Origin of the sequence: Nocardiopsis sp. L17-MgMaSL7 (genome assembly GCF_003182025.1) — a bacterium.
GTDB classification, from domain to species: domain Bacteria; phylum Actinomycetota; class Actinomycetes; order Streptosporangiales; family Streptosporangiaceae; genus Nocardiopsis; species Nocardiopsis prasina.
In genome coordinates, this window is sequence record NZ_QGTF01000011.1 from 146,080 (window position 1) to 203,750 (window position 57,671).

Below are 57,671 nucleotides of genomic sequence, written 5' to 3' on the forward strand. Positions count from 1 at the left end.
CAGAAGGTTGGGGGTTCGAGTCCTCCCGAGTGCACCACCTTGAGACAGTGGAGAAGCCGCCCGAACTGCGCAAGCAGCTCGGGCGGCTTCTTTTGGGCATCGCCAGGAGATCCGGCGGCCCTGGCGTTCGGCCAGGGGCGCCGGTGTGAGTCCGGGGCGAGGCCGACCACCTCTTGGGGTGATCCCTGCGCCGTGTCCGGCGCTCAGTCAGTGACGCTGCTCCGGGACTGGTAGAGCAGGTCCTGGTACTCGGGGTGACGGGCGATCCAGCCCGCGAAGAAGGGGCAGGTCGCCAGCACCCGTAGGCGTGCGGACCGTGCCTCGTCGAGGGCCGTGCGGACCAGCGCGGACCCGACCCCGCGCCCCTCGTACTCCGGAGCGACCTCGGTGTGCACGAACGCGACGAGCTCCTTCGTGCGGATGTACCCCGCGATGCCCGCGACCCCGGACTCTCCGTCGACGCGGGCCTCGTAGCGCTTGGCCTCGGGCACGTCGTTCACCTTGACCGCCATGGGTCCTCCTCCTTGATGGATCGGCCGGGCGGTTGACCACCCGATCGGCTTGGTGCTCGAACTCGTTCACGCGCGGGATCCGAGGTGGGACGGGTCGTCGGCAGGAGGCGACCCGTCCCGATCGGCGCAGTTGGTGGGAGTGTCAGGCGTCGGCGCGGGAGGCCAGCAGCTGGGTCTCCCAGGCGAAGGCGACGCCGGTGGCGCCACCGTGCTGCTCCAGGACTCCGGTCATGGCCGACACGGTCTCCTCGCGGGCCCAGTCGCGCTGCCACTCGCCCGCCACGGCCAGCCAGGTGATCGGCACCACGCCGGCCTGGACCATGCGCCGGACGGCCATGTCGTGGGACTCCACCGAGGCGCCGCCCGACGCGTCGGTGACGGCGAAGACCTCGTAGCCCTCGCCCGCCGCCTGGATCGCGGGCATGGCCAGGCAGATCTCGGTCCAGAGACCGGCGATGACCAGCTTCTTCCTGCCGGTCGCCCGGACGGCGTCGACGACGCGCTCGTCCTGCCAGGTGTTGATGAACGTCCGGTCGATCGGCTTCTGCTCCGGGAACACGTCCTGAAGCCCCTTGATGAGGTAGCCGCCGCGCTCCTCCAGCACGGTCGTCAGGACGGTCGGAACGTCGAACGCCCTGGCGGCCTTGGCCAGGGCGACGGCGTTGTTGACGACCATCGACGGCTCGTGGCTGTTCAGGTTGGCGAACTGGAACGGCTGGTGGTCGATCAGGACGAGAACGCTCTCCTCCGGGGTCAGCAGTGCCTGTAGTCCGTTCTTGGCCTTGGTGCTCACAGGGGGTCCCTTCCAGGGGGTGATCCGGGGCTCGGTCGGGGCACCGTCCATCTCCGCGCAGGCGCCAGGGATGCACGCGAGAGTGACGACACATCCCCACCGATTTGGGTGATGCGTCATCCAAATTAGCATCATTGGATGATGCGTCAACCTTTTGGTTTCCGAGGTGCGACCTCTGTCCCATAGGTTGATGCATCATCTACTATGCGGATGATGTGTCAACCACTCCTCCGGGTGGCGCAGCGACGGAAGCGAGAAACGATGACCCTCACATCAGAGACGAACTGGCCCGGCCTGCGGGTCTCGGACTGGACCCCCACCCGGGACACCCTGCACATGTGGACCCAGATCGTGGGCAAGATCCGCATGGCCCACGCACCGCTGGTCAACCACTGGTGGCAGGTGACCCTCTACGTCAGTCCGCGCGGGTTGACGACGTCGGCCATCCCGTACCGCAGCGGGGCCTTTGAGATCGAGTTCGACTTCGTCGGCCACCAGCTTGAGGTCCGCAGCAGCGACGGCGGTACGCGGAGCTTCCCGCTGCGGCCGATGCCGGTCGCCGAGTTCTACTCCCGGATCCTGGACGCGCTCGGACGACTCGGGATCGAGGCACCGATCCGCCCCCATCCCAACGAGGTCGACCCGGCGATCCCCTTCGCCGAGGACCACGAGCACGCCTCCTACGACGCCGAGGCGGCCACCCTCTTCTGGCGCCAGCTGTTGCAGGCGAACCGGGTGATCGGCGAGTTCCGGTCGCACTTCGTCGGCAAGGTCAGCCCGGTGCACTTCTTCTGGGGAGGGATGGACCTCGCCTGCACCCGATTCTCCGGACGGTCGGCTCCTCCGCATCCGGGCGGAGCGCCCAACTGCGGGGACTGGGTCATGGTCGAGGGCTACTCCCGGGAACTGTCCAGCTGCGGGTTCTGGCCCGGTGGTGGCGAGGAGGGCGCCTTCTACTCCTACGCCTACCCGGCCCCCGACGGGTTCGCCGACCAGCCGGTCGGCCCCGAAGGCGCGTACTACAGCACCGAGTTCCAGCAGTTCCTGCTGCCCTACGAGGTGGCCCGCGCCGCACCCGACCCCGACCGCGCGGTCGCCGAGTTCCTCCGCACCACCTACGAGGCCGCCGCGGATCGCGGGCACTGGGACCGCCCCGCACTGGAGGACGACCCCCTCCGGTGGGACGGGGCCTGAACCGGCAGGTCACGGCGGTCGTCGACGCGCGGAGGGGTCTCCCCTCCGCCGTCCTCGGGTGGATGAGGTGTCAACTTCTTCGTTAAACTGCGCGCATGAACGAGACGCCACACTGGCTGGATGCGGACGAGAAGGCCGCGTGGGACGGCTTCATCCACATGCAGGAGACGCTCATCGGGCGGCTCTCCCGTCTCCTTCAGGCCGATTCCGGAATGTCCGCCTCCGACTTCATCGTGCTCGTCAACCTCACTGGGACCAGCGACGGGAAGATGCGCATCCTGGAACTGGCCAAGCTCGTGAACTGGGAGAAGAGCCGCATGTCCCACCAGGTCAGGCGGATGACGAAGCGCGGTCTCGTGGCCAGGGAAGAGTGCCCCGACGACGCTCGCGGAGCGTTCATCGTCGCCACCCCGGCGGGCTACGAGGCGATCGAGGAGGCCGCTCCCCTCCACGTCGAGCACGTGCGCCGACTGTTCATCGAGGCCCTCACCCCGAACCAGCTCAGCACGTTCGCCCGGCTCTCCCGGCGCGTCTCGGACCACATGGAGAAGCAGCCCGACTGAGCGGACGTCGTCCCTCATTGTCGACCCGCCCGTCTTTGACCGGCGGCGGGTGAGACGCCCCCACGCCGTCCCGCGTGACCTGCGAGGACCGTCTCGGCCGGGTGTCGGCGAGGCCGAAGCCCGGTGCCGTCCGCGCAGTGCCTGGAGAATGGCGCCGGACCATCCCCTTCAGCCGGGCTGGTTCCCCCTCCCTCGGCGCTGACGGCCCGGGAGCCGACCGTGCCACGGGTCCGGTCCAGCAGGGCGCTTGACCCGCGACTTCCTCTGCCTCTCTCTGACACCTGAGCCCGACCTCCCGACGCCGGTCCGGAAGCGGAGGGAGGAGATTCGCATACCCGGGCAGGGTTCGCGCGGAGGTGACAACCACCTCACCTCGGACCAGGTTTCGAGCCGGTTCGGTGCGGGTGTCCCAGGGGTTTCCCGGGAAGGTGGCTCCGCTGCGGACATGCGTTTTGACCTGCGCAGATGCTGTCGCTCTGCGTGTCGTGGGACTGCCCCTGGGTGAGGCGGCGGATGAGGTGCGGACTGCGCTCGTGTGATCCAGGTCTCCCTGGGGTTCTGGTTGACATCCCACCATGGCTCGCCGGAGACTTGCCGCGGACTTATTAGGTAAGCATTACCTAATTAAGGCGAGGTTTACCTTATTCGGCGCAGGTCAGCAGGGCTGGGGGCGACAGATGGACGGGATCGACGGAGCCGTCGCCGTGGTCACCGGAGCCGCGAGTGGGGTGGGGCGGGCGGTGGCCCTCGACCTCGCCCGGCACGGGGCCCGGATCGCGGCCGTGGACATCGACCCCGAGGGGCTCGCCCAGACCGTGCGCTCTCTGGAGGGCGGCGGGCTCGCCCTGGCGGGGGACGTCACCGACACCGGCGGGGTCGAGGCCCTGTTCGACCAGGTCGAAGCCGAACTCGGACCCGTCGCCCTGGTCGTCAACGCCGCCGGAACCCTCGCCACGGGCCCCCTGGCCGAGTGCTCCGACCAGGACTGGCACCGCATGCTCGCGGTCAACGCCACCGGGGTCCTCGTCATCGGCCGTGAGGTCGCACGGCGCATGGGCCCCCGAGGCCGCGGATCCCTGATCACCGTGGCCTCCAACGCCGCCGGCGTCCCCCGAGCCAACATGGCCGCCTACGCCGCCACCAAGGCCGCCGCCGTCGCCCTCACCAAATCCCTGGGCCTGGAACTGGCTCCCTTGGGCGTGCGCTGCAACGTGGTCTCACCCGGCTCCACCGACACCCCCATGCTCCGCGCCATGACCCCCGACCCCCAGGCCCTCGTCACCGGCGACCCCGCCCACTTCAAGGTCGGCATCCCCCTGGGCCGACTCGGGCAACCCGAGGACGTCGCCGCAGCCGTGCGCTTCCTGGCCTCCGACGCGGCCCGTCACATCACCATGCACGAGCTCTACGTCGACGGCGGCGCCACGCTCCGCTGACCCCCCGCCAGGCGGCCTCACCCCGGCCGCCCTCCCACGTGCCTGAACACAGAAAGGCCACACCCATGCCCGAACAGTGCACCGCCGCCCCCGCGGCCACGGCGGGGGAACTCCTGGCGGAGTACCGACCAGGCGACTCGTTCTTCTCCTCCGCCTCGCGGGCCCTCCACGGGACGGGGGCGCTGGCCACCCTGGACCGGCTCGACGCCATTCCCGACGCACTGGCCCACGCGGGCAGTGGCGCGGTCGCCATGGGCGCGATCCCCTTCGACACCGCGGGCCCCGCCCACCTGGTCGTTCCCGAGACCGTGCGCTGGTCACCCTCCCCCGCACGGGCCGCCAGGAGCGAACACCGGTGGAGCCCGCTCGGCGGACCCTGGACGGTCACCCCCGTGCCCGCGCCCGAGGCGCACGTCGCCGCGGTGGAGCGCGCCGTCAAGCTCATGGCCGAGGACGAGGAGCTGCGCAAGGTCGTCCTCGCCCGCTGCCTCAAGGTGGAGAGCGGCGAGGACGTGGACGTCCCCACGGTCCTGGCCAACCTGGTCTGGCGCGACCCCACCGCCTTCGTCTTCGCCACGGACCTTCCCGAGCGGGGCTCCGGCACCCGCTCCCTGATCGGCGCCAGCCCCGAACTCCTGGTCGCCAAGCGCGGCCGCCACGTGCTCTCCAACCCCCTGGCCGGATCCGCGCCGCGCAGCGCCGACCCCACGAAGGACCAGCGGCGCGCCGTCGCCCTGCTCACCTCCGCCAAGGACCGCCACGAACACGCCGTGGTGGTGGAGGCCGTCGCCGACGCGCTGCGCCCCCACTGCCGCGACCTCACGGTTCCCTCGGAGCCGGAGCTGATCAGGACCGCCACCATGTGGCACCTGTCCACCCGGGTGACGGGCGAACTCACCGACCCCGACGTGCCCGCCCACCGGCTCGCCGCGGACCTGCACCCCACCCCGGCGGTGTGCGGCACCCCCACCGGTCGCGCCTTCGACACCATCGGCGGCCTCGAACCCTTCGACCGGGGCTTCTACACCGGGGCGGTCGGCCACACCGACGCGGCGGGCGACGGCGAGTGGGTGGTCACCATCCGCTGCGCCGACGTGGCCGGACGCACCCTGGAGCTGTACGCGGGCGGCGGGATCATGCCCGAGTCCGACCCCGACGCCGAGCTGGCCGAGACCTCCGCCAAGCTGCGCACCCTCCTGCTCGCCCTCGGTGTGGACGGAGCCGCATGACCACGCACCCCCGAAACCACGGCGTCTCCGAGCACGACTGGACCCCCTGGCCCAAGGACCTCGCCGACACCTATCGCGAGGCCGGTTACTGGACCGGCGAGACCTTCCCCGCCTTCCTGCGCGAGCGCGCCGCGCGCTTCGCGGACAACACCGCCGTCGTGGACGGCGCCGTCCGCTGGACCTACGCCGAACTGGACCGGCGCGCCGACTCCCTGGCCACCGGTCTGTCCCGCCTGGGCGTGGCCGAGGGCGACCGGGTCGTGGTGCACCTGCCCAACACCGCGCCGCTGTTCGAAGTGGTCTTCGCGCTGTTCCGGCTGGGCGCTCTGCCGGTCTACTCGCTGCCCGCCCACCGCCGCAGCGAACTCCTGCACCTGGCCTCCACCGCCGGGGCCGTCGCCCTGGTCACCTCCGACGTCCACGCCGGATTCGACTGCCGTCCCATGGCCGCCGAGGTGCGTGCCCAGGTGCCCGGTCTGGAGCACGTGGTCGTGGCGGGAGACCCCGGAGAACCGTCGGAGGGCCTGACCGGCCTGGCCGACCTGCGCGCCGAGCCGGACCCGTCGGTCCCGGCCACACCCGACCCCGGCGCCGTGGCCTTCTTCCAGCTGTCCGGCGGCACCACCGGCCTGCCCAAACTCATCCCCCGGACCCACGACGACTACCTGTACTCGGTGCGGGCCAGCGCGGACATCTGCGGTCTGGACGCCGACACCGTCTACCTGGGCGTCCTGCCAGTCACCCACAACTTCCCGATGAGCTCGCCCGGGTTCCTCGGTGTGTTGCACGCGGGCGGGTCCGTGGTGCTGGCGCCCGACCCCAGCCCGGCCACGGCCCTGCCGCTGGTGGAGCGCGAACGCGTCACCCTCACCTCGGTGGTCCCTCCGGTGGCCATGCTCTGGCTGGACGCCGTCGAACACGGCTCCCAGTCCGGCCGCGACCTGTCGTCGCTGCGCATGCTCCAGGTCGGCGGCGCCACCTTCCCCGAGCAGGCGGCCCGCCGCGTCACCCCGGTCCTGGGCTGCGCCCTCCAGCAGGTCTTCGGCATGGCCGAGGGGCTGGTCAACTACACCCGGGACGGCGACCCCGACGAGGTGGTCACCGCCACCCAGGGCCGCCCGATCAGCGCCCACGACGAGATCCTCATCGTCGACGACCACGACCGCCCGGTCCCCGAAGGCGACCCCGGCCACCTGCTGACCCGGGGCCCCTACACGATCCGCGGCTACTACAGGGCGCCCGAGCACAACGCCACCGCCTTCACCCCGGACGGCTTCTACCGGACCGGAGACATCGTCCGCCGCCACCCCTCCGGCAACCTCGTCGTCTCGGGCCGGGCCAAGGACCAGATCAACCGGGGCGGGGAGAAGATCGGCGCCGAGGAAGTGGAGAACCACATCCTGGCCCACCCGGCCGTGCACGACGCCTCCGTGGTCGCCGTCCCCGATCCCTACCTGGGCGAACGCACCTGCGCCTACGTCATCACCCGAGGCCAGGCGCCCACCCGCGGCGAACTCCTCGCGTTCCTGCGCGAGCGCGGGCTCGCCGCCTACAAGATCCCCGACCGTGTCAGCTTCGTGGACTCCTTCCCGGCCACCGCCGTCGGCAAGACCTCCAAGCGCGACCTGCGCGGCGCCACCGACCCATTCGGAGACCAGTGATGGCACTGCCGACCATCGACCCCTACCCGCTGCCCACCGCCGAGGACCTGCCCGAGAACCGGGCGCCCTGGACCGTGGACGCCAGCCGGGCCGTGCTGCTCGTCCACGACATGCAGCGCTACTTCCTGCGCCCCTACACCGAGGGCACCGAGCCGGTGACCGGTGCGACCGCCAACATCGCCGCCCTGCGCGCGGCCTGCCACGCCGCCGGTGTCCCGGTCGTGTACACCGCCAAGCCCGGCGACATGACCCCCGAACAGCGCGGACTGGAACGCGACTTCTGGGGCGGCGGCATGAAGTCGGTCGCCGAGCACACCGAGATCACCGCCGAACTCGCCCCCGAGGGCGAGGACGTCCTGCTCACCAAGTGGCGCTACAGCGCCTTCGCCCAGACCGACCTGGCCGAGCGCATGGCCGCCGGGGGCCGCGACCAGATCATCGTCACCGGCGTGTACGCGCACATCGGATGCCAGCTCACCGCAGCCGACGCCTTCATGCGCGACATCCAGCCGTTCCTGGTCGCCGACGCCGTCGCCGACTTCAGCGCCGAGCACCACCGCTCCGCTCTGGTCTACGCGGCGGGGCGCTGCGCCGCCGTCATCACGGCCGACCGGGCCCTGACCGCCCTGCGCGAGGTCCCGGCCCGCACCGGGGTCTGACATGACCGACCACGACCGAGAAGGAATCACCGTGGCCTCCAACGACCACCCGCCCGCCGTCCACGACCTGGTCGGGGTGGGTTTCGGACCCTCCAACCTCGGCCTGGCCATCGCCCTGGCCGAACGCCTCGAACAGGGCCAGGAGCCGCCGCTGTCCGCCGTCTTCCTGGAGCGCCAGGAGACCTTCGGCTGGCACCGGGGGATGCTCATCGACGACGCCACCATGCAGGTCTCCTTCCTCAAGGACCTGGTCACGACGCGCAACCCGGCCAGTGACTTCAGCTTCCTGTCGTTCCTGCACCACGTGGGGCGGCTGCACGACTTCATCAACCACAAGACGCTGTTCCCGCTGCGCCAGGAGTTCCACGACTACCTGTCCTGGTGCGCGGGCCGGGTCGCCGACCAGGTCCGCTACGGGCACGAGGTCGTCGAGGTCCGTCCCGTGTACTCGGGGGAGCGCGTCACCCACCTGGACGTGGTCTCCGAGGACGCGGCGGGTGAGCGGCTCGTGCATCGCGCCCGCAACGTCGTCTTCGGCCCCGGTCTGCGCCCCCGCATGCCCGAGGGCGTGGAGCAGTCCGCCCGCGTGTGGCACAACGAGTACCTGCTCACCCGCCTGGCCGAACTCCCGCCCAAGGCCGACCCCCGCTCCTTCGTGGTCGTCGGGGCAGGGCAGAGCGCCGCCGAGGTCGCCGACCACCTCCACCAGCGGTTCCCCCGCGCGCAGGTCCACGCGGTCCTGTCCCGGTACGGCTACAGCCCCTCCGACGACAGCCCCTTCGCCAACCGCATCTTCGACCCCGAGGCCGTGGACGCCTTCCACGCGGCCCCGCAGGAGGTCAAGGACCAGCTCACCGGCTACCACCGCAACACGAACTACTCGGTGGTCGACCCGGACCTGATCGGTGAGCTGTACCGGCGCCACTACGCGGAGAAGGTCCACGGGAACCAGCGCCTGCACCTGCACAACACGTCACGGGTGGCCGGGCTCAGCGAGAGCGCCGAGGGCGTCGCGGTGGTCGTGGAGGACCTGGTCACGGGGAAGCAGACTCCGCTCCCGGCCCACCACGTGGTGTTCGCGACCGGCTACCACCCCGCCGACGCCCGTCCCCTGCTGGGCGACCTCGCCGACCAGGTCGTCACCAGCCCCGAGGGCCGCCCCGCCGTGGAACGCGACTACCGGGTCGTCACCCACGACACCCTCACGTGCGGCCTGTACCTCCAGGGCGGGACCGAGCACACCCACGGGGTGTCGGCCTCCCTGCTGTCCAACATCGCGACCCGCGTCGCCGAGATCATCGACTCCGTCGCCGCCCGCGCCGGAGCCCCCGCCGAAGAGAGGGCCTGACCCGTGTCCCAGGAGACCGAAGACACCGCAGCCACCGCGTTCACGGTCGAGCGCGTGCGGGCCGACGCCGCGCACATCCTCGCCGAGCCGGCCGAGGACATCGACCCCGCCGAGGACCTCTTCGACCGGGGGATGGACTCGGTTCGCATGATGAGCCTCATGGAGCAGTGGCGTTCCGCCGGGGTCGAGGTCGACTTCGCCGACCTCGCCGAGCGGCCCACGATCGACGCCTGGGTCGCCCTCCTCAACGGCTGACCCGCCGAGCCCCCTCGCCCCGCCCCCCGACCCCGATCCGACCCGAGCACCCTCCCGAGGAGCCCGATCCCATGGCTGACACCCACGACACCCGTTTGGGCCTGACCGGCGCCCAGGCAGGCGTCTGGTACGCGCAACAGGCGGCGCCGGACAGCCCGGTGTTCAACGTCGGCCAGTACACCGACATCCCCGCCGACCTCGACACCGCCCGGTTCGCGGCGGCCGTGCGCACGGTGGTCGCCGAGAGCGACGCCCTGCGCGCCCGCGTGGTGGTGGACGGGGACCGGATCGGGCAGGTCGTCGGGCGCGGGGTCCCGAGGGAGCTGGAGGTCGTCGACCTCACCCGTGACGGGGACGCGGGTGAGGACGGCGAGGACAACGCGGTCGGCCGGGCCCTGGACTGGATGCGCGCCGACCGCGAACGCCCGGTCGACCCCACCAGTGAGCCCCTGTACCGCTTCGCGCTGCTGCGGGTGGGGCCCCGGCGGTGGTTCTGGTTCCAGCGCTTCCACCACATCGCGGTGGACGCCTACGCCATCACGATGATGGCGCGCCGCGTCGCCGACGTGTACACCCGCCTGGGCCGCGACGAGGAGGTGCCCGCCACCAGGTTCGGTGCCCTCGCCGACCTCGTCGCCGACCAGGCGGACTACGCGGACTCACCCCGGTTCGCCGAGGACCGCGCGTACTGGACGGACCTGCTCGCCGACCGCCCCGAACCCGCCCTGCTGTCTTCGGCGCTGCCCGCGCCGCACGCCTCCTTCCTGCGCTCGCGCACGACTGTGGGGCCGGAGGTGGCCGAGGGCCTCGACACCCTGGCCAAGGCCTCCGGCGCGACCTGGGCCGACGCCCTGGTGGGTGCCTTCGCCGCCTACACCCACCGCCTCACCGGCGCGGACGACGTCCTCCTGGGCTCGCCGTCGATGGGCCGGGTCGGCTCCGTCGGCCTGCGCACCCCCGCCATGGTCGTCAACGTGCTGCCGCTGCGCCTGCGCACCTCCTCGGCCCACACGGTGGCCGAGGTGATCGACCACACCGCCGCCGCCCAGCGCGACCTGCGCGTCCACCAGCGCTACCGCTCCGAGCAGCTGCGCCGCGACCTCTCCGCGGTCGGGGACCGGTTCGGGCTGTACGGGCCCGAGATCAACGTGAAGCTGTTCGACTACACGTTCACCTTTGACGGCGTCGCCTCCTCCACCACCAACCTGTCCGAGGGCCCCGTCGACGACATCGCCGTGTCCGTCTACCGCCCGGCGACCGGCGGCCTGGTCCTGGAGGCCAACGCCAACGACGCCCGTTACGACCGCCAGGGGGCCCGGGCCCGACTCGACGGGTTCGCCCACTTCCTCGGCGGGTTCGCCCGCGCCACCGGGACGACCCGGGTGGCCGACCTGGACACCACCGACCCCGCCGACGCGCCGCTGGTCACCCCCGCCGCGGCCCAGGACCCGCCCACGGTCACCGAACTCCTCAGCCGGGCAGCGGCCGCCGACCCCCACGCCACCGCCCTGGTGCACGGCGACACCCGCCTGACCCGGGCCGAGCTCACCGACCGGGTCGACCGCCTCGCCCGTCTGCTGCGCGACGCCACCGTGGGCCCGGGCGACGTGGTCGCCCTCGCCCTGCCCCGCTCCGTGGACCTGGTCGTCGCCCTCCTCGCGGTCCTGCGCGCGGGCGCCGCCTACGTCCCCCTGGACCCCGGGCACCCCGCCGACCGGATCGCGCACGTTCTCGCCGACGCCCGCCCCAGCCTGGTGCTGGCCGACTCCACCACCTCCCACCGCCTCCCCGAGGAGGCCGAGGCGCGCCTGCTCGAACTCGACGCCGACGAGGTCCGCTCCGCCCTCGACGAACAGCTCGGCGGGGCGCTCCCCGACCCCGACCCGAGGTCGGCCGCCTACCTCATCTACACGTCCGGGTCCACCGGCAGGCCCAAGGGCGTGGTGGTCGAACACCGCTCCCTGGCAGCCCTGGCCGCCACCCAGCGCGACCACCTGGGCCGGTACCTGCCCGGGCGCGCGAGGATCGGCCACGCCGGGTCCTTCACCTTCGACGCCTCCTGGGACACCCTGCTGGGCCTGGTCCACGGCCACGAACTCCACCTGCTCGACTCCGACCTGCTCTTCGACCACGCCCGCCTGGGCGCGCACGTCGCCGAGCAACGCCTCGACCACCTGGACTTCACGCCCACCTACCTCCAGGGCCTGCTCGACTCCGGTGAACTCCGTCAGCCGCCCGCGCTGATCACCTTCGGCGGCGAGGCCTGCCCGCAGGACCTGTGGGACCGGCTGCGCGCCCTGCCCGGAACCCGGGCCCTCAACTTCTACGGACCCACCGAGAACACCGTGGACGCCCTGGTCTGCGACGTCCGCGACAGCGCCGCCGCCGTCATCGGCCGCCCGGTCGCGGGTGTGCGGGCCCACGTGCTGGACGCCGCCCTGCGCCCCGTCCCGCACGGTGTCCCCGGCGACCTGTACCTGGCCGGGGACCAGCTCGCCCGCGGCTACGCGGGACGCCCCGACCTCACCGCGGAACGCTTCGTGGCCGACCCCTACGGCCCGCCCGGCACCCGCATGTACCGCACCGGCGACCGCGCCCTGGTCCGCGAGGACGGCAACGTCGCCTACCTGGGCCGCGCGGACGGCCAGGTGCAGGTGCGCGGCTACCGGGTGGAGCCCGGCGAGGTCGACGCCGCCGCCCGCACCCACCCGCGGGTCGCGCAGTGCGCCACCGTGGTGCGCCGGACCCCCGCGGGCGCCGCCCAGCTCGTCGCCTACGTGGTGGCCGACACCGGCACCGCCCAGGGGACGCGGCCCGGTGCGGAACCGGCAGCCCCCGCAGAGAACGAGGTCCGTGAGCACCTCGCCGCCCGACTGCCCGACTACATGGTCCCCGCCCGCGTCGTGACCCTGGAGCGGCTGCCGCTCAACTCCAGCGGCAAGGTCGACACCTCGGCGCTGCCCGAACCCGTCGCCGCCCCCACCGGCACCGGCGCGGACGAGCCCGCAAGCCCGGCCGAACGGGCCCTCCTCGGCATCCTGCGCGATGTCCTCGGCACCGAAATCGGCCTCCACGACGACTTCTTCCGGTGGGGCGGCGACAGCATCCTCGCCATCCAGGCGGTCAACCGCGCCCGCTCCGCCGGGCTGGCCCTGGCCGTGCGCGACGTGTTCGAGGCACCCACCGTCGCCGGGCTGGCGGCTCGCGCGGGCACCGCCACCGACGCCCCGCGCGTGCCCGACAACCCCGTCGGGCCGGTCGAACCGACCGCCGTCACCGCCGAACTCCTCGCCGAGGGCGAGCCGCGTCCCCGCTTCACCCAGTCCCAGGTGCTGTGGACCCCGGCCGGGATCACCGAGGAGACGCTCTCCGGCGCCCTGCGCGCCGTCGTCGCCCACCACGGGGCCCTGCGCCTGCGCGTACGCGACGGCCGGATGGATGTCCTGCCCTCGAAGGAGGTCCGGGGTCCGGCCCCCCTGACCCGGGTCGACGCCAGGGAACTGTCCGAGGACTCCCTCACGGAGAGGGTCGAGCGGGAGGCGGCCGACGCGCACACCAGGATCGACCTCACCGAGGGGCGCCCGCTCACCGCCGTGTGGTTCGACGCCGGGCCCGACCGCATGGGACAGCTCCTGGTCCAGGTGCACCACCTCGCCGTGGACGGCGTGTCCTGGCGGGTCATCGGCCCCGACCTCGCCGACGCCGTCGCCGCCCTCAGCTCGGGCCGCGCGGTGGAGCTCCCCGGCGCGGGCACCTCCCTGCGCCGCTGGACCCGCCTGCTCCAGGAGGAGGCCCGCCACCCCGGACGCCTCGCCGAACTCGACCACTGGACCGAGCAGACCGACCCCGCCCTCCACCGCCGTCTGGGCGCCCGCGACCTCGACCCCGAGACCGACGTGGTCGCCACGCGCCACAGCCTCGAACTCGAACTGGACCCCGGCCTCACACACCAGGTCCTGACCGGGATCGGTGCCACCTACCGGGTGGGCGCCGAGGAGGTCCTGCTCACCGCCCTCACCCTCGCGGCGGACCAGCGCCTCCTGGTGGAGCTGGAGGGCCACGGCCGCCGCGAACTGCTCACCGCCCCCGCGGACCTCGCCCGCACCGTCGGCTGGCTCACCACCTCCCACCCGGTCGCCCTGACCCCGGGCACCGACCCCGCTCACACCCTGAAGCTGGTCAAGGAGACCCTGCGCGCCACCCCCGGTCACGGCCTCGGCTACGGCCTCCTGCGCCACCTCAACCCTGGGACCGCGCCCCGCCTCACCGGCCGCGCCCGCCCCGACGTCCTCTTCAACTACCTCGGCCGCTTCGGCGCCCCCGCCGCGCAGCCCTGGGAGTCGGCGCCCGCCTCCACCCGGATCATGCTCGGCGAGGACCCCGACCAGCCCCTCACCCACGGGCTGGAGATCGGCGCCATCGCCCACGAGGGCCCCGGCGGCCCCCGCCTGCACCTGACCCTGCGCTGGGCGCCGGGTGTCCACGACCACCACGGCGTCCGCGCCCTGGCCGACGACCTCACCGCCGCCCTGCGCGCCCTGGCCGAGGCCGCCGCCGACCCCGGACCGCACACCCTCACCCCCTCCGACCTGCCCCTCCTCGACCTCGAACCCTCCCGGATCGAGCAGGTCGAGCGGGCCTGGGCGCAGACCTCGGGCGACCCCGCGGCCCGTCTCGCCGAGCTCTGGCCCGCCACGCCGCTCCAGTCGGGACTGGTCTTCCACAGCCTCTACGGCTCCGGCCACGACGCCTACACCGCCCAGTCGGCCGTGCGGATCGACGGTGACCTGGACCCGGAGGGCCTCCACCGGGCCGCCGCCCTGCTCCTGGACCACCACCCCAGCCTTCGGGCGGGCTTCCACGCCGAGGGCGAGGACCTCGTCCAGTTCGTCCCCGCCGAACTCCGGCCCCGCTGGCGCAGCGTCGACCTGTCCGCCGACCCGGACCCCGACGCGGCCCTCGAACGGCTGAGCGCCGAGGAACTGGCCACCCCCTTCGACCTCGCCCACCCGCCGCTGCTGCGTTTCACCCTGGTGCGCCTGAACCCCACCCGGCACGTGCTGGTCACCACCGACCACCACACACTCCTGGACGGCTGGTCCACTCCGCTGTTCCTGCGGGCCCTGTTCTCCCGCTACGCCGAGCCGGACACCCCGGCGCCCGGCACGCACTTCCGCGACCACCTCGCCTGGCTGGCGGCCCGCGACGACGCCGCCGCCGACCACGCCTGGTCCACCGAGCTCGCCGACCTCGGCGGGCCCACACTGCTCGCCCCGGAGGCGCCCACCCACGGCGGCCGGGAGCAGCGGGTCCTCAACGCCGCCCTCACCCAGCGGGAGACCGAGCGGGCCGCCGCCACCGCCCGCGATCTCGGCGTCACCACCAACACCCTGGTCCAGGCCGCCTGGGCCCTGGTCCTGGGGGCGGCCACCGGACGCACCGACGTCGTCTTCGGCGCCACCGTCTCCGGGCGCCCCGCCGACCTGCCGGGCGTGGAGTCCACCCTCGGACTGTTCATCAACACCGTCCCCGTCCGCGTGCGCACGGAACCCGTCACCCCGGTGGCGGAACTGCTCACCGACCTCCAGCGCCGCCAGGCCGCGCTGTCCGAACACCACCACACCGGGCTGACCCGCACCCAGGAACTGTCGGGGTACGCGCCGCTCTTCGACACGCTCCTGGTGTTCGAGAACTTCCCCGCGCGCGACGCCCTCGCGGACCAGGACCACGGCGGGGTGCGCCTCACCGACGTCCGGATCGAGGACGCCACCCACTACCCGGTCTCCCTCAACGTCTTCCCGGGCCGGGCCCTGACCCTGCGCCTGTGCCACCGCCCCGACGCGGTCGGAGCCGACGAGGCGGGGGCGCTCCTGGACCGCCTGCGCGCGGTCATCAACCGGATCGCGGCCCGCCCCGAACAGTCGGTCGCCGAGGTCCCCGCCACCACGCGGACCGAACGCGACCAGCTGCTGGAGGGCTTCAACCACACAGGAACCGCCGTCACCGCCGCCCGTCCCTGTGACGCCCTCGCCGACTGGGCCGCCTGGGCGCCCGACACCACGGCCGTGGTCGACGCCGAGGGTGAGCACAGCTACGCCGATCTCGACGCCTGGGTGGAGGAGATCGCCGCCCTGCTGCGCTCGAACGGGGTGCGTCCCGGCCGGGTCGTGGGCGTGGCCGTGCCGCGTTCGGTGGACATGCTGGCGTCGTTGCTCGCCGTGCAGCGGGTGGGCGCTGTGTACCTGCCGCTGGACCCGGAGTTCCCGGCCGACCGGCTCGCGTACATGCTCTCCGACTCCGGTGCGGTCCTCGTTCTCACCGGCGGGGGAGTGGAGGTCCCCGCCGGTGTCACCACCCCGGTGCTCGACCTCTCCGTCGCCGGTGACCGGGTCGGCGGAGGCGGTGGTGCACCGTGCCCTGCGAACCCGGCTTCCCCGGACGCGGACTCGGTGGCGTACGTGCTGTACACGTCGGGTTCGACGGGTCGTCCCAAGGGTGTGGTGATCAGCCACCGCAACCTGGCCAACTTCCTCACTGACATGGGCCAGCGCTTTCCGTTGGAGCAGGGGGAGCGCTGGCTGGCGGTGACCACGGTGAGCTTCGACATCTCCGCCCTGGAGCTGTACCTGCCGCTGCTCTTCGGGGCCACGGTGGTCCTCGCGGACAAGGACACCGTCCGCGACCCCCGCCTGCTCGGCGAACTGGCCGCGTCCTCCGGGGCGACGATCATGCAGGCCACCCCGTCCCTGTGGCGCTCACTCACCGAGCACGACCCGGCGGTGCTGGCCCCGCTTCGCGTGCTGGTGGGCGGCGAGGCAGTGCAGGCGCCGCTGGCGGCTCTGCTCGCCGAGAACTCCCGGGGCGCCCACAACGTGTACGGGCCCACCGAGACCACCATCTGGTCCACCACCACACCCCTGGACACCAGTGGCCCCGTCTCCATCGGCCGTCCCATGGCCAACACCCGCGTGTACGTGCTCGACGCCGCCCTGCGACCGGTTCCCACAGGTGTGACCGGGGACCTGTACATCGCGGGTGAGGGGGTCGGGCTCGGTTACCACCAGCGGTTCGACCTCACGGCCGAGCGCTTCGTGGCCGACCCCCACGCAGGTCCGGACCGGCCCGGGTCCCGGATGTACCGGACCGGCGACCTGGCCCGATGGAGGGACGACGGCACCCTGGACTTCCTGGGCCGGGCCGACTTCCAGGTGAAGGTACGCGGATTCCGCATCGAGCTGGGTGAGATCGAGACCGCCCTGCTGTCCGCGCCCGGTGTCGCGGAGGCCGTGGTCACCGCACGCGAGGACGAGACCGGCAACGCCTGGCTCGCCGCCCACGTCGTCCCCGCCACCGGGGTTGTCCACAGCCCGGACGCCCCCGCCTTGCCCGAGCCCGCCCCACCGGGGGACCCTCGAACTGGGGGATCCTCCGGCCCCGCCGACACCGCCATGCCCCCAAACGCACCAGGCGTCACCTCGGCACCGCACGGAGCACCCTCCCCGGCGGGCACTCTGGCACCGGAGGGCGCACCAGCTCCCCGGAACACCTCCGTCCCCCCGATCGCCCCGGCCCCTACAGGAGCGTCCGCCGCTCCAGGCGGAGCTTCCACTTCGGCGAGCACCCCGGAAGAGGGGGGTACGCCCGCCCCAGACGGAGCTTCCGCCCCGGCCGCTGCCGTTGCGGCGCCCCTCTCCGTGGCCGGACTGCGTGAGCACGTCGCGGCCCTGCTGCCCGACTACATGGTGCCGAGCGCCGTCGTCCTCATGGACGCCCTGCCGCTCACCGCCAACGGCAAGGTCGACCGCAAGGCACTTCCCGACCCCGGCGCCCCGGTCCGGAACGGACGCGCCCCCGCCACCGCCCGCGAGGAGATCCTGTGCGGAATCCTCGCCGACGTGCTCGGCCGGGACACGGTCGGCCCCGACGAGGACTTCTTCACCCTCGGCGGGCACTCGCTGCTGGCCACCCGCGCGGTCTCCCGGATCAGGTCCCTGCTCGGCACGGACGTCGGTGTGCGCGACCTGTTCGAGGCGCCCACCGCGGCCGCCCTCGCCCGTCGCACCGAACACTCCACGGAGACCAGGCCGGGCGTCACCCCGCGTTCCACCAACCGGCCGCGCCGACTCTCCCACTCCCAGCACCGGCTCTGGCTGGTCGACCGCCTCCATGAGTCCGGCGGCGCCTACAACGTGCCCCTCGCGGTGCGCGTCGCCGACCCCCTGGACACCGACACCCTGCATGCCGCCGTCACCGACCTGGTCGGGAGGCACGAGGTCCTGCGGACCGTCATCCGGACCGACCCGGACCAGCCGGGCACCCCGGTTCCGCACCTTCTGGACGCCGACGCCCCCGGCCTGGTCGACGTGGCGGCCGAGCACCTCGGCGAACCACTGGACACCGCGCTGGCCCGGGTCACCGCCCAGCCCTTCGACCTCGCCGAACGGCCGCCCCTGCGGGTCCGCCTGTTCACCGGTCCCGGGACCGCTCCTGGCTGTGTCCTCCTCGTGGTCCTGCACCACATCGTCGCCGACGAGTGGTCCTTCGGGCCGCTCCTGGACGACCTGGACACCGCCTACCGCGCCCGTGCCGATGGCCGGACCCCCGACTGGTCGCCCCAGCCGCTCCAGTACGCGGACTACGCCGACTCCCGAACCGACTGGCTCGGCACGGCCGACGACCCCGAGAGCCCGCTCAGCCAGCGGCTCGACCACTGGCGCCGCAGCCTGGCGGGACTCCCCGACGAACTCGCCCTGCCCACCGACAGGCCTCGGCCCGTCACTCCCTCACACACCGGCGGCCTCGCCCAGGCCCCCGTCGACCCGGAACTCCACGCCGCTCTGCGCGACCTCGCGGCGGCCCACGGCGTCACCGTGTTCATGGTGGTCCAGGCGGCCGTCGCCACCCTCCTGCACCGCCTCGGCGCGGGCGAGGACATCCCCCTCGGCAGCCCGGTCGCGGACCGCGCGGACGAGGGACTCCAGAACGCGATCGGTTTCTTCCTCAACACCCTGGTCCTGCGCCTGGACCTGTCCGGACGGCCGACCTTCGCCGAACTCCTCGCCCGGGTCCGCGAGGTCGATCTGGCGGGCTTCGCCAACGCCGACGCCCCCTTCGACACCGTGGTGGAGGCGCTGAGGCCGGAGCGCTCGGTCAGCCGCCACCCGCTGTTCCAGACGATGGTGTCCTACCAACGCAGGCCCGAGGGCGCCGACAGGCTCTTCGGTTCGGTCACCCACCTGGTCGAGACCCCCCTGGACACCGCCAAGTTCGACCTCGAGTTCGCCTACGTGGAGGACCCGCTCCAGGGGGCCCGGCTGGCGCTCAACCACTCCGCGGACCTGTTCGACCCCCCGACCGCGCAGCGGATCGCCGACCGCCTCGTCCACCTGTTGGGCCAGGTCGCGGCCGCCCCGGAACGGAACATCGGCGCCTTCGACGTGCTCGGGAACGCCGAACGCGACCAGCTGCTGGAGGGATTCAACCGCACCCGGACCGTCGTCACCGCCGCCCGTCCCTGTGACGCCCTCGCCGACTGGGCGGGGCGCATCCCCGACGCGGTCGCCGTCGAGGACTCCGGGGGCACCCACACCTACGCTTCGGTCCACGAACGAGTGGAGGAGATCGCCGCCCTGCTGCGCGGTCGGGGTGTCGGGGCCGGGCGGACGGTCGCCGTGGCGATGCCGCGTTCGGTGGACATGCTGGCGTCGTTGCTGGCCGTGCAGCGGGTGGGTGGTGTCTATCTGCCGCTGGACCCGGAGTTCCCGGCCGACCGGCTGGCCTACATGGTGGCCGATTCCGCAGCCGTCCTCGTTCTCACCGGCGGGGGAGTGGAGGCCCCCGCCGGTGGCACCGCACCCGTCCTGGACCTGGGGAACGCGTCCGCCGAACCGCCCGCTCCCGTGGGGACGGTTACCGGTCCGGTGGACGCGGACTCGGTGGCGTACGTGCTGTACACGTCGGGTTCGACGGGTCGTCCGAAGGGTGTGGTGATCAGCCACCGCAACCTGGCCAACTTCCTCACTGACATGGGTCGGCGCTTCCCGTTGGAGCAGGGTGAGCGCTGGCTGGCGGTGACCACGGTGAGCTTCGACATCTCGGCCCTGGAGCTGTACCTGCCGCTGCTCTTCGGGGCCACGGTCGTCCTCGCGGACAAGGACACCGTCCGCGACGGGGTGGCCCTCGCCGACCTGTTGGAGGGTGGCGGGATCGGGATCATGCAGGCCACGCCCACCCTGTGGCGGATGCTCCTGGAGACCAAGCCGGACGTCCTGCGCGAGCTGCGCGTGCTGGTCGGCGGAGAGGCCCTGCCCCAGGCGCTGGCCGACGAACTCGCCGCCCACGCCCCGAGCGTCACCAACGTGTACGGGCCCACCGAGACCACCATCTGGTCCACCACGTCGCCCGTACGCACCGGCGCACCCGTCTCCATCGGCGGCCCCATGGCCAACACCCGGGTGTACGTGCTCGACGCTGACCTCCAACCGGTCCCGGCCGGGGTCGCCGGTGACCTGTACATCGCGGGCGAGGGGGTCGGGCTCGGTTACCACCAGCGGTTCGACCTCACGGCCGAGCGCTTCGTGGCCGACCCCCATGCCAGCCCGGACCGGCCCGGGTCCCGTATGTACCGGACCGGTGACCTGGCCCGGTGGCGCTCGGACGGCACCCTGGACTTCCTGGGCCGGGCCGACTTCCAGGTGAAGGTGCGCGGGTTCCGGATCGAGCCGGGTGAGATCGAGACTGCGATCGCCCGCGTCGACGGTGTCGCCCAGGCCGTGGTCACCGCCCAGGAGGGGGCGGACGGCCACCACCGGTTGGTCGCCTACCTCACCGGGACCGGGGCCGTTCCGACCCCGGACGCCCTGCGCGCCGCGCTCTCCGCGCGGCTGCCCGCCTACATGGTGCCCTCCGCGTTCGTCCACCTGGACTCCTGGCCGCTCACGGCGAACGGCAAGGTCGACCGCGGCGCCCTGCCCGACCCGGCGTCCACCGCCAGCGAGCGGCCCGCCGGGCGCGCGCCCGCCACTGACGCCGAGCGCGCCCTGTGCGCGGTCTACGCGGACATCCTCGGCCTGGACGGGGTCGGCGCGGACGAGGACTTCTTCGCCCTGGGCGGCGACAGCGTCCTCACCCTGCGCCTGGTCGGCGGCGCCCGTCGGGCCGGGTGGACCGTCACCGGTCGCCAGGTCTTTCGTCACCCCGTGGTGGCCGACCTCGCCGCGGTCGCCGAACCCGCGACCCCACCTGACCCCGAACCCGCTGCCGCCGCCCCGGAGGAACCCCTGATCTCCCTGGCCCCCGGACAGCTCGACCAGCTCGAATCGATGTGGAGGAAGCGGCGATGACCCAGCCCACCAGCCCCGCCCCCGGAACGCCCGCCGCACCCGGGGCGATCGCCGACGTCCTGCCGCTCAGCCCCCTCCAGGAGGGTTTGCTGTTCCACCACGCCCTCGACGGGGGCGAGACCGACGTGTACGGCATCCAGTTGCGCGTGGAACTCCTCGGCCGGATCGATACGGAACGCCTGCGCCGGGCCGCGTCCGCTCTGCTCGACCGCCACCCGAACCTGCGCGCGGGCTTCCTCCACGAGGAGCTCGACCAGCCGGTCCAGTTCGTGCCCGCCGAGACCGACCTCGACTGGACCCACACCGACCTCACGAAGCCGGTGGCGGGCGCCGGGACCGGTTCTCCGAACGCAGGATTCGTGCCGGACACGGACTCCGGTTCCCCCAGCGCGGAGACCGTACTCCCGAACGCGGAGCCCGTGGCGGGCGCCGGGACCGTACCCCTGACGCGGGAGTCCGTGATGGACGGCGGGATCGGTTCCCCGAACGCAGAGCCTGTGTCGGACGCCGGGACCGGTTCTCCGAACGCGGGGTTCGTGCCGGACACGGACTCCGTACCCCTGGACGCCGAGGACCGTGTGGCGGAGCGCGAGTTCGCCAGGGGCTTCGACCTCTCGGCGCCGCCGCTCATCCGCTTCCACGCCCTGACCACCGGGCCCGACCGCACCGTCCTCGTGATTACCGCTCACCACGTGCTGCTCGACGGCTGGTCGCTGCCGATCCTCGCCCGCGACCTCCTGCGCCTGTACGAGGCGGACGGTGACGGCGGTGCCCTGCCCGCGGCTCCCCGCTACCGGAACCACCTGGCCTGGCTCAACGGCCGCGACCACGACTCCGCACGCAAGGCATGGGCCGCCGCCCTGGAGGGGCTCCCGGGACCCACCCTGCTCGCGCCCGGTCGGATGCTCGGCGCGGAGGAGCCCGGGACCGGGAACGACCCCTCCGCGCGCACCGGCTCGCCAGAGTCCGCGGCGGCCAGCGTCGAGTCCCGACTCGGGACCACCGCCAGCCAGCGGCTTCGCGCCCTCGCCGCCGACACCGGAGTCACCGTCAACACCGTCCTCCAGGTCACGTGGGCGCTGACCCTCGCCGTGCACACCGGTCGCGAGGACGTCGTCTTCGGCCAACCCGTGTCCGGGCGCACGCCCGAACTCCCCGGCGCCCACGAGACCGTCGGCCTGTTCACCAACACGCTTCCGGTCCGGGTCCGCCTCGACCCCGCCGAACCCCTCGCCGACCTGCTCACTCGGACCCGGGTGGACCAGGCCGACCTGCTCGACCACCAGTGGACCGGGCTGGCCGAGGTCCAGCGCGCCGCCGGACACGGCACCCTCTTCGACACGCTCCTGGTGGTCGAGAACTATCCCCTCGACGAGGCCGCCGCCCGCGCCGACCACGCGGGGATCAGAGCCGGTGACATCCGGGTCCGCGACGCCACCCACTACCCGGCCACGCTCACGGTCCTGCCCGACGACGGCCCCGACCTCGACACCGTCCTTCGCCTCGACCACCTGCCCGGCGCGGTCCACGGGGCCGCCGCCCGTCAGCTGCTCGACCTGTTCACCCGTCTGCTGGGCCAGGTCTGCGCCGACCCCCGGCGCACCCCGCGCGAGCTGGACCTGCTCACCCCGGCCCAGCGCACGGAACTGGCCAGCCACAACGGCACCGCGCACCCCACCACCCACAGCACGCTCAACGCGCTGCTCGCGGCGGCCGAGCGGGAGCACCAGGACCGGCCCGCCGTCGTCACCGAGGACCGTGAACTCACCTACCGGCAGTTGCACGACGACGCCGCCCGGCTGGCCGGGCTGCTCCGCGAACACGGTGTCGGTCCGGAGTCGGTGGTCGCCGTGGCCCTGCCGCGCGGCGCCGACCTGGTCACCGCCTTCGTGGCGGTCGTACGCGCCGGGGGCGTCCTGCTTCCGCTGGACCTGGACCACCCGCCCGCGCGCCTGGCCGACATGGCCGAACGCGCCGGGGCGGTCGCCGTGGTCACGACCTCGGGGCAGCGGGCGGACCTCGCGGACCTGCCCGCGGACACAGCGCGGATCGAACTCGACGCTCCGGAGACCCGGGACCGGCTCGCCGCACTCCCGCCCCTTACTTGGGCCCAGCCGCATCCCGACCAGCTCGCCTACACGCTGTTCACCTCCGGCTCCACCGGGCGCCCCAAGGGGGTCGGGGTCTCCCACCGGGCCATCACCAACCGCATCGAGTGGACCCAGGCCGCCTACGCGCTGACCCCCGAGGACCGGGTCGCACAGAAGACCCCCGTCGGCTTCGACGTCTCCGTGTGGGAGTTCCTCTGGCCGCTGGCCGTGGGCGCGGCCGTCGTCCCCGCGCGCCCGGACGGCCACCGCGACCCCGCCTACCTGGTCGGGTTCCTGGCGAGTCAGCGCGTGACCGTCTGCCACTTCGTCCCGGCGATGCTCCGCCTGTTCCTTGACGAACTCCCCGCGGGCGCCGGACCGGGCCGCGCTCCGGTGACAGGGTCGGATCTCGCGAGTGCCGGACGACCCGATCCCGCGTCGGTCCCCGGGTCGGCCACGGGGCCGCTCTCCGCCTCGGCGACCACGTCGGACCCCGTGTCGGCAACCACGTCGGACCCCGAGCCGGTCTCCGCCTCGGCGGGCACATCGTCCTCCGGGGCGGTCTCCACTGTGATCTCGGCCTCGGCGACCGCGTCGGAATCCGCTCCGGTCTCCGCGCTCCGACTGGTCATCGCCAGTGGTGAGGCACTCGGCGGCGACCTCGCGCACGCCTTCGCCGCCGCCCTGCCCGCCACCCGTCTGGAGAACCTCTACGGCCCCACCGAGGCGGCCGTCGACGTCACCTCGCACCCCGCCGCGGCCCCGGGGGCGGACCCCGCACCCGAGCACCTCCCCGGCGGGCCGGTCCCCATCGGGCACCCGGTCTGGAACACCACCGCGCACGTGCTCGACCACGCCCTGCGCCCCGTCCCGCCCGAAGCGGTCGGGGAGCTCTACCTCGGCGGGGTCCAGCTCGCACGCGGCTACGTGGGCCGCCCCGACCTCACCGCGTCCCGTTTCGTCGCCGACCCCTCCGGTCCGGCCGGGGCCCGCCTCTACCGCACCGGCGACCTCGTCCGCCGACGCGCGGACGGGGCCCTCGTCTACCTCGGACGCTCCGACGACCAGGTCAAGATCAACGGCGTCCGCGTCGAACCGGGCGAGGCCGAGGCGGTCCTGCGCGCCCTGAACGGTGTCGCCGACGCCGCCGTCACCGTCCGCACCGCCCGGAGCTCCGGTGTCACCGCCCTCGCCGGGTACGTCGTGCCCGCGCCCAGACACACCCCGGACCCGGACCAGCTGCGCGCCCAGCTGGCCACCGCGCTGCCCCCGGCCCTGGTCCCCGCCACCGTCGCGATCCTGGACCGGCTGCCGCTGAGCGTCAACGGCAAGCTCGACCGGGGCGCCCTGCCCGATCCCGTGCCCGCCGCCGCCTCGGGGCGGCCCCCGGCCACCGAGGCCGAACTCGTCCTGGCCTCCGCTGTCGCCGACCTCCTGGGCGTGGCCGGAGGTCCGGTCCCCGCCGACGCCGACTTCTTCACCCTGGGCGGGGACAGCGTCACCTCCATCCGCCTGGTCGGCCGAGCCCGCGCCGCCGGGCTGGAGCTCACCGTGCGGGACGTGTTCACGCACCGAACCCCCGAGCGCCTCGCCGCGCACGCCGCGCGGAGCGCGGACCAGGAGCGGTCCGGGCCCGGCTCACCGGACCCGGCGGACCCCGGACCAGAACCGGCCCCGGCCCAGGGAGAGGAGTTCGCCGACCTCCTCGACGCGGGCGACATGGACCAGCTCCAACAGCTCTGGGACTCACGGGACTGAGCCGACTCCGGACCCCCTCCGGACCTCCGGGCCTCCGGACCCTCTCCGGGCCTCCGGATCGGACCGCCTCCGGCGCGTCCGGTGAAGGTCCGGGCGCACCCGCCCCAGCGCCACCCCACACCTGCCACACCAGCACCAACCAGAAGAGGACACCCATGAACGCCAGCGCCACGGGCCCGGGCGACATCCAGGACGTGCTCCCCCTCGCGACCCTCCAGGAGGGTCTGCTGTTCCACTCCGTCAAGGACGAGCAGCACCTGGACGTCTACACCGTCCAGAACGTCTTCGAGTTCACCCGCCGGGTCGACGCCACCGCCCTGCGCGACGCCGCGGGCACCCTCCTGCGGCGCCACCCGGCCCTGCGCGCCGGGTTCATGCACGAGGGCGTCGAACGCCCCGTCCAGTTCATCCCGCGTGAGGTCCCCGTCGCCTGGCACGAGACCGACCTGTCCGACCTGCCCGCGGTGGAGGCCCGCCGCCGGTTCGAGCACATCCGCGTCGGCCAGCGCGAGCGACGCTTCGACCTCTCCCGGCCGCCGCTCATCCGGCACGTCCTGGTCCATCTGCCCGACGACCGCGATGTCCTCGTCCTCACCTTCCACCACATCGTCATGGACGGTTGGTCCGGCGAGCTCTACAACGCCGAGCTGATGGACCTGTACCTGCGCGGCGGGGACGACGCGGGGCTGCCCGCGCCCCGTCCCTACCGCGACTACCTGGTGTGGCTGGCGCGCCAGGACCACCAGCGCTCCGTCGACGCCTGGCGCTCCGCCCTGGAGGGTGTCGAGGAGGGCACGCTCGTCTCGGCCGCCGACGCCGGGGACACCACGATCATGCCCCGCACCGTCGACGGGGTCGTCGCCCCCGGCCTGGTCGGCCGCCTCACCGCGCTGGCACGCGACACCGGGGTCACCCCCAACACGCTCTTCCTCGCGGCCTGGGGCCTGGCCCTGCGTTCCCACACCGGTGGTGACGACATCGTCTTCGGCAGCACCGTCGCCGGGCGCCCGCCCGAGATCGAGGGGGTCGACTCGATCGTCGGCGTCTTCTTCAACACCGTGCCGGTCCGTGTGCGGGTCCGCCCCGCCGAGACCGTCCGCGACCTGCTCGTCCGCCTCCAGGGAGAGCAGGCCGACCTGCTCCCGCACCACCACGTGAGCCTCGCCGACATCCAGGGGGCGGTCGGCGGACAGCGGCTCTTCGACTCGCTCTACGTGCAGCGCAACATCCCGCGCGACGACGAGCGCTACCAGAGCGTGCGCGAACGGACCGGCCTGGAGTCGGTCACGGGCAACGACGCCACCCACTACCCGCTGACCTTCGTCGCCCAGCCCGGCGACGAACTGCGGCTCAGCCTCGCCTACCGGACCGACGTCGTCACGGCCGAGACCGCGCAGGACCTGTACGACCGGGTCGTGCGGCTGCTCGAACAGATCGCCGCGCAGCCCGGGGCCCCGGTCGCCGACCTCAACGCGCTCTCCGCGCAGACCGCCAGCACCGCCCTCGAACTGGGGGAGGGGGTCCGCCGCGAGCTTCCCGACACCACCCTCGCCGGGATCTTCGAGGAGTCCGCGCGCCGCGCCCCCGAGCGCACCGCCCTGGTCACCCGGGACGAGAGCCTCACCTTCGCCGAACTCGACGAACGCGCCGAACGCCTGGCCCGCCTGCTCGCGGAGTTCGGCGTGGGCCCGGAGGCCAGGGTCGCCATCGCGCTGCACCGCTCCGCCGACTGGGTGGTGACCCTGTTCGCGGTGCTCAAGCTCGGCGCCGCCTACGTGCCGTTGGACCTGGAGCACCCGGCGGCCCGGCTCGGCCATATGCTCGCCGACTCCGGCCCCCTGGTCACCGTCACCACCGCCGACGCCTCGAAGAACCTGCCCGAGGAGCGGGAATCCGGGGAGCGGGACTCCGAGGAGCGCGGCGGGGACGACTCCGGCGGCCGCCGCGTGCTCCTGGACGATCCGGGTGTCCGGGCGGACCTCGCCCGGGTCGACCTCTCCCGACCCCGGACCCCCGCCGCCCACCGGCCCGACCACCTCGCCTACGTCATCTTCACCTCGGGCTCCACCGGGCGCCCCAAGGGCGTGGAGATCCCGTACCACGGCCTGGTGAACATGCTGGTCAACCACCGCACGGAGATCTTCGACCCGGTGGTCGAGGCCCAGGGCGGACGGGTCATGCGGGTCGCCCACACCGTGTCGTTCTCCTTCGACATGTCCTGGGAGGAGCTCCTGTGGCTGATCGACGGCCACGAGGTGCACCTCATGGACGAGGAGCTGCGCCGTGACTCCGCCGCCCTGGTGGCCTACTGCGCGGACCAGGACATCGACGTCGTCAACGTGACCCCGTCCTACTGCGGACAGCTGATCGAGGACGGCCTCCTCGGCCGGCCCGCGGACACTGAAGGGGGCTCGGGGGGCTCTCCCACGGACGCACCGACGGACGCGGCCAGGCGCGGCGGCGCCCACCGTCCGCCGCTGGTCCTGCTGGGCGGCGAGGCGGTCAGCGCCACCGTCTGGGACACCCTCCGTGAAGCCGACAACGTGCTCGGCTACAACCTGTACGGGCCCACCGAATACACGATCAACACGCTCGGCGGCGGCACCGACGACAGCCGCACCCCCACGGTGGGGCGGCCCATCGCCAACACCGACGTCCACGTCCTCGACTCCGCCCTGCGCCCCGTCGCCCCCGGAGTCCCCGGCGAGCTGTACGTGACCGGGGTCGGCCTGGCCCGGGGCTACGCCAACCGCCCCGACCTCACGGCCGAGCGGTTCGTCGCCGACCCGTACGGCCCGCCCGGATCACGCATGTACCGGACCGGCGACCTGGTCCGCTGGGACGCCGAGGGGCTCATCGACTACCTCGGCCGGGCCGACGACCAGGTCAAGATCCGCGGTGTGCGCATCGAACCCGGGGAGGTGGTGGCGGCCCTGGAGGAGCACCCGGCCGTCGCGCAGGCGGCGGTGGTCGTCCGCGAGGACACCCCGGGCCTCAAGAGGCTGGCCGCCTACCTCGTTCCCGCCTCGGGCGCCGAGGTCGACACCGACGCGCTCCGCCGGGATCTACAGGGCACCCTGCCCGACGCCATGGTGCCCTCGGCCCTGGTCACCCTGGACCGGCTCCCGCTCACCATCAACGGCAAGCTCGACCCGGGCGCCCTGCCCGCCCCCGCGCTCACGGGCGGCACCGGCCGCCCGCCGCGCGACGACGTCGACCGCGACCTGTGCGCCGACTTCGCCGCCGTCCTCGGCCTGGACGGCGGGACGGGCGCGTCCGGGCCCGCCGCCCTCACCATCGACGACGACTTCTTCGACCTGGGCGGGCACTCGCTCCTGGCCATGCGACTGGTCGGCCGCGTCCGCAAGCGCACGGGGCAGCGGCTGCGCGCGGGCGACCTCATCGCCGCGCCCACCGTCGCCCGCCTGCGGGAGTACCTGGAGTCCCCGCGCCGTGAGGACCTCCTCGCCCCGGTGCTGCGCCTGCGGGAGGGCGGACGCAGGAGTCCGCTGTTCTGCTTCCACCCGGCGAGCGGGTTCAGCTGGTCCTACGCGGGGCTGGCCCCGCACCTGGACAAGGAGCGGCCCATCGTCGGCATCCAGTTCCCGGGTCTACGGGAGGACGACCTGCCGCCCACCATGGACGAACTCGTGGAGCGCTACGCCCGCCTCGTCCGTACCGTCCAGCCCAACGGTCCCTACCACCTGGTCGGCTGGTCCTTCGGCGGACAGATCGCGCACGGCCTCGCCACCCTCCTCCAGGCCGAGGGGGAGAAGGTCGCCTTCCTCGGGCTGCTGGACACCTACCCCACCGACTCCGAACCCGTCCTTCGGGCGGGCGGGGCCATGCCCGAGGCCGAGGCCGAGCAGGAGGCGTTGGAGTTCCTGCTCTCCAGCTCACAGCGCGACCTCCCCTCCTGGCTGAGAGCGCCCTACCGGCGGGAGGAGGTCGTGGAGTTCATGCGCGACAGCGACGGCGTCTGGGCCGACTTCGACTCCGACACCATCGAGCGCGTGGTCCGGGCCCGCATGTACACCAACGAGGTCATGTACCGCACCGGCTACCGCGTCTACGACGGTGACCTGCACTTCTTCTCCGCCACCGCCCAGCGCGAGCCCGACTCCGGCATCACCGCCGAGCTGTGGAAGGAGCACGTGCGCGGGGAGGTGCACGACACCGCCGTCGACCACCACCACGACGACCTCACCGGACCGGCCGCGCTCTCCGTCATCGGCCCGGTCCTCGACCGGGCGCTGAGGGGCGGGCGATCGTGACGCGGGCGGTCCGGCGAGGCGGGAGGGGAGCGCGAGAACGGGGGAGTCCGAGAACGGGGGAGTCTCACCCGAGAACGGGAGGGGAGCCTCACCCGAGAAAAAGCGGCCCCCGGGTTCCCCATTCTAGTAAGGCAAGGCTAGCCTTACTCTTGGTTCGGGTCCTCCCGCCGACGGGCACGCGAGGGTTCGCACGGCGCGAAGCTTCGCACCCCTGTCCCGAACCCCGCCCTGTCCCGAACCTCTCGGGCCCCACCCCGCGAACCCCACCGCCCCACCCCACTCCCACGAAAGCGAAGACCGTGAAACAGCTGACGACCCACCTCAGGGGAGGTGCCCCCATCGCCTGCGGTCTCGCCCTGGCACTGGCCCTCACCGCCTGCGGCGACACCTCGGACACGGCCGACGGCACCGACGCTGACGGGGCGACCGTCCAGGTCGAGACCGACTACGGCACTGTCGAGGTCCCCGAGAACCCCGAGCGGATCGTCGCCCTGGAGTTCGGAAACGAGATCCTCGTCGAAGCCGGGATCGACCCCGTCGGCGTGATCGAGCCCAACCCCGGACTCCACACCTCCGAGGAACTCGCCGTCCTGGAGGAGGCCACGGTCGTCCAGGCCTCCAGCCTCGAACTCAACATCGAGGCCATCGCCTCCGCCGAACCCGACCTCATCATCGGCGGCGTCCGCGAGCAGAGCCACGGGGACTACGAGGAACACTTCGCGACCCTCTCCGAGATCGCGCCCACCGTCCTGTTCGACTTCGAGGGCGCCGGACACGAACTCCGCGACATGAGCCTCCGGCTCGCGGAGGTCGTCGGCGACGGCGAACGCGCCCAGGAGGAGCGTGAGCGCTACGAGGAACGCGTCACCGAGATCAGCCAGACCCACGCCGACCAGCTCGAAGACCACACCTTCGCGGTGGTCTTCGGGGTCGACAACGAGTTCGCCGTCATCAACACCAACGCCTGGGGCGCCTTCATCCTCGACGAACTCGGCGCCGAGGCGGCGTCCGTCACCGAGGAGGCCGGGACCGACTTCGCCGCCTGGCAGTCCTACGAGAACATCGACAAACTCCAGGACGCCGACGTCGTCTTCTACGAGACCGACGTCGCCCACGAGCCCGACCCCTTCACCGCCGACCTGCTCCAGCAGGACCTCTGGCAACCCCTCACTGCCGTGGAGAACGACCAGGTCCACCCGCTGCGGTACAGCGCCGCGCGCACCTGGGCCCAGGGCAACGACGTCCTCGACCAGATCGAACAGGTCCTGGAGACCCTCTAGCCGCAGGCCCGTGCCTGCCGCAGGCCCGTGTCACACGCGACCCCAACGAAGGAGCGACCATGACCAACCCCTTCGACGACACCGAAGGCACCTTCCTCGTCCTCGTCAACGACGAGGAGCAGTACTCGCTGTGGCCCGGGTTCGCCCGGGTCCCCGAGGGATGGACCCCCGTCCACGGCCCCGTCTCCCGGGACGAGGCGCTCGGCTACGTCAACGCGCACTGGACCGACCTGCGCCCCCGCAGCCTGCGCGAAGCGCTCGCCTGACGGAACCGGTGGGCCCCTCACCCGGACGGGGCCCACCGCGACCGAACACCGGCAGACCGCGCGAGCGGACCACCGCCCGCCCCACCCGTGAAGGACTCCGTGAAGCTCTCCCAGCTGATGGTCGACATCAGCCCACTGCGCCTGAGCCGTGAGTTCAGGATCGTCTTCGTCGCCCGGCTCGTCTCCATCTTTGGGCTGGGGTTCGCGGCGGTGGCCCTGCCCATGCAGGTCTACGAGCTCACCGGGTCCTCGCTGCTCGTCGCCACCGTCCACACCACCTCGGCGGTGAGCGTCCTCGCGGGCACCCTCGTCGGCGGCATGCTCGCCGACCGCAGTGACCGGCGGCGCCTCATCGTGATCGGCCGCGCCTCGGCCGTCATCGGCTTCGGCGCCCTGGCCGTCAACACCCTCGTGCCCGCCGAACCCTGGCTCTGGGTGATCTACGCGGTCGCCGCCTTCAACGGCTTCCTCGGCTCCTTCAGCGCCGTCGCCCTCCAGGCGGCCGCCCCCGGGTTCGTGCCGCGCGACCGGCTCCCCGCCGCCGGGGCCCTGCTCGCCCTCAACGGGGAACTCGGCTCCGTCCTGGCGCCCGCGCTCGGCGGAGTGATCATCGCGGCGCTGGGGATGGGCGGGAACTACGTCGTCACCGCGCTGCTCTCGCTCTTCACCACCGTGCTCGTCTGGCGCCTGCCCCGCCTGGAACCCCCGGAGGAAAGCCGTGCCCAGCCGGTACTGACCGCCCTGCGGGAGGGTGCGGGGTTCGCGGTGCGGCACCGCGTCGTCGGGCCCCTGCTGTTGTTGGGCCTGGCCCAGATGCTCTTCGCCGCGCCCCAGGTGCTCATCAACGAGTTCACCGACAAGGTCCTCGGCGGCGGCCCCACCCTGGTCGGCCTCCTGTACACCGCGCCCGCGATCGGCGCGCTCATCGGATCGCTGACCAGCGGCTGGGCCGGACGCGCCCGACGCACCGGCGCGCTCCTGCTCGTCGCCGTCGCCCTCTGCGGGCTGGCCGTCCTGGGGCTCGGGGCGAGCACCTGGGCGCCGGTCGCCTTCGCGTTCCTGGTCTTCCTCGGCTTCGGGCAGGTCGTGGAGGAGATCCTGCGGTACGCGCTGCTCCAGTCCCACACCCCGGACCGCCTGCGCGGCCGCGTGAACTCGGTGTGGACGGCGCAGTCCACCGTGGGGAGTTCGGCGGGCGCGCTGACCCTCGGAGGGCTGGCCCCCGTCATCGGAGCGGCGGGCGCCATGATGGCCGGGGGAGCGCTCACCGTCGTCAGTGTCGGGGCGCTCGCGGTGGCCTTCGCCGGGCTGCGCACCGCACAGGTCCTCCGAGAACCCGAGATCGCCCCCGCCCCCGCAACCAGTCCGAACAGCAACCCCGAACCGCAGCAGGAGAAGCAGTGACCCACGAACGCCGCATCGAGATGTACCCCCTCAAGAGCCGCGTGCTCGAGGTGGCGGAGATCGAGCGGGTGACCCCCCGGATGATCCGCGTGCACCTGGAGGGTCCCGACTTCGAGGGGCTCCAGAGCGACGGCTTCGCCGACCACGTCAAGCTCTGGTTCCCCAACGAGGACGGCGACCACGTGCTCCCGGTCGTCGAGGGCGACCGCTGCCTGAACTTCCGGGCGGAGGGAGTGGTGTTCCGCGACTACACCGTGCGCCACCTCGACCACGACGCCCGGCGCCTGACCATCGACTTCGTCGCCCACGACCACGGCCCCGCCGGGCGCTGGGCCACCAACGCGGCGAAGGGCGACCGGCTCGGCGTCCTGGGCCCGCGCGGCACCGCCCACATCACCGGTGAGTTCGACTACCACGTCCTCCTCGTCGACGAGACCGCTCTGCCCGCGGCCGCCCGCTACGTGGAGGAACTGCCCGAGGACGCCACGGTCCGCGCCTTCTTCGAGGTCGCCGACGCCGACGAGGAGCAGCTGGTCCGGACCCCCAAGGACGCCGAGATCACCTGGCTGCACCGGGGCGACGCCGAGCCCGGCAGCACGGACCTGCTGTTGAGGGCCTTCGAGGCCCTGGAGCTGCCCGAGGGCGACGGCTTCGTCTACGCGGCGGGTGAGGCGGGCACCCTCAAGCCCATCCGCAGGCTCCTCAAGGAGCGCGGGTTCGTCCGCAACGAGACCTGCGAGGTCGACGGCTACTGGCGCCGCGGCACCGCCAACCTCGACCACCACGAGGACGACGACGAGTAACCGTCCCGATGACTACGGCGCACCCGGTCGCGGCTCAGACCGGGGCGCGGTCACCGGTGCTCGGCAGCCGGACCCCGGCCAGGGCCTCCAGCTGGTCCCACACCGACTCCAGCGCGTCCGGGGGAGGTGACTGGGTCAGCGGGTTCGGGGTCAGGCGGACCGGCCACCCCTTGACCCCGCCGCTCGGGGAGTAGAGGTCGCCTCCCTGGGCCCGGGGGTCGCTGAGGGCGCGCAGGGCGGACCAGGCCGCGGCGTCCTTGCCCTGGGCCCACAACGTGTAGGGGTTGCGCTGGATGGGGATCGTCTCGTCCCGGATCCCGGGGCGGCGCGGTGTCCGGGCGTCCACACCGACCCCCGGGCGCGAGACCAGTGAGGCCACCGGCGTACCCGCCGCCCTCAGCCGACGGTCGAGTTCGTAGGCGAACATCTCCGTGACCGCCTTGCTCCGGGTGTAGGCGAGGACGCCGACGCGGGAACCGTGCCGCACGTCCCGGACCCCCTTGCGCAGCAGGTCCACGAACGACGTCGAGGTGTGCACGATCCTCGCGGTCGCGCCGTGCTCACGCGCGGTTCGTGCCATGAGCGGGAGCGTCCCCGCCACCAGCCCCACGTTCGCTCGAACGTGGGTCGCCAGGAGCATCGACAGGCCGTCCGGGGTCCGGTCGGCGGCGCGCAGCGACATGGAGCCCCCGTTCAGCAGCAGCCCGTCGAGGCGTTCGTACTCCGCGAGCTCCGAGACGGCCGCGGCCGTCGACTCCGGCGACGCGAGGTCCAGGAGCAGCGAGCTCAGACTCGCGTCCGGCACCTGCGTGCGGATCGCGGCCTCGGCGGTGCCCAGACGTTCGGCCGAACGCCCCGCGAGCACGACGTGCGCGCCTGTTCCGGCGAGCCGTTCGGCCGCGAAGTAGCCGATGCCCGCGGTCGCCCCGGTCACCACCAGCGTGCGTCCGCGCTGTTCGGGCAGTACTTCGGGGTCCCAGTCCATGGCGCCTCTCCCATCAATCGGATGACTTATCCGCTTACTGTAACAGTAAATCGGATGAGCTATCCGATTCGGCTAGGATGTCCCCATGAACGCACTGCGCGCTGACGCCGCCCGTAGCCGCGAGCGCATCCTGGAGGTCGCGCGGCGGAGCGATCCCAAGGACCTCCGCCTCAACGAGATCGCCCGTGAGGCGGGTGTGGGGGTCGGGACCGTCTACCGCCACTTCCCCACGTCCCATGCGCTCGTCGAGGAACTCACCGTGGAGACCCTGGGCCGCCTGCGGGAGCTCACCGCGCGGGCCTGCGCCGACCCGGACCCGGGGCGCGGGTTCGACGTGGCCCTGCGCGCCGTGGTCGACCTGCACCTGGAGGCGGGAGGCCTCCAGGCGGTCCTGCTCGCCAACGACGACGTGAGCGAGGAGGTGGCGGCGCTCAAGGCCTCGATCTTCGGCGAGCTCACCGATCTGCTCGACAGGGCGAAGGAGAGCGGCGCGATCCGCGGGGACCTGACGACGGCCCAGGTCGAGCGCCTGGCCTGCGGGATCGAACACGCCATCCGCCTGGGGACGCCGGAGGACCGCGACGTCTTCGTGGACACCCTCGTCGCGGGCCTGAGGCCGCCCGCCGCGGCCCCGCCCGCACACTGATCCCGGCCCCGGGGCGAGGAACCGCCGCGCCCGACTCCCTCCGAGTCCGGCCCCGGGGCGACGGCCCGAGCCCGTGTCGGAGGAGTCGACGAGCTGGTCTCCGGCTTGAGCGGCCGAAGGGCCCAAGGGCAGCGGCCCCGTCGGTACGTCGGAAGCTCCGCGCGGGCTTGCGTGAGCCCGTCGGCCCGGGTTGTCTTACCGGGACCCACGCCCCCGATATCCCCATGAAGCAGGAGTCCCGGTGACCGAACGCGACCCCCAGGGACTGCTGAAGCCGATGATCGCCGCCGCGCTGTTGTTCGTCGGCGGTCTCGTGATCCTGCTGTCAGCGGGCCCGTTCACGGGTGATCCGGACTGGCAGAACCTGCTGGGTGGCGGGGTCATGGTGGGGGTGGCGGTGTTGTACTACCTGATGGTCCGGCGGATGACCCGGCGCCGGTGACGGACGGGTCCCGGCCACCCCGACCCGGTGCTGTCTGCCGTCAGGAAGTCGACCAGGACGGCGCACGTGGTGACGGGGTCGATCGCGGCGACCGGATGAGGGGATGACGAACGACCCCGTCGGCGCCTCCGAAAAAACACGCGGGACGTGTCTCGTCGGGAGGCGGCTCGAACACTCCGTGAGAGCGGGGCGGAGGGGGGCGTCTCACCAAAAAATGTACCAGTGTTTGTCGCACATGGTTCGGGGGTGTTTCCCCTTGTCCGACAGTGCTTCCGGGGCCGCCGAGTGGGCTCGCTGAGCCCGCTCCGACGCCTGGATGGACTTGCCACACGCCTCTCACGTGCTAAAACCTAGATGGGTTGGTGTTGCTACCAAACCCATAACGAATCGTTGAGAGGTGGTTCATGCATCTACTTCCCTCCGATACCGAGAAGCTTCTCCTGGCCGTCGCGGGCATGATCGCCCGAGACCGGCGGGACCGGGGTGTCAAGCTCAACCAACCGGAATCGGTAGCGCTGCTGTCCTGCTGGGTGATCGAGCGGGCCCGTGAGGGTGCCAGGGTGGCCGACCTGATGAACGAGGGGCGCACCGTGCTCTCCCGTGACGAGGTCATGGACGGGGTCTCCGAGATGATCCCCAACGTCCAGGTCGAGGCCACCTTCCCCGACGGACGCAAGCTCGTCACGATCACGGAGCCGATCCAGTGATCCCCGGTGAGATTCGCACCCGATCCGCTCCCCTCGACCTGAACGACGACCGCGAACGGCTGTCCCTCGTCGTCGTCAACGCCGGTGACCGACCCATCCAGATCGGCTCCCACCTGCACTTTCCGGACGCCAACCCCGCGCTGCGCTTCGACCGCGAGGCATGCCGGGGCTTCCGGCTGGACGTCCCCGCGGGCACCTCGGTCCGCCTGGAACCCGGCGTGAGCCGCACCGTCGAACTGGTCGCCTTCGGCGGCCGACGGTACGTCCCCGGCCTCCAGATCCGCGATCTGAGCAAGGAACCCAAGACCGGCGAGCGCGTTCCCCGACCGGTGGTCCCGTTCGGCACCCCCGGCGTCGACGTCCCCGAACCGGAGCGGGCCTCGGGCACCGCGATGCGTGTCGGCGAGGTCGACGCGCACGACGGCGACCCGGCCGAGGTGGTGCCCACCGAGGCCCCGCCAGGCGACCAGGACGCGACAGAGGACACTGAGGAGCAGCAGCCGTGAGCCGCATCGACCGCCGTGAGTACGCGCAGCTGTACGGACCCACGGTCGGGGACCAGATCCGCCTCGGCGACACCGATCTGTGGATCGAGATCGAGGAGGACCGCACCGCGGGCGGCGACGAGGTCGTCTTCGGCGGCGGCAAGACCATCCGCGAGTCCATGGGCCAGGGCATGACCCTGCGCTCCGAGGGCGCCCTCGACCTGGTCATCACCAACGTGGTCGTCATGGACCACTGGGGGATCGTCCGGGGCGACGTCGGCATCCGCGACGGCGACATCGTGGCCATCGGCAAGGCCGGGAACCCGGACGTCATGGACGGTGTGCACCCGGACCTGCTCATTGGTCCGGGCACCGACGTCATCGCCGGTGAGGGCAAGATCCTCACCGCGGGGGCGATCGACACCCACGTGCACTTCCTCAGCGAGATCGAGATGCACGAGGCGCTCACCACCGGTACGACCACGGTGATCGGCGGCGGCACCGGCCCCACCGAGGGCTCCAAGGCCACCACGGTCACGCCCGGCGCGCACGCGCTGCGGATGATGCACCGCGCCCTGGACAAGTTCCCGCTCAACGTCCTGCTGTTCAGCAAGGGCAGCACGGTCTCCATCGAGGCTCTGCGCGAGGACGCCCTGGCCGGGGCGGGCGGCTACAAGGTCCACGAGGACTGGGGCGCGACCCCGGCCGCGATCGACGCCGCCCTGCGCGGCGCCGACGAGTTCGGCCTCCAGGTGGCGCTGCACGCGGACTCCCTCAACGAGACCGGTTACGTCCAGCACACGCTGGAGGCGATCGCCGGTCGCGGCATCCACGTGTTCCACTCCGAGGGCGCGGGCGGCGGTCACGCGCCGGACATCATCATCACCGCCGGTGAGTCGAACGTGCTGCCCGCCTCCACCAACCCGACCCTGCCGTTCACGGTGAACACCGTGGACGAGCACCTGGACATGCTCCTGGTGGTGCACCACCTGAATCCGCGTGTCCCGGAGGACCTGGCCTTCGCCGAGTCGCGCATCCGTGCCTCCACGATGGCGGCCGAGGACGTCCTGCTGGACATGGGGGCGATCGCGATCACCTCCACGGACGCGCAGGCGATGGGCCGGATCGGCGAGCTGATCTGCCGCACGTGGCAGGTGGCGCACGTGATGAAGAACAAGTACGGTCCGCTCCCCTCGGAGCTGCCCGCCGACAACGCCCGCGCCCGCCGGTACGTCGCGAAGTACACCATCTGCCCCGCGGTGGCCCACGGCATCGACCACGTGGTCGGTTCCGTCGAGCCCGGGAAGATGGCCGACCTGGTGCTGTGGGACCCCGCGTTCTTCGGTATCCGGCCCTCCGCGGTGATCAAGTCCGGTGCGATCGTCGCCGCTCCGCTGGGCGACCCCAACGGCGCCGTCCCCCTGCCGCAGCCGGTGCTGCTGCGCCCGACCCTGGCCGCGCAGCCCACGTCGGCGGCCGACCTCGCGGTGAGCTTCGTGTCGCCGATGGCGATCGACGACGGGCTGGCCGGGCGGCTGGGGCTCCAGCGCAGGCTGATGGGGGTGCGTCCCACCCGGGACGTCACCAAGGCGGACATGCCGAACAACACCGCGCTGCCGAAGATCGACGTGGACCCGGAGACGTTCGCGATCAGCATCAACGGTGAGTTCGTGAAGCCGCAGCCCGTGGACGTGGTGCCGCTCGCGCAGCGGTACTCGATGTTCTAGGCCGCCGTGTGAGCACAGGACTGGGCACACTGCTGCTGGCCGACGCCCGGCTGCCGGTGGGCGGACACACCTACTCGGCCGGGCTCGAACCCGCCCTCCTCGACGGCATGCCCTCGGACCGCGTCGCGGACTACATCGCGGCCCGCACCCGCACGGTCGGGCTGGTGGAGGCGGCGGCGTCGGTCCTGGCCCACCGGGCGGTCGGGGGCGCCGCCGCACCCGGCCCCGCCACGGACGGTCCCGAGGGGGTCGGCGTGGACGCCGGAGCCCTCGCCGACGTGCACGAGGCGCTGCTGGCCCGCTCGCCGAGCGCGCCGCTCCGGGACATCTCGGGGCTGCTCGGCCGGGGGCTGGTCCGCCTCGCCGACCGCCTGTGGCCGGAGCACCCGGCGGTGAAGGCGCTGCGCACGCTGGGCCGGGCCCCGCAGCGGCCGATCGCCCTCGGGGTGGTGGCCGCCGTCATGGGGTCGGATGAGGCCGAGGTCGCGCGGGTGAGTCTGTACGACGACGCCCAGACCGTGGCCTCCGCCGCGCTCAAGCTCGCACCCGTTGACCCGGTTGAAGCGGCCGGGTGGGTGCTCGGAGCCGAGGGGGTGATCTCCGCGTCCGTCGCGGAGGCGCTCGCGGTCCGGGGGCCCGACGACCTCCCGGCCCGTACCGCACCCCAGATCGAGGGGTGGTCCCTCGAACACCAACTCAAGACCAGGAGGATCTTCGTTGCCTGAACAGACCCAAGTGAACGAGGCCGCAGGCTCCACCACCGGCACCCGGCGCGCCATGCGCCTGGGCGTGGCCGGTCCGGTCGGAACCGGCAAGAGCACGCTGATCGCGACCCTGTGCCGTGAGCTCGCCGACGAGCTGAGCATGGCCGTGGTCACCAACGACATCTACACCGACGAGGACGCCCGCCTGCTGCGCGCGGCCGGGGTCCTGCCGATCGAGCGCATCCACGCGGTGGAGACCGGCGCCTGCCCGCACACGGCCATCCGTGACGACGTCACCCCCAACCTGCTGGCGGTGGAGGACCTGGAAGCGGAGTTCGCCCCGCTGGACCTGGTCGTGGTGGAGAGCGGCGGAGACAACCTCACCGCCACGTTCAGCCCCGCCCTGGCCGACGCGCAGATCTTCGTCCTGGACGTGGCCGGTGGCGGCGACGTGGCCCGCAAGGGCGGACCCGGCATCGAGCGCGCCGACCTGCTCGTGGTGAACAAGACCGACCTCGCCCCGCACGTGGGCGTGGACGCGGAGCAGATGGTGGCCGACGCCTCCAGCTCCCGTGGCGGTCTCCCGGTGCTGGCCCTGAGCCAGCACGACGACGTCTCCATCAAGGCCCTCGCCGGCTGGGTGCACCAGGTGCTGGCCGACTACCGCGCCGGTAGCCACGTGCCGCGCGACCCGGGCCCGATGGCCCCGCACACCCACGCCGACGGCACCTCCCACACCCACGAGGGTGACGGGCACAGCCACGAGCACGGATGAGTGAGACCGTCGCGGCCCGCGTGACCGTCGAGCGGGTCGGCGGGCGGGTGCGTCTGACCGACCTGTCCGGCGGAACGTACCTGCGGGCCCAACCCCTGGGCGTTCGGGGTGACACCGCGCGGGTGGCCCTGCTGGGGACCTACGCGTTGCTGCTCGCCGGGGACGACCTGCGGATGGAGATCACCGTCGGCCCCGGCGTGTGGCTGGAGCTGGTGGAGCCGTCCGGGATGGTCGCCTACGACGCCCGGGGAGGGGCGGCGAGCTGGCGGGCCGACCTGAACGTGGCCGACGGCGCGTGCCTGGTGTGGCGCGGCGCCCCGTTCGTGGTGAGTTCGGGGGCGGACATCACCCGGAACACGCGGGTGCGGCTGTCCGGCTCCGGTCGGGCGCTGGTGCACGAGACCCTGGTGCTGGGCCGCAGCTACGAGGCCTCCGGGGGGCCGCTGCGTTCGGTCACCCGGGCCGACGTGGACGGGCGTCCTCTCCTGGTGGAGGACCTGGACCTGCGTGACCCGCTGCTGTCCGCGGCCCCGGGGGTCATGGGCGGAAACCGGGTCCAGAGCTCCACCCTCCTGCTCGGTGCCCGACCGGAGCGGTCGGTGGGTGTGCGGGAGACCCTGCTGCACGGGCCCGGCGCGCTGGCGCGGGCGGTGGCCGAGCACGCCCACGAGGCGGACGCGCAGGTCGCCGACTCCTGGGAGCGGTGGCGGGCGGGGTTCGCCGATCCGGTCGGGTACGAGGGCGTGCCGGAGGACGTGTTCGCCTGAGGCCGCACGGACCACGAACCGCAACGGACCACGAAGGGCCGGGGAGCACGCTCTCCGGCCCTACGCCGCGTTCGGCCGCAGGGGGCCCGGCCACCGGTCTCACGCGGGGGTGTCGTCCGGGTTTCCCGCGACGGTCTGTTCAGAGCGTGAGCTGGCCGCGCGGTCGCCACTCGGTGGTCCACCCAACCAGTCACTCACCTGGTCAGGAGCCGGTGGGCCGGTGAGGCGACCGGTCGGGGCGAAACCCCGGGCCGGTGTCGGACGGTCAACCGCGTCTCTGACCGTTCGACCGGTCGGCTCGCGCCTCCACCCGTCCATCGGTTCGGCCCATCCCCCACCGGATCATTCGGGCGGAGGGCGGGCCGCTTGCCAGACGGCCCGCCCTCCGGTCAGTCGGCCAGTTCCTTGATGTCCACCACCTCGTGGGCCCAGGCGTCCAGCAGCGCGTGGTCGTGGCTGATCGCGAGCACGCCGACACCCTCGGCGGCGAGTTCGGACAGCAGGTGCGCGATGTTCGCGGTGGAAGCGGCGTCGAGCATGGCGGTGGGCTCGTCGCAGACCAGGTAGGCCGGGGCGGCGGCCAGCGCCCGCGCCACGCAGACCCGTTGCAGCTGACCGGCCGAGACCTGGTCGGGGTACCGGTCGAGCAGGTCCGGGGTCAGGCCCACCCGGCGCGCCAGATCGGCGGCACGGTCGGCCGCCTCCGCGCCGCGCGGACCGGACCGGCCCCGCGCGGAGAACGGTTCCGCGATGATCCGCCGCAGCGGCATCCTCGGGTCCGTGGCCGCCCCGGGCGACTGGTGCAGCAGACCCAGCCGACCGTCCATCCGACCCCGCCGGGTGGACAGTGACCGGTCGTCGACCAGCACCGTTCCCTCATCGGGTGGGCGCAGGCCAGTGAGGATCCGGGCCAGGGACGACTTGCCGCTGCCGGAGGGGCCGGTCAGCCCCAGGACGCGGCCCGGCGCGACGGCCAGGCTCGCCCCCCGCAGGACCACCCGGTCTCCGTAGCGGCAGGTGACGCGGTCAGCCACCAACGACATCGGTCTCTCCCGTCCGGTCGGCGAAGGTGTGGTCGTCGGGCAGGTCGGTCAGCTCCGGTGGCAGCCCCGGCAGCGGGTGCAGCCCGTGTGCGGGCAGCGCCGCCATCAGGGCTCTGCCGTAGGGGTGTTCGGGTTCGGACAGCACCCGCCGGGCGGGGCCCTGTTCCACGATCCGCCCCGCGTACATCACCGCCACGTGGTCGGCCACCTGCGTCGTCTCCAGCGCCTGGAGGTCGTGGGTGATGACCAGGACGGCTGTGCCGGAGTCGGCCACGCGTCTCAGCAGGTGCAGGACCTGCGCGGACAGTTCCGGATCCAGCCCGGCGGTGGGCTCGTCGGTCAGCAGCACCCGGGGGCGGCCGGCGAGCGCGGCGGCCGTCACCGCCCGCACCGCCATACCCCCGGACAGCTCGTGCGGGAACAACTCCGCCGCGTCGGCCTCCAGACCGACCCGTTCCAGCAGCCCGGGGACCGACTCCCCGGTGCCCAACGCGGAGACCACCTCGGCGATCTGCGGTCCCACCCGCCGCACCGGGGTGAAGGTCCCGGCCCCGGACTGCGCGGCCAGCCCGATCGCGCGCCCTCGGAGCGCGCGCCAGGCGGGTTCGTCGGCGCCGAGCATCTCCCGGCCGTCGACCAGCACGCTCCCGGAGGCGCGGGTCCCCGCAGGTGAGAGACCGCACAGGGTCGAGGCCAGCGTGGACTTCCCGGAACCGGACTCCCCGACCAGCGCGGTCAGCTCGCCCGCGCACAGGTCGAGGTCCACCTCCGTGGCAGCGTGCACCCAGCGGCCGTCGTCGGTGGGCAGCCGCAGGGTCAGGGACCGTACCCGGACCAGGGGAGGGGCGGTGTCGCCCGGGGCCCCGTCGTCCGGCCCCCCGCGGTCCGGGGACACGGTGACCTGTGGCGGGACCGAACCGCGTCCGCGCCGCCGACCGGGACGTCCGCCGTCCAGCGCCCGGGTCAGTCCGGCCACCGACAGCGTGGTGGCCACGAGCACACCGGCCGGGGCGGCCAGCGTCCACCAGGCCCCGGTGAACACGTCGCCGCGCGCGACCTCCAGCAGGGTGCCCAGGCTGGCCTCGTCGGGTGAGAGGCCGAGGCCCAGGAAGCTGAGCGTGGACTCGTGCCAGACGGCGTGCGGGACCAGCATCACCAGACCCACCGCGGCCTGCGGGAGCGCTGCGGGCAGCAGGTGCCGGTACAGCACCTGTCCCCGGGAGGCGCCCCACAGGTAGGCGGTCTCGACGTACTCCGAGGAGCGCACAGAGAGCATCTCGGCGCGCACGACGCGGGCGATCTGCGGCCAGTGGGTGAGCGCGATCGACGCGATGATCGCGGGCAGCGAACCGGGGTAGAGGGCGACGATGACGACGCCGATCAACAGGTGGGGCAGCGCGTTCACCCCGTCGGTGGTGCGCATGAGCAACCGGTCGACCCGGCCGCCCGCGGTGGCGGCGACCGCTCCGACCGCCACCCCCAGCACCGTGGCCACCACGGCGCACACCAGCGCCACCAGGAGCGACACCCGCAACCCCTCAGCGGAGCGAACGAACAGGTCGTAGCCGGAGTGGTCGGTGCCGAACCACTGTCCCGGGCCGGGGGGCAGCAGGGCTCGGGCGAAGTCGGCCGTCTGCGTCCCGGCCCACCAGGGGACCAGGACGGCGTAGCCGACGAGGGCGGTCAGGGTCGCGGCGGGCAGGAACCGGACGGTGCGTCGACGCGGTCGGGCGGCCGTCGCGCTCGTTCCGGGGCCGGGCTCAGACATCGGCGCTCACCCTCGGGTCCAGGAACAGGTAGGCGGAGTCGGCCAGCAGCGAGCCGAGCAGCACAACAGCGGTGGTGGCCAGGGTGAGGGCGGCCAGCAGCGGGAAGTCGAGCGACTGGGCCGAGGCGATCAGGGCCGCGGCGATCCCCGGCCACGCGAAGATCTCCTCCACCAGCACCGCGCCCACGACGAGTTCGGGCAGTCGCGCCCCCACGATCGTCACGAGGGGGGCGAGCGAGACCGGCAGCACGTGTCCGGTCACCACCCTGGCGGGGGACACCCCCCGAGCCCGGGCCGCACGGACCGGTTCCGATCCCCGGGCGCGGGCCACGGCGGTGCGCACCGCCAGCAGCAGCCACGGGAGCTGGGTCAGGGCGAGGGTGCAGGCGGGCAACACCAGGTGGGTCACCACCCCGCCGAGCGTGGGGGCCTCACCTGGCGCGGCGGCACCCGCCACCGGGGCCCAGCGCAGGATCACCGCGAACACGGTGACCGAGCCCAGGGCGAGGACGAACGGGGGGACCGCCTGGACCAGGACGCCGACGCGCGTGACGATCCGGTCCGGCCACGACCCCGGGTGGAGCCCGGCGACCGTGCCCCACACCAGGGCCGACAGCACGGCCACGGCCAGGGCGGCGCCGGAGAGCAGCAGGGTCCACGGGAGCCGCTCGGCGAACACCTCGGAGACCGGCATCGCGTACCCCCGGGACCAGCCCAGGTCCCCGTGGAGCAGGTCTGCGGCCCAGGACCACCAGGCCCGCCACCAGGGGACGTCGAACCCCAGCGCGGTGCTGAGGGACTCCCGCTGTTCGGCGGTGGTCCGCTGGAAGCCCGCCCCCAGGTAGGCGGCGAGCGGGTTGAAGGGGGAGCGCGCGGCGAGCAGGAACACCAGCGCGCTCAGTCCCACGAGCATCGGGAGCCCGAGGGCGACGCGGCGCGCCACCAGCCCCGCCAGCTCGCGGCGGCGGTCCCGCCACCGGGTCCGGTGCGACCGGATCCGGCGGACGGGGGAGGAACTCATCGTCGCCACTCGGCGAGGTTCCACCACGGCCCCCAGGAGACCCCGTGGGCGTGGGGTTCGAGCACGAGCGGGCCGCGGTCCCAGTCGTCCTCGGCGGCGACGTAGGTGTGGTCGACGAACGCCATGAACACGTACGTGGGGTTCTCGACGTAGGACCGCTGGACCCGGTGGTAGGCCTCGACGCGCTCGTCGGGGACCAGGCTCCGGCGGGCCTCCTCCAGGTCCTCGTCGACGCCCGGGATGGCGAAGTCGCCCGGGTTCTCGTAGGTGGGGGTGTCGGCCTCGCGGGTGTGCAGGGTGGCGTACACCTGGGTGTCCAGGTCGTAGGGCTTGTCGCCGCCGCCGAGCAGGATGCCCGCCTGGGTGGAGTTCTCACCCATCTCGTCCCAGGAGGCTCCCTGGATGTAGACCTCGATCCCCAGCGGCTCCATCTCGGCGGCGAAGGCCGTGGCGAGGTCGCGGCGCAGGTGGTCCGAGGCCAGGTAGTACAGGGTGAACTCGGCGCGGTCGCCGTCACGGACACGGACGCCGTCCGGGCCCTCCTCCCAACCGGCCTCGTCCAGGAGCTCGGCGGCGGCGTCGGGGTCGTACGCGAAGACGGCCTCCGGGTCGTGCGCCTCACCGTAGACGTCCGGGACCGGGGTGTGCGCGGGGCGCCCGTGACCGGCGAGCACGTTCTCCACGATCCCGTCGCGGTCCACCCCGAGGTTCATCGCGAGCCGGGCGTCCGGGTCGGCGGTGAAGGGGTGGTCCGAGGGTAGGGAGAGGCCGCGCCACTCGGCGGTGCGCACGGGCAGGACCTCGGAGCCGTCGACGTGCGCGAAGGTCTCGGCGGTCACCGGGGGAAGCACGGTGCCGTCGATGTTGCCCGCCCGCATGCGCTGGGCCCGGGTGTTGTCGTCGGGGACGGAGAGGATGACCAGCTCGGTGACCTCGGGCGCGGTGCCGTGGTACTCGGGGTTGGCCTCGAACACGGCCTGGTCGGCGCTGAGGTCGGACAGCACGTAGGGGCCGGTGCCCACCGGTGCGCGGTTGCGTCGGGAGTCCGCCGCCGGGCCCGGGGTGATCTCCTCGGACGGGGTGACGCCGAGGGTCAGCCGCGCGGGCATGGCGTAGTAGGGGTAGTTGAGGGTGAAGCGCACGGTGTGGTCGTCGACGGCGGTGACCGACTCGATCATCGAGTAGGAACCGGCGACCTCCGACGCGGTGTCGGGGTCCAGCACGGCGGAGTAGGTGGCCACCACGTCGTCCGCGTCGAGGGCGGAGCCGTCGGAGAAGGTGACGTCGGTGCGCAGCTCCACGTCCCAGACGGTGTTGTCCTCGTTGGGTTCGGGAGCGGAGGCGGCGAGGGCGGGGACCAGTTCGGGAAGTGCGTCGTCGCCGGAGGACTCGGGGCGCAGGAGGCCCTCGAAGATCGGGGAGACGCCGAGTTCGCCGTAGCCGTTCACCGGGTCGAACTCACCGAGGGGCTGGGCGTCGGCGAGGACGATGCGGGTCGGGGTTCCCGTTGCGTCGGCCTCGGTGGAGTCGGTGCAGGCGGTCAGTAGAAGGGTCGGGGCGAGAGCGGTCGCGAGGAGGGCGCGTGTCGGGACGGTTCCGTTCATTCACTGCTTCCTTGTGGGAGACGTGGTCTTTCGATGGCGAAAAGTTGACCATCTGATCAGATGATAAGGTATTGGTCGTTTCCGTCGGCCACGTGTTCGACCAGGACCCCCTCCGAACCGGAGGCGGCGCCCCGGCCGCCCCGCGAGGCCGGAGACGACGGTCACCCTCCGGGACCCGATCGGGGATAATGGACCCGATGACCTCCCACAGCGATGCCTCTTCGGAGCACCACATCGACATCGGAGCCTGGGCGGACCGCTTCCGCCTGCTCGGCGACCCGACTCGTCTGCGCCTGCTGGCCGCGATGCACCAGGCGGGCCCGGCCCAGGCCTCGGTCGGGGAGCTCGCCGCGACGGCCGGGATCACCGACGTCGCCGCGTCCCAGGCGCTGAGGACACTCCGCCTCCAGGGCTGGGTCCAGGACGAACGGGACGGGCGCACGGTGCGCTACACACTCGTGGACACCACGGTGCACTCGCTGCTGCACCTGATGGGCGCCGAACACTGAGAACGCCGCCGGGGCGAGTGCGTCGCGCACCCGCCCCGACGGCGTTCCCCCACGCTGCCCCTAGTCGATCCGGAACAGCGTGGTGGTGCCGGAGACCTCGTTGGCCACGACCAGCACCGGGACGCCCGGCACCGGGGAGTCACCGGCGCTGATGAAGGTCAGACCCTCCGCGCCCAGGTCACCGGCCTCGCGGCTGGCCGGGTCGGCACCGAAGTCGCGGTTGTTGAGGTACTGGGTGAAAGTCACGTCGCGCGGGTCGGTGACGTCGTAGACCATCACCCCGCCCACGCGCTCCAAGCCCACGAAAGCGTAGGTGCGGCCCTGCACCTTTCCCAACGCGACTCCCTCGGGCTCCGGGCCCTTGTCGTCGCTGCGGCCGTCGAGGTTGTTCTCGCGGTGGTTGGAGTTGAAGAACTCCGGTGCGGCCTCGGCGGTGATCCGCTCGAAGTCGGAACCGGAGTCGAACAGCTGCTCGCCGTCCGCACCGAAGATCGAGAAGGACCGGCCGCCGAACGAGTGGATCTCCTCGTGGCAGGAGCCGTCCTCGCGCAGCCCCTCGGCGGTGCTGACCGAGAGCCGTCCCAGGTTGTGGTCGGCGGTCAGATCCTCGATGGTTTCGATCCCCTGGTCGTTCTCCTCCAGGAACTCCCGGACGCGCGGGGCGTCCTCGCACAGGTCCAGGTTCTTCAACCGGGTCTCCTCCGAGTAGCCGTCCCAGTCGCGGGCGTCGCCCTCGTTGGCGGTGACCAGCAGGGTCTGCCCGCGCCAGCGGTAGGTGTCGAAGCCGTCGGGCTGGTACATGCCCCGGATCGGCCAGTTGGCGATGGTGATCCCGCCGTCGCGGTCGGAGACGTCCAGCTCGTTCCCGGGCTCCATGTGGTCCTTGGTGCCGAAGGGGACGATGTCGGTGATCTCCGCCTTCCGCAGGTCCAGGACGGCGAAGGCGTTGGCCTCCTGGAGCACGACGTGGGCGCTGTGGTTGGTGTCGGCCACGATGTACTCGGGTTCCAGGTTGCGCGCCACCCGTCCGGGGGTGCCGGGCTCGCCGGTGGACAGGTCCGGGCCGTACACGCGCACGTCCGGGTGGAGCTCACGGCCCTCGTCCCACGCGCGGAAGTCGGCGGTGCGCACGTCGTCCTGGGTGAGGTTGGCGGGCCTGCGGTTCACCGGGATCACGCTCACGGAACCCTCGGGGTCGACCGTGACGTCATCGTTGGGCTCTCCCTCGTTGGCCACCAGCAGGGTGCGGCCCTCGGCGGTGAAGGTCAGCATGTCCGGCAGCGCGCCGACCCTCAGGGCGTTCACCGACCGGCCCGCGGTGTCGAAGAGGACCACCCAGCCGTCGTCGGTTCGGTCGGCGGCCTCCACCGCCACGGCCACCACGTTCCCGTGGACGGCCACGGAGTTGGCGGCCCCGCCCCGCTCCACCACGGACCCGTCGGCCGCCCGGACACCCGCGGTCTCCAGGTCCAAGAGCTTCTCGGGCCGCTCCGGGTCGGACACGTCCAGGACCTCGACCACGGCCGCGGCGGCGTTGACCACGAACAGGCGCTGCGTGCGCGGGTCGTGGGCGACGATCTCCGCCCCCGAGGCGTCGAACACGTCGGCGTGGTAGGTGCCCAACACGGACAGCTCGACGGCCCCGGTCGCCTCGGGACCCCCGTACGAGGGCGCCTCGTCGGCGTTGACGGGGACGGCCAGGGTGAGGCCGAGGGCCAGGACGGCCGAGGCGGTGAGGGATCTGCGCATGCTGCTTCCTGGAGGTTCGGGGGAGGCGGACGCGGTCGCGTCCGCGCCGAGCCAACCAGGGGAGGGCGATCCCGGGCCGAACGTCCGGTGTCCTGTGGATGAAGCCCGTGATTCGGGACGCTCGACCAGCTCTCTGATCTGCCCGGACTCGCTCCCCGGCTCCGCATGTCTCACTCCCAGGCGAGGCGGCGGGCCGTGGTCACCTCCAGGGGGGAGCCGCCGAAGTGGGCGGCGAGCAGGGCCCGCCCCTCCTCGGAGCGGGTGTGCACCACCGAGCCCCGGGACACCCACCGGCGCCACGCCCGCTCGAAGGCGAGCGCGCCCTTCCTGTTACGGGCCAGGGCGGAGGGCACCGCGTGGAAGACCGGCACGGTCGTGTCCTTCGGCGTCACCCCGGAACCCGCACCGGTCCCGTCCCCCTCCTGGGCGGTGAGGACGTGCCGGGGCACCAGGTAGCGCAGATCTCCCACCAGCGGGCCCAGGGTCTCGTCCAGGGATTCGGCGAACAGCTCCGCCGAACCCGGGTCGGCGAGCGTGAACCGGTACACCCCGTCGGTGTCCACGTGGACACGGACCCCCTCGGCGCCGGTGTCCGAGCGGCCCGCCCAGTGCAGCGCGTCGGCCACCGCGCACGCGTACCGCGAGGTCCCCACCGGTTCGCGGGCCAATGAGCGCACACGAGCGGCCTCCCGCTGCCTGCGCAGGGTCTCCCGGCGGACCCGGAGGGAGTCGCGCCACCAGTGGACCAGGGCCGCCAGGCCGAACCCGGCGGCCGCCGCGAGCAGCCCGAGCCCGAGGGGAGCGAACACCAGGCAGAGCGCGGCGATCGCGCCCGGGACGAGGGTGGGCACCAGATGCCGGGCGGGCGGTGTGTCGACCGGTTCCGGATGGATCACCTGATCCCCCACCAGCACCTCGGGCGCCGCGGGAAGCGCCAGGTCCATGCCCGCCTCCGGAACCTCCACCGGCATCGCCCGCCCCTCGTACACCCGCAGCGTGGGCAGCAGCACGTCCGCGTAGCCGGTGCCCAGCCGCCACCGGGCCCGGGTCCCCTCGCGGTCGGCCGCGCGCCCGAGCATCCGGCGGTTGACCCGACGGGGGTCCTCGGGCGGGTCGTACGGGGACAGCCCCGGGTCCACGTGCGCCACCCCGCTCATCACCCCGCCGTCGGCGCCCACCCCCAGGTAGCCCTCGTGCTTGCGCACGAACCTGTTCCAGTCGGCGGCGCCGCGCGGGTGCTCGTGGCTCACGCACACCACCGTCCAGGTGTGCGCCACCTTCTCCGGCCACGCCGGGTCGAGGCGCAGCGCCCGTCCCCGGCTCTGAACGACCGCCGTGGGGGTGGTCGCGGTGGTCAGGTCCACCACGGTGTTCACCCCGCGCGCGTCCCACCCCTCGCCGAGCAGCGCGCGCGTGCCCACCAGCACCTGGCAACCGCCGGACTCCAGGAAACGCGTCACCACCCCCACCCACGTGCGGGAGGTCCATGCCCCTTCCACCGTGTGCAGGCCGTCGGTCTCGCGCAGGGCCAGGTCCACCCCGGGCAGCTCGGACCGGGCGAACTCCAGGAACGCGGCGCTCGTGCCCGGCCCGGTCGCCACGGTGCGGCCGGTGACCAGGACCGGGTCCAGGCCGCGGGTGCGCGGATCGGCGGCCAGCTGGCTGACCTGGAGCCAGGCCGACCCCGCGTCGTCGGAGAGCACGCCCCGGAGTGCGGCGGGGGAGCGGGCGGAGGCGCGTTCGTGGTCGCACAGGACCAGCGCGCGCAGCCGCGGGCCCACTGCGTCCTTCTCCGCGGCGAGGATCTCCACCGTGGCCAGCGACTTCGCGGCGCTACGGGCCAGGACCCGGTCCACCGGGGAGGCGCCGCGACGGACGCCGTTGCGCGTGAGGTGGTAGCCCACGGAGGGCAGGGCGGCGCGGACCCGGTCACGCGCCTCCCGGTCCCTCGCCGAGGACGGGTCCAGGCAGTGCCTCGCGTAGTCGCCGATCAGCGCCGTCCAGTCCTCGGCCTGCGGCGGGTGCCGGTGGCGTTCACGCACCCTCGCGCCCTCGGGCAGCGCGACCAGGCCCCGGTGGTGGAGGCGCAGCACGGCGTCGGTGAGCTCCGGTTCCCGCACGGCCAGGGCGCCCCAGTCCACACGGCCGCCCTCCCGGGCCTCCCGGGAGACGAAGCGCGCGTCCAGCCAGGGCAGGAAGTCGGTGGTGGCGAACCCGGGGGCGAGCAGGTCCGTGCACATCTCCTCGAACCTCGCCGCCTGACCGGCCAGGTACTCGTGCTCGGTCAGGGTGGGTTCGGTGACGTGCACGAGTTCGGCGAACGGGGCCAGGTATCCGTCCCGGACGAGCGCGGGGATGGACGCCCCGGTCACGGGAGGGCCGAAGAGCCGGTCGACCAGGTCCTTCTCCGTGGCGGTGAGGCTCGCGGCGGGGGTCCCGGTCAGCCCGATCACGTGGGCGTCGGGGAGTTCGTCGAGGATCTCGGCGAGCAGGCGCCCCCACACCTGGAGGAGGTGGTGGCACTCGTCCAGCAGGAGCGTGAGCGGACCGGCGCCGTGCAGGGCGTCCACCAGGGCCCGCCCGTTGGTGTGCAGTCGGTCGCGGACCGGGGTGGCCGAACGCCCCTCCTCGTCGGTCTCGGCGTCCGGGTCGAAGACGGCCAACGACTGGTAGGTGAGCACGTTGACGGCGTGCCCGAGGTCCCGTTCGCTTCCGGCGGTGCGGCCCTCGGGCCGGTCGAACCCCTCCCAGTGCCGGATCCACTGCCCCTGGATGGCGGTGTTGGGGACCAGGACCACGGTCCGGCGGCCCAGGCGGCGGGCGGCCTCCAAGCCGACGAGGGTCTTGCCGGAGCCGGGAGGGAGCACGATCCAGGTCCTTCGGGCCCCGTCCGACCAGCGCCGGTCCACCTCCGCGAGCGCCTCGCGCTGGTAGGGGCGCAGCTCGCCGGGCCAGGCGGCGCCACTCAGCGGTGCGGTGTCCGGTGCTGGCCCGGTCTCGGGCGGCTCCCCGGTCTGCGACATCGCTCCAGCCTAGCCAGGGGCGGTCCGGTGCGCCCCCGCCGGGCCTGGTCGGACGGTGGCCCCGGGTCGGAGATGGGCCCAGGGTCAGCGGGTGGACCCGGGGCGGAGGGTGAGCCCGAGCCGGAGGGTGGGTCCGCCGTCGCGGGCGGACCTACCGCGTCCCTCACTCCGAGCGCAGCCCCTCCGGGCGCATCGTGCGCAGCAGAGCGGGGATCGCCAACAGGGTGGTCAGGAACGCCACCCCCACGCCCGCGCCCACGATGACCAGGGTGTCGATCGGGGTGAAGGCCAGGGGGATCCCCGCCACCCGTTGCACCAGGAGGCCGAGCGCGGTCCCGACCGTCGCAGCCAGGGCGACGCCCAGGAGCACGGGCAGCGTGGTCTGCCACAGCACCGAGGCCACCAGCGTGCTCCGCCGCGTGCCGAAGGCGGTGAGGACCGCGTGCACCCGCCTGCGTCCGCGGACCTGCTCGACCGTGCCCACCACCAGACCGGCGGCGATGACCGCCAGAGAGGCCAGGGCGCCAGCGATGAGCGCGTCACGCATGTTGATCATGGCTGAGTAGGTGGCGCTGAGCATGGGGAAGCCCACGTGTGACGTCGGGTCCAGAGCCACGACCGCGAATCTGAGCTCATCCTCCATCCCGGGGACGGACGGGTCGACTCGGATCCAGACCGAACTCCGTGTCGCGATCTCCCCTGGCAGCACGGCGGCCTCGGGGGTGGCGAGGACGACGTCCCGTGCCGTGTGCCCCCAGGCGTTCCAGGGGTGTTCGACCAGCGGTCCCTCGAACTCGGTGAGCCGGGGCACCGTCCACGCGCTCTCGGCCCTCTCGTCTTTGGGCCGGACCGTGACCGTGTCACCGGCCGCCAACCCCGGCACCCCGCTGAAGGCGTCCCCGGGGGAGCACTCCGGCAGGTCGGCCATCTGCCGCAGAGCGGCGCAGTCGGCGACGTGCACGACGACGTCGGCACCGCTGTCGGCGACGCCCCACACCGTGCTGAAGGCCACGGCCTCCTCCACTCCGGGGACCTCCGACACAGCGGCGACGGGGTCGTTGTCGGGCGGAGGCATCATCAGGTCCGCCTGGATCTGGAACCCGGACCCCCCGAACTCGTCCTCCGCGTACGCCTGCGTGCGGGTCTCCGCCCGCACCACCGTCGACTCCGCCCAGGCGTTCGCGAACAGGCTCTGCAACGCGATGGCGCCCGCGACGGTCACGATGATCCCGCTGACCGCGCGCGTGGGGCCGCCGCCCGCCGCCCCGAGACGGCGCAGGGCCAGCTGGAGGGAGAGGGGGCCGCTCGAGGCGCGTCCGAAGACACGTTCCACCAACCAGGGCAGTGCGGCGGTCGTGCCGAACAGGACGGCCAGGAGCCCGATCGACACCAGGGGCAGCCACGCGGCCCCGGTCAGGCCGAGACGCCTGGATATCTCGAAGTCCATGCTCAGGACGATGAGGACGACCCCGAGCACGAGCAGCAGCAGACGCCACCACAGCCTGGGGCTCGGCCGTTCGGCGCGGCGCACCGTACCGAGCGGATCGACCACCACACCCTTCATGGAACCGAGTACCACCCACAGGGAGAGCATCGGGACCCCGACCAGGACCAGGAGCGCGAGCAGGGGCTGGGGTGTCACGTCGGCGGTGAAGAGTCCCGAGGACACCGAGACCGACTCCACGATCGGGCGCCCCAGGAAGAAGATCCCCGTTCCCAGAGCCAGGCCGAGCGCGACCCCAGGCAGGGTCTCACCGGCCGCGATGCGCCGGGTGGCCCGCCGGTCGGCGCCCATGAGCCGCAGCGCGGCCAGGCGGCGGTCCCGCTGCTCGCCACCGAAGCGCACGGCCGCGCCCAGGAACACCACGACCGGGGTGAGCATGACGACCACGCCCACCACGCCGATCAGCAGGATGACCGTTCCCTCCAGGACGGCACGGGGTTCGCCGCCGTACTCGGTGACGCGGATGCCGGCGTTCTCCAGGGAGAGGTCCGCGCTGCCGAGGTAGAAGGCCAGCTCGCCAGGGCCCATGAGGCCCTCGGGTCCGATCTCCCCGACGACGGTGTGGTGGTCGAACCCCTGGAGGAGGGCCTTCGCCTCGGGATCGCCGAGGAGGTCGGCCAGAGCGGGGGAGAGCACGATCTCGCCGTGGCCGGGGATCTCGGCCAACCCCGGCGGGAGCGGGGGGTCGGACCCCTCGGCGCGCACCACCCGCCCGTGGATGTCCCGCCCGTCGTACTGGGTGTCCGCGAGGCCGACCAGCAGGGTGTCGTCGCCAGCGGGGGGTTCCGGGTAAGGGGCCACCTGGTAGTCCATGCGGTCAGCGTGCCGCTGGGCCAGGTTGTCCAGGATGGTCGGCAGGGACGCGGCCAGGAGGAGGGCGGCGGTGGCCACGCCGACCCCGATCGCCGTCAGCACGGTCCGCAGGACCACCTCCCGGCCGCCGCGCAGGGACAGTTGCGCACCCAGCGAGAGGTCTCCGAGGATGGAGGGGCGGTCCCTCTCCGTGTCGCTCCCGCGGGGGGAGCGCTCACGCGGGCTCATCCCAGCCCTCCGACGTCCCGGGTGCGGCCGTCCCGGCACACGACCTCGCGGTCCGCGTAGGCGGCCACCCGGGGTTCGTGGGTCACCACGACGACGGCCGCCCCGCTCTCCCGGGCGGCGTCGGTGAGCATGCGGATCACCCGTTCCCCGTTCAGGGAGTCGAGGGCGCCGGTGGGTTCGTCGGCGAACACCACGCGTGGGCCGGTGATGAGGGCCCGGGCCACCGCGACCCGTTGTCCCTCACCGCCCGAGCACTCGCCGGGGGTCCTGCGCGCCAGCTCGCCCACGTCCAGTCGGTCCAGCCACTGCGCGGCCGTACGTTCGGCCCGGCGTCGCGAGCTGCCGCCCAGCCTCAGGGGGAGGGCGACGTTCTCCAGGCAGGAGAGTTCGGGGACGAGCTGGCCGAACTGGAAGAGGAAGCCGAACTCGGAGCGGCGCAGGGAGCTGAGCCGGGTGTCCGAGGTGTTCACCAGGTCCCGCCCGTCGTACTCGATCCCCCCTTCGTCCGGGCGCACCACACCGGCCAGGCAGTGCAGGAGGGTGGACTTCCCGGAGCCGGAGGGGCCCATGATCGCCACGATCTCACCCGGGTACAGGCTCAGGGAGGCGTCCTCCAGGGCCCTGGTGAGACCGAAGGACTTGCGTAGCCCCGACGCCACGAGCAGGGGTTTCCCGGCAGACCCGGGGAGCTGGTCGGGGAGGGGGTGGGGTGTGGGAGGGGTCATCGGCCGCGCACCTCTCCGGCGAGGTCGTTCAGGCGGGCGGCGGTGAGTTCGAGCCAGCGCAGGTCGGCTTCGAGGTGGAACAGCGCGTGGTCGCAGATGAGCTGGTCGGAGAGGTCCCCGCCGGTCTTGCGGCGGGTGAGTTCGCGCATCTGGCGCAGGTGCTCGGCGCGTTGCACGTCGAGGATCTGGTCGGCCGGTCGGCCGGTGAGGAGGGCCAGCACGACCTTGGTGTACAGGGTGCTCTGGAGGTAGGGCTCAGGGCTCTCCGGCTGAGTGAGCCACTGCTCGACGTCGGTGACCCCGGCTTCGGTCACGGTGTACCGCTTGCGTTCGGGTCCGGCGCCGGGCTCGACGGCGTCCACCTCCACGAGCCCGTTCTTGAGGAGACGCGAGAGGGTCGCGTAGACCTGCCCGTAGGCCAGGGGCCGTTTGGTGGCGAAGCGCTCGTCGTAGGCGCGCTTGAGGTCGTATCCGTGCTGGGGGCGGGTTTCCAGCAGCCCCAGGAGAGTCTGGCCGAGTGACATGGGTCGACTATACACAGGAGGTATACATGGTGTGTATAGAGGCCGGGGCGGCTGCACGGTCCAGGGGTGCGGGAGGGGCGGCCCGGAGGCAGGGCGCGGATTCCGGTCACCGGAACGGAGGCTGGCCGGGGGATCGCCGGTGTGGGTGGTGTTGCCCAGGGGACAACGCGCCTGGGCGGTGGTGCGTGAGGCCACGACGGGGTTCCGTGAGCCGGAGGCGTTCCGGGGGCGCCAGTGCGTGCGGCGTCGGCGGTGTCGGCCGGGCGTCACCGGTTCGGGCGCGCGGGCAGGGACCGCCGGCCCGGCGCGCGACCGGGGCCGCGGCCCGGGAAGCCGCCCGGGCCGTCAGTGCTGGTGCTGCTCGTCCTGTCTCGGGACGCGCTGGGCGTCCTCCTCGGCGCGAGCGGCGCGGCGCAGGCGGTGCCAGGAGGTGGCCCAGCGCAGGCGTTCACCCTCGTCGGTGCCCACGCAGGCGGTGACGAAGGCCATCAGGAACACGTACCCGGGCAGATCGGAGCCCTCCAGCGCACGCTGGAACTTGGCGGCGCTGACCACACCGCCGCACTTGTACTCCAGCTCCAGGTACGACCAGCCGCCAGCCCAGGAGAGGTAACGGCGCATGGTGAGGAGGAACTCGGCGGGGGTCCGCGCGTCCATGGGGTTGGGGCGCCGCTCGGGATCGGGGCGCACGCTCTCGACGGGGTCGATGGGGAGGGTCATGTTCTCGGAGGGGACGCGGTCCAGCCAACCGGTCCGGTGCGGTGCGCGGTTGGGTCCGGTCGGTTCGAGGAGTCCCGGGACACTCACACGGTCTCCTTTTCGGCGGTCGGGGTGACGGCCTGGGTCATGGATAAGACTCTCCAGTACCCGTGGGTCACGGGTACGGGCAAGGGGGTCAAAGAGAGCCGACCTTCTGACGGGTGCGTTGTGGCGGGAACGCTCACTGGCCGGTTGCAGGGAATCTACCCGAAGAAGACGAAACGCGAAAGCGAGCGGTGTCCGGGTCCGTGCGAGGCGTACGTCTCTTTTTCGAGGTGAGGGCTTCGAGGTGCGGTGTTCTGTTGGGAAGTTCTCTCAGAAAACGGATTTCCGGTGATCGGTGGCCCCAATACAAACGTCAGCAATGCCGGGAACATTCTTTTCCCAGTTCACTCGGGCACCACTGGAAAATGATCTTTCATTTTTGACAGATTCGGCGCCCGGAACTCTGCCTTTCGGGTGTCCGTAACCTGGCGAGGGGTCAGGGAGTCCACCAGAGGGCGGTGGCGTCGTCCCGGACCTTGCCTCTCGGGAACCGTCGGCTGGAGGGGTCGGCCGCCTCCAGCTCCCGGACCCGGCCCACGAGCGCGGCGGGCCCCCGGTGCCGGACCAGCTCGAACACGCCCTCCCAGGACAGGTCCCCGAACACCTCCACGGCACGGCTCGCTCCGTCGGTCATCGCCAGGAAGGGGCCCAGGGGGACCGTCCCGACCACGGCCTCCTCGGCGGCGCGGGCGGCCGCCCCCGCCGTCCAGAAGCCGCCCGGGACGTTGCGCCAGGCGCGGACGGCCTGCCCGGGACCCACACGGGGCCTCAGGTCGTCGAGCCGCGTGTCAGCGATCAACCGGACCCCGCCGTCGGCCTCGGTGAGCAGCACGGAGTCCGACAGCACCAGGTACTCCAGGTGGTCCGCCTCGACCCGGACCGCCACCACCGTGGCCGAGGGCGTCTCCTGGAGGCCGAGGTCGCAGGTCCCCTCGTGCAGGGACGACACGGTGGTGATCGCCTCCGCCAGCGCCTCACGCGGGGCGGCGCCACCGTCGAGCGCGGCCAGCAGCAGCGACCCGAGGCGACGGGTGTGCCAGGAGACCCCGTGTGAGCAGCCGTCGTCCGAGTCGGTGGGGGCGCTCACCCCGTCGAGCAGCACCGCGACCGCGGCGGTCGCGGCGGCGAAGTCCTCGTTCGGGCGGTCGGGGCGCCCGGGGGCGGTGGCGATGTGGAAGGGCACGAGCCCCCTCCTACCCGCGATGGGCGGACCGACACGGCCCGGGGGCAGGAGGGGGCGGGGTTTCGGTCAGCGCACGACCACGGTGTCGTACACGTCCATGTGGCCCTGCTCCCACAGCCAGTCCATGGCGGCCAGGCTCACGCGGGCGCAACCCTTGGAGGCGGGCTGGGCCGGAACGCTGGGGTACCCGTGCACGGCGATGCCGCCGTTGAAGTACTTGGGCCGGTACAGCGCGCCGTAGGGCCCCGGGTCCCAGGAGTCGACGTCCCGGAAGACCGCGTACTCACCCGTGGGCGTGGTGGCGATCCGCTCGGAGCCGTCGGAGCCCTCGTAGGGCTGGCCGGAGCCGGTGGACGTGTGGATGACCTTCTCGACCTCGCCGCTGACGACCACCAGCAACAACTGGCGTTCGAGGTCGATCTCCACGGCCGTGCCCGCGCTCGTGGCGGACGGCACCGTGCCTTCCTCCAGGGCGGCGCGGGTGGCGGGGCCGACGAGACCGTCGCGGTCGATCCCGGCGGCCTTCTGGAGCGCGATCACGGCGTGCTCGGTGTGCGGGCCGAACTCGCCGTCCACGCCGTCGATCCAGTAACCGAGTGCGGACAGTCTTTCCTGGAGGGCGTTCACCTGGGCGCCGGAGTCACCCTTGCGAAGGTCGGTCGTCACCTCAGCGGCGGAGGACGCCGAGACGGTGGGGGTGGTCGGGACGGCGTGCGCGGGGGTGGCGAGCAGCGCCGAGCCCACCGCCAGGGCGCAGGCCGCCCCGAGGGTGAGGGTCGTGGTGCGGACTGTGTTCCTTGCGAAGTGTGATCGGGGGGAAACCATAGGTTCCATTTACCCACAACTCCGCCGCCGTCCCGGATTCGGGGCGGCGGAGGTCCGTGCGGCGGGTCACTCGAAGCGTGAGCTGCGCACCGGTCCGGAGGTCGACACGGGCAGACGCGGCCCCCGCGCCCAGTGGTCCGCGACGGCCGCGGCGAAGGTCGGCAGCGCGGTGTCCCGGTCCTCGGTCCCGGCGGTGACGACCCGCTCGGCCAGCTCCTCCTCGGGTGACTCGTCGGCGGGGAC

The 57,671-nt window shown here is 72.9% G+C and carries 39 protein-coding genes and 1 pseudogene (1 of these 40 running past the window's edge); 24 read left to right on the plus strand and 16 right to left on the minus strand.

The annotated features are described in order from the left end of the window. Positions 1–203: 203 nt before the first annotated feature. The gene (locus tag BDW27_RS19835) at positions 204–512 is read right to left on the minus strand and encodes a GNAT family N-acetyltransferase (protein ID WP_017545780.1); all 309 of its coding nucleotides are present in this window, start codon (positions 510–512) and stop codon (positions 204–206) included. 142 nt (positions 513–654) lie between these two features. Next, positions 655–1,305, minus strand: coding sequence for a hydrolase (locus tag BDW27_RS19840; RefSeq protein ID WP_110050914.1), 651 nt, complete (start codon positions 1,303–1,305; stop codon positions 655–657). A gap of 261 nt (positions 1,306–1,566) precedes the next feature. Between BDW27_RS19840 and BDW27_RS19845 the strand changes: the two genes are divergently transcribed. The 15 genes from BDW27_RS19845 (at position 1,567) to BDW27_RS19925 (ending at position 32,867) form a co-directional block, all read left to right on the plus strand. Further along, positions 1,567–2,499: a DUF5996 family protein gene (locus BDW27_RS19845; protein WP_110050916.1), complete on the plus strand. Its 933-nt coding sequence runs from the start codon at positions 1,567–1,569 to the stop codon at positions 2,497–2,499. 95 nt (positions 2,500–2,594) lie between these two features. Further along, a complete protein-coding gene (locus tag BDW27_RS19850; protein WP_110050918.1) occupies positions 2,595–3,062 on the plus strand; it encodes a MarR family winged helix-turn-helix transcriptional regulator in 468 nt (155 codons plus the stop codon). Positions 3,063–3,739: 677 nt separating this feature from the next. Further along, on the plus strand, positions 3,740–4,498 hold the full coding sequence (locus BDW27_RS19855; RefSeq protein ID WP_110050920.1) for an SDR family oxidoreductase: 759 nt from the start codon (positions 3,740–3,742) through the stop codon (positions 4,496–4,498). Between the two features lie 65 nt (positions 4,499–4,563). Further along, a complete protein-coding gene (locus BDW27_RS19860) occupies positions 4,564–5,727 on the plus strand; it encodes an isochorismate synthase (RefSeq protein ID WP_110050922.1) in 1,164 nt (387 codons plus the stop codon). After that, complete coding sequence (locus BDW27_RS19865; RefSeq protein ID WP_110050924.1) at positions 5,724–7,388, plus strand: (2,3-dihydroxybenzoyl)adenylate synthase; 1,665 nt, start codon at positions 5,724–5,726, stop codon at positions 7,386–7,388. The genes BDW27_RS19860 and BDW27_RS19865 overlap by 4 nt, the downstream gene beginning before the upstream one ends. Then, a complete protein-coding gene (locus tag BDW27_RS19870) occupies positions 7,388–8,047 on the plus strand; it encodes an isochorismatase family protein (RefSeq protein WP_110050926.1) in 660 nt (219 codons plus the stop codon). Before BDW27_RS19865 ends, BDW27_RS19870 begins: the two co-directional genes overlap by 1 nt. 1 nt (position 8,048) lies before the next feature. Next, positions 8,049–9,395: a lysine N(6)-hydroxylase/L-ornithine N(5)-oxygenase family protein gene (locus BDW27_RS19875; protein WP_110050928.1), complete on the plus strand. Its 1,347-nt coding sequence runs from the start codon at positions 8,049–8,051 to the stop codon at positions 9,393–9,395. 3 nt (positions 9,396–9,398) lie between these two features. Beyond that, positions 9,399–9,650 (plus strand): phosphopantetheine-binding protein, encoded by a 252-nt coding sequence (locus tag BDW27_RS19880; protein ID WP_110050930.1) that lies wholly within the window; start codon positions 9,399–9,401, stop codon positions 9,648–9,650. Between the two features lie 71 nt (positions 9,651–9,721). After that, a complete protein-coding gene (locus BDW27_RS27855) occupies positions 9,722–20,992 on the plus strand; it encodes a non-ribosomal peptide synthetase (RefSeq protein WP_110050932.1) in 11,271 nt (3,756 codons plus the stop codon). Further along, on the plus strand, positions 20,989–24,840 hold the full coding sequence (locus BDW27_RS27860) for an AMP-binding protein (RefSeq protein WP_233515838.1): 3,852 nt from the start codon (positions 20,989–20,991) through the stop codon (positions 24,838–24,840). The genes BDW27_RS27855 and BDW27_RS27860 overlap by 4 nt, the downstream gene beginning before the upstream one ends. Before the next feature lie 155 nt (positions 24,841–24,995). Beyond that, complete coding sequence (locus tag BDW27_RS19905) at positions 24,996–29,114, plus strand: amino acid adenylation domain-containing protein (protein WP_110050934.1); 4,119 nt, start codon at positions 24,996–24,998, stop codon at positions 29,112–29,114. 299 nt (positions 29,115–29,413) lie between these two features. Then, positions 29,414–30,394 carry an ABC transporter substrate-binding protein gene (locus tag BDW27_RS19910; protein WP_233515839.1) on the plus strand — a complete coding sequence of 327 codons (981 nt, stop codon included), beginning with the start codon at positions 29,414–29,416 and terminating at the stop codon, positions 30,392–30,394. A 59-nt stretch (positions 30,395–30,453) separates the two neighbouring features. Next, on the plus strand, positions 30,454–30,660 hold the full coding sequence (locus BDW27_RS19915; RefSeq protein ID WP_110050936.1) for an MbtH family protein: 207 nt from the start codon (positions 30,454–30,456) through the stop codon (positions 30,658–30,660). A gap of 117 nt (positions 30,661–30,777) precedes the next feature. Further along, positions 30,778–32,064, plus strand: coding sequence for an enterobactin transporter EntS (entS, locus tag BDW27_RS19920; RefSeq protein WP_110051012.1), 1,287 nt, complete (start codon positions 30,778–30,780; stop codon positions 32,062–32,064). After that, on the plus strand, positions 32,061–32,867 hold the full coding sequence (locus tag BDW27_RS19925) for a siderophore-interacting protein (RefSeq protein WP_110050938.1): 807 nt from the start codon (positions 32,061–32,063) through the stop codon (positions 32,865–32,867). The genes entS and BDW27_RS19925 overlap by 4 nt, the downstream gene beginning before the upstream one ends. 34 nt (positions 32,868–32,901) lie before the next feature. Here the strand turns inward: BDW27_RS19925 and BDW27_RS19930 are convergent, their stop codons facing one another. After that, positions 32,902–33,852, minus strand: a complete 951-nt coding sequence (locus BDW27_RS19930) for an SDR family NAD(P)-dependent oxidoreductase (RefSeq protein ID WP_110050940.1) — start codon at positions 33,850–33,852, stop codon at positions 32,902–32,904. 85 nt (positions 33,853–33,937) lie between these two features. On the opposite strand from BDW27_RS19930, the gene BDW27_RS19935 reads away from it, so the two are divergent. From BDW27_RS19935 to BDW27_RS19970, 8 genes and pseudogenes are all read left to right on the plus strand, one after another. Further along, the gene (locus tag BDW27_RS19935; RefSeq protein ID WP_110050942.1) at positions 33,938–34,498 is read left to right on the plus strand and encodes a TetR/AcrR family transcriptional regulator; all 561 of its coding nucleotides are present in this window, start codon (positions 33,938–33,940) and stop codon (positions 34,496–34,498) included. Positions 34,499–34,739: 241 nt separating this feature from the next. Next, complete coding sequence (locus tag BDW27_RS19940; RefSeq protein WP_110050944.1) at positions 34,740–34,940, plus strand: hypothetical protein; 201 nt, start codon at positions 34,740–34,742, stop codon at positions 34,938–34,940. 404 nt (positions 34,941–35,344) lie between these two features. Further along, on the plus strand, positions 35,345–35,647 hold the full coding sequence (locus tag BDW27_RS19945; RefSeq protein ID WP_110050946.1) for an urease subunit gamma: 303 nt from the start codon (positions 35,345–35,347) through the stop codon (positions 35,645–35,647). After that, positions 35,644–35,919 (plus strand): annotated as a pseudogene (locus tag BDW27_RS28170) (urease subunit beta); the annotation flags it as partial. The gene BDW27_RS19945 and the pseudogene BDW27_RS28170, both read left to right, overlap by 4 nt. A 230-nt stretch (positions 35,920–36,149) precedes the next feature. Continuing rightward, on the plus strand, positions 36,150–37,859 hold the full coding sequence (locus tag BDW27_RS19955) for an urease subunit alpha (protein ID WP_110050950.1): 1,710 nt from the start codon (positions 36,150–36,152) through the stop codon (positions 37,857–37,859). 8 nt (positions 37,860–37,867) lie between these two features. Beyond that, positions 37,868–38,584, plus strand: coding sequence for an urease accessory protein UreF (locus tag BDW27_RS19960; protein ID WP_110050952.1), 717 nt, complete (start codon positions 37,868–37,870; stop codon positions 38,582–38,584). 52 nt (positions 38,585–38,636) lie between these two features. Then, entirely contained in the window at positions 38,637–39,338 is a 702-nt protein-coding gene (gene ureG / locus BDW27_RS19965) for an urease accessory protein UreG (protein WP_110051014.1), read from the plus strand. Continuing rightward, entirely contained in the window at positions 39,335–40,105 is a 771-nt protein-coding gene (locus BDW27_RS19970) for an urease accessory protein UreD (RefSeq protein WP_110050954.1), read from the plus strand. Before ureG ends, BDW27_RS19970 begins: the two co-directional genes overlap by 4 nt. A gap of 389 nt (positions 40,106–40,494) precedes the next feature. On the opposite strand, the gene BDW27_RS19975 is transcribed toward BDW27_RS19970, so the two are convergent. The 4 genes from BDW27_RS19975 to BDW27_RS19990 are packed head-to-tail and all read right to left on the minus strand — an operon-like array spanning position 40,495 to position 45,541. Further along, positions 40,495–41,148, minus strand: coding sequence for an ABC transporter ATP-binding protein (locus BDW27_RS19975; protein ID WP_110050956.1), 654 nt, complete (start codon positions 41,146–41,148; stop codon positions 40,495–40,497). Next, positions 41,132–42,916 (minus strand): ABC transporter permease subunit, encoded by a 1,785-nt coding sequence (locus BDW27_RS19980; protein ID WP_110050958.1) that lies wholly within the window; start codon positions 42,914–42,916, stop codon positions 41,132–41,134. Before BDW27_RS19980 ends, BDW27_RS19975 begins: the two co-directional genes overlap by 17 nt. After that, positions 42,909–43,937 carry an ABC transporter permease gene (locus BDW27_RS19985; RefSeq protein WP_233515840.1) on the minus strand — a complete coding sequence of 343 codons (1,029 nt, stop codon included), beginning with the start codon at positions 43,935–43,937 and terminating at the stop codon, positions 42,909–42,911. The genes BDW27_RS19980 and BDW27_RS19985 overlap by 8 nt, the downstream gene beginning before the upstream one ends. Then, complete coding sequence (locus BDW27_RS19990) at positions 43,934–45,541, minus strand: ABC transporter substrate-binding protein (RefSeq protein ID WP_110050961.1); 1,608 nt, start codon at positions 45,539–45,541, stop codon at positions 43,934–43,936. The genes BDW27_RS19985 and BDW27_RS19990 overlap by 4 nt, the downstream gene beginning before the upstream one ends. A gap of 197 nt (positions 45,542–45,738) precedes the next feature. On the opposite strand from BDW27_RS19990, the gene BDW27_RS19995 reads away from it, so the two are divergent. After that, the gene (locus tag BDW27_RS19995; protein WP_233515841.1) at positions 45,739–46,050 is read left to right on the plus strand and encodes a metalloregulator ArsR/SmtB family transcription factor; all 312 of its coding nucleotides are present in this window, start codon (positions 45,739–45,741) and stop codon (positions 46,048–46,050) included. Between the two features lie 60 nt (positions 46,051–46,110). On the opposite strand, the gene BDW27_RS20000 is transcribed toward BDW27_RS19995, so the two are convergent. The 9 genes from BDW27_RS20000 to BDW27_RS20040 form a co-directional block, all read right to left on the minus strand. Next, positions 46,111–47,799: a choice-of-anchor I family protein gene (locus BDW27_RS20000; protein ID WP_110050963.1), complete on the minus strand. Its 1,689-nt coding sequence runs from the start codon at positions 47,797–47,799 to the stop codon at positions 46,111–46,113. A gap of 170 nt (positions 47,800–47,969) precedes the next feature. Beyond that, entirely contained in the window at positions 47,970–50,822 is a 2,853-nt protein-coding gene (locus BDW27_RS20005; protein ID WP_110050965.1) for a DEAD/DEAH box helicase family protein, read from the minus strand. 163 nt (positions 50,823–50,985) lie between these two features. Continuing rightward, entirely contained in the window at positions 50,986–53,367 is a 2,382-nt protein-coding gene (locus BDW27_RS20010; RefSeq protein ID WP_110050967.1) for an ABC transporter permease, read from the minus strand. Further along, positions 53,364–54,092: an ABC transporter ATP-binding protein gene (locus tag BDW27_RS20015; protein WP_110050969.1), complete on the minus strand. Its 729-nt coding sequence runs from the start codon at positions 54,090–54,092 to the stop codon at positions 53,364–53,366. The genes BDW27_RS20010 and BDW27_RS20015 overlap by 4 nt, the downstream gene beginning before the upstream one ends. After that, complete coding sequence (locus BDW27_RS20020) at positions 54,089–54,616, minus strand: PadR family transcriptional regulator (RefSeq protein WP_110050971.1); 528 nt, start codon at positions 54,614–54,616, stop codon at positions 54,089–54,091. The genes BDW27_RS20015 and BDW27_RS20020 overlap by 4 nt, the downstream gene beginning before the upstream one ends. Before the next feature lie 345 nt (positions 54,617–54,961). Beyond that, a complete protein-coding gene (locus BDW27_RS20025) occupies positions 54,962–55,423 on the minus strand; it encodes a hypothetical protein (RefSeq protein ID WP_110050973.1) in 462 nt (153 codons plus the stop codon). A gap of 433 nt (positions 55,424–55,856) precedes the next feature. Then, on the minus strand, positions 55,857–56,603 hold the full coding sequence (locus tag BDW27_RS20030) for a protein phosphatase 2C domain-containing protein (protein WP_110050975.1): 747 nt from the start codon (positions 56,601–56,603) through the stop codon (positions 55,857–55,859). A gap of 66 nt (positions 56,604–56,669) precedes the next feature. After that, positions 56,670–57,428 (minus strand): L,D-transpeptidase family protein, encoded by a 759-nt coding sequence (locus BDW27_RS20035; protein ID WP_110050976.1) that lies wholly within the window; start codon positions 57,426–57,428, stop codon positions 56,670–56,672. Positions 57,429–57,494: 66 nt separating this feature from the next. Then, a protein-coding gene (locus BDW27_RS20040) for a hypothetical protein (protein WP_110050978.1) crosses the window boundary here: on the minus strand, positions 57,495–57,671 show its 3' end. The gene runs 1,068 nt beyond the window's last position; only the last 177 of its 1,245 coding nucleotides appear in the window; its start codon lies beyond the right edge, outside the window; it ends in the stop codon at positions 57,495–57,497.

Coding starts and splice junctions, on each gene's coding strand:
- BDW27_RS19875 (WP_110050928.1), top strand. CDS start 8,049: ATGACCGACCACGACCGAGAAGGAATCACCGTGGCCTCCAACGACCAC.
- BDW27_RS19870 (WP_110050926.1), top strand. CDS start 7,388: ATGGCACTGCCGACCATCGACCCCTACCCGCTGCCCACCGCCGAGGAC.
- BDW27_RS19835 (WP_017545780.1), bottom strand. CDS start 512: ATGGCGGTCAAGGTGAACGACGTGCCCGAGGCCAAGCGCTACGAGGCC.
- BDW27_RS19985 (WP_233515840.1), bottom strand. CDS start 43,937: ATGAGTTCCTCCCCCGTCCGCCGGATCCGGTCGCACCGGACCCGGTGG.
- BDW27_RS20020 (WP_110050971.1), bottom strand. CDS start 54,616: ATGTCACTCGGCCAGACTCTCCTGGGGCTGCTGGAAACCCGCCCCCAG.
- BDW27_RS27860 (WP_233515838.1), top strand. CDS start 20,989: ATGACCCAGCCCACCAGCCCCGCCCCCGGAACGCCCGCCGCACCCGGG.
- BDW27_RS19845 (WP_110050916.1), top strand. CDS start 1,567: ATGACCCTCACATCAGAGACGAACTGGCCCGGCCTGCGGGTCTCGGAC.
- BDW27_RS19935 (WP_110050942.1), top strand. CDS start 33,938: ATGAACGCACTGCGCGCTGACGCCGCCCGTAGCCGCGAGCGCATCCTG.
- BDW27_RS19850 (WP_110050918.1), top strand. CDS start 2,595: ATGAACGAGACGCCACACTGGCTGGATGCGGACGAGAAGGCCGCGTGG.
- BDW27_RS19970 (WP_110050954.1), top strand. CDS start 39,335: ATGAGTGAGACCGTCGCGGCCCGCGTGACCGTCGAGCGGGTCGGCGGG.
- BDW27_RS20005 (WP_110050965.1), bottom strand. CDS start 50,822: ATGTCGCAGACCGGGGAGCCGCCCGAGACCGGGCCAGCACCGGACACC.
- BDW27_RS19980 (WP_110050958.1), bottom strand. CDS start 42,916: ATGTCTGAGCCCGGCCCCGGAACGAGCGCGACGGCCGCCCGACCGCGT.
- BDW27_RS19945 (WP_110050946.1), top strand. CDS start 35,345: ATGCATCTACTTCCCTCCGATACCGAGAAGCTTCTCCTGGCCGTCGCG.
- entS (WP_110051012.1), top strand. CDS start 30,778: ATGGTCGACATCAGCCCACTGCGCCTGAGCCGTGAGTTCAGGATCGTC.
- BDW27_RS27855 (WP_110050932.1), top strand. CDS start 9,722: ATGGCTGACACCCACGACACCCGTTTGGGCCTGACCGGCGCCCAGGCA.
- BDW27_RS20000 (WP_110050963.1), bottom strand. CDS start 47,799: ATGCGCAGATCCCTCACCGCCTCGGCCGTCCTGGCCCTCGGCCTCACC.
- BDW27_RS20035 (WP_110050976.1), bottom strand. CDS start 57,428: ATGGTTTCCCCCCGATCACACTTCGCAAGGAACACAGTCCGCACCACG.
- BDW27_RS19865 (WP_110050924.1), top strand. CDS start 5,724: ATGACCACGCACCCCCGAAACCACGGCGTCTCCGAGCACGACTGGACC.
- BDW27_RS19975 (WP_110050956.1), bottom strand. CDS start 41,148: ATGTCGTTGGTGGCTGACCGCGTCACCTGCCGCTACGGAGACCGGGTG.
- BDW27_RS19930 (WP_110050940.1), bottom strand. CDS start 33,852: ATGGACTGGGACCCCGAAGTACTGCCCGAACAGCGCGGACGCACGCTG.
- BDW27_RS20010 (WP_110050967.1), bottom strand. CDS start 53,367: ATGAGCCCGCGTGAGCGCTCCCCCCGCGGGAGCGACACGGAGAGGGAC.
- BDW27_RS19990 (WP_110050961.1), bottom strand. CDS start 45,541: ATGAACGGAACCGTCCCGACACGCGCCCTCCTCGCGACCGCTCTCGCC.
- BDW27_RS19860 (WP_110050922.1), top strand. CDS start 4,564: ATGCCCGAACAGTGCACCGCCGCCCCCGCGGCCACGGCGGGGGAACTC.
- BDW27_RS19915 (WP_110050936.1), top strand. CDS start 30,454: ATGACCAACCCCTTCGACGACACCGAAGGCACCTTCCTCGTCCTCGTC.
- BDW27_RS19905 (WP_110050934.1), top strand. CDS start 24,996: ATGAACGCCAGCGCCACGGGCCCGGGCGACATCCAGGACGTGCTCCCC.
- BDW27_RS19995 (WP_233515841.1), top strand. CDS start 45,739: ATGACCTCCCACAGCGATGCCTCTTCGGAGCACCACATCGACATCGGA.
- BDW27_RS20015 (WP_110050969.1), bottom strand. CDS start 54,092: ATGACCCCTCCCACACCCCACCCCCTCCCCGACCAGCTCCCCGGGTCT.
- BDW27_RS19855 (WP_110050920.1), top strand. CDS start 3,740: ATGGACGGGATCGACGGAGCCGTCGCCGTGGTCACCGGAGCCGCGAGT.
- ureG (WP_110051014.1), top strand. CDS start 38,637: ATGCGCCTGGGCGTGGCCGGTCCGGTCGGAACCGGCAAGAGCACGCTG.